This window comes from Streptomyces sp. NPDC092369 (assembly GCF_044755245.1).
GTDB lineage: Bacteria > Actinomycetota > Actinomycetes > Streptomycetales > Streptomycetaceae > Streptomyces.
This window is the reverse complement of sequence record NZ_JBIVQP010000008.1, coordinates 112,606-168,368: the sequence shown is the minus strand read 5'-3', so window position 1 is coordinate 168,368 and position 55,763 is coordinate 112,606. Positions and strand designations below refer to the sequence as shown.

Here is a 55,763-nt window from a genome sequence, read left to right as displayed (position 1 = left end):
CACCCTCGTACGGGCCGACGACCCGGACGACACCGGGTGGCCGGCCGAGGTGGACGTGGCCGTGGAGGCGTCCGGGGTGGCCGCGGGTCTCGACACCTGTCTGCGACTGGTGCGGCGCGGCGGGGTCGTCGTGCAGCTGGGGATGCTGCCGCCGGGGCCGAGTCCGTTCGCCGGGAACCTGGTCGTGAGCCGGGAGATCGAGCTGCGCGGGGCGTTCCGCTTCGACGGCGAGTTCGACGAGGCGCTGCGCCTGCTGGCCGCCGAGCCGGCGTTCGACGCGCTGGTCAGCGCGGTGGTCCCGGTCCGGGAGGCGGAGTCGGCCTTCGGGCTGGCCGCCGACCGCGCCCGGTCCTGCAAGGTCCTTCTGGACTTCGGGGCTTGATTCGGGGCCTGATTCGGCTTCCCCCGGGGGCGCACTCGGCCTCATCATGAGGGGACCCCCGGGGTGACTCCCGGGGGGTAACCGTGTCGGGGGGCATGATGGCGGTTTCCCTCGGGGTGCGTGTCTCGGGGCTGCTCCTGGTCGGAGCCGTGGCGGTGGCCGTGGCGGCCGTGACCAGTGACGGAAGTGGTTTTGCGGACCGAGGGGGCGGCAACTCCACGACCGTCTCCGCCGGTCCGTCGGCCGGCCAGGGCGACCGCACGCCGGCGCCAGGCGGCTCCGGCACCCCCGTACGGCCCTCGCCCGCCGGAGCGGCGAGCGCGACGGCGATTCCGGGTCCCACCACCACCCACAGTCGGACGCCGGTGCCGTCACACCCCGCCGCCGCGCCCTCGCCCACGCGCAAGGCGGTCCTCCAGGCCCCCGCGTGGCTCCCGCCGGGCCCCCGTTCGCCCGACGAGGACGGCATCGCCGACCCCTCCGGCGTCTACGACCGGCTCACCGCGCCCGACCAGTGCCGCACCGCCCTCGACCTCGTCCCCCACGAGACGGACCCGCAGTGGCGGCTGCTGCGCGGCCTCGCCTCCGCCTGTCTGGCCGTGCAGGGCTCCCACGGCGGCAGCTGGGACACGGCCGCGCAGGACTACGCGGCTCTGGCGGGCGGGGCCGACACCTGCAAGGGACGGGCCGCCTACGCCGTACTCGGCGGGCTCCTCGACTTTCATCGGCGGCACCCGGCCGCGACCGTGCGGCTGAAGGCGTCGGCGAGCACCGCACCCGCGTGCGCGTACGCGGTCTCCGGGACGCAGACCGGCGGTGACGGTGAGTCGCCGCCGGGCGAGACGGTCGGGATCGAGCTGAGCGGGACGTACTTCGAGCACGTCGAACTGCTGCGGTACGGCAGCCTGTTCATCGGCGGCACGCAGGTGCCCGGCCCCCTCGTGACGGTGTCGCAGGCGGGCGACAAGCTGGTGCTGGCGGCCGTGGTGCCGGGCTTCGAGGGCTATCCGCGGAAGGTGGACGTGGTGGTCCGCTACGGCGACACCGAGGCGCGGCTGCCGGACGCCTTCACCGTGGTCGCCCCCGGCGGACTCCCGTCCCTCGATCCGGATCCGTCGTCAAGGTCGCCACAGGGGATGTTCCCGCTCCGCCCACTCCCGGCTCACCGAGCCCGTCCGTAGGCCACGGCGGGCCTCCGGGTCGCCCAGGGCCATGCCGATGTGGCCGCCCAGGACGATGCCGATGGTGAGGGCGAGCCAGTCGTGGACGAAGGTCGCGCTGGTGCGCCACTGGATCGGCGTGAGATGGGTGAACCACATGAGCAGCCCGGTGCCGAGCATCACCAGGGTCGCGCCGGCGATCCAGGCCGCGTAGACCTTCTGCCCCGCGTTGAACTTGGCGGCCGGCCGCACCGCGCGCCGCTTGTCCCGGTGCAGGGCCGCGCGCAGCCAGATCCGGTCGTGCGGGCCGAAGCGGTTGAGGTGGCCGAGATCCCCGCGGAAGGCGCGGGAGACCAGGCCCACCAGGAGGGGCACGGGCAGCGCGATCCCGGCCAACTCGTGGACGCGCACCACCAGTTCGCGGCGGCCGACGAGTTCGGCGAACTCGGGGATGTAGAGGAAGGCAGCCGTCACCACGCACACGCCCATCAGCGCGGCCGTCGTGCGGTGCACCCAGCGCTGCGCCGGGCCGAACCGGCGGACGTCGGCGGACGGCGGCGCGGCCGTGTCAGGTCGTAGGGTCATCGTCCCGTCCGTTCGAACGGCCGACCCAGGCGTCGACGTCGTATCCGCGCTCTTCCCAGTAGCCGGGCCGCACGTCCTCGGTGACGGTGATGCCGGACAGCCACTTGGCGGACTTGTAGAAGTACATCGGCGCCACGTAGAGGCGGACCGGGCCGCCGTGGTTGTGGCCGATGTCCTTGTCCTGCATGCGCAGCGCGACCAGGATGTCGGAGCGGCGGGCCTGGTCGAGGGTGAGGCTCTCGGTGTAGGCGCCGTCGAAGCAGCTGAAGCGCACCGCCCCGGCCTTGGCGCGCACTCCCGCGGCGTCCAGCAGCCGGGACAGCCGCACCCCTTCGAACGGCGTGTCCGGGACCCGCCAGCCGGTGACGCACTGGACGTCCTTGACGAGCCGGGTCTGCGGCAGCGCGCGCAGGTCGTCGAGCGTGTACGTCTTCGGGGTGTCGACGAGCCCGTCGACGGTGAGGCGGTAGTTCGTGGCGTTCTTGTGCGGCACGGACGAGGTGACCGAGTAGTAGCGGAAGCCGCCGCCGTTGGGGAGCAGTCCGGTGAGGCCGGTGGGGTCCTTCTCGGCCGCGCTGCCGAGGAATCCCTCCAGACCGCGCTGCAGGGTGGGCGCGGCGATCACGCCGAGGGCGCCCAGACCGATGGTGCCGAGCAGGACCCGGCGCCCGATCGGGGTACCGCGTTCCTCGGGAGGCACCGATGCCTCGGGCTTCTCGGGCGACGGCGGTACGGGGGGCTCCTCGGGTGGTTCGGAGTTCACCCACCCATTCGAACACCCGCGACCCCGGCGAAGCCAGGAATCGCGGGTGCTCGTCAGAGTTCCGTAATGAGTTCTCACCGGTCTCTCAGAACCCGGGACCGGGCTGCGACGACCTGCCTGGGCGGAGCGCCCGAAGGCCTACGGGGTCTCGCTCGCCGCCTTGTCGAGCTGGAAGGCCTCGTTGCCCAGCCCGATGCGGGCGTGGGCCTCGGGGGCGCGGGAGCGCAGGACCAGGCCCTGGACCAGGCCCACGACCAGGGCGAGGCCGACGATGCCGGGCAGCACCCAGCTCAGGGACGAGTCGGGGCCCGCGCCGACCAGGACGTCGAAGTCCTTGACCGTGTAGCCGGCGATCACCAGCAGGGCGACGGCGGCGAGCGCCGAGGTGACCATGCGCCAGGCCTGGGCGCCCAGCGCGCCACGGCGGGCGAAGAAGACGATGACCGACACGGAGGCGGCGGCCATCAGCACGATCACGCCGAGGGCGCCGATGTTTCCGAACCAGGTGAACAGGTGCAGGACCGGCGCGGTCGGGTCGCCGGTGGGCTTGTCGTCGGCGATCGCGAAGACGATCACGATGACGGCCGCGACGGCCGTCTGCAGCAGGGAGCCCGTGCCGGGCGCGCCGCTGGTGCCGGTGGTGCGGCCGAAGGTGCGCGGCAGCAGGCCCTCGCGGCCCATGGCGAAGGTGTAGCGGGCGACGACGTTGTGGAAGCTGAGCATGGCCGCGAACATGCCGGTCACGAACAGGACGTGCAGGACGTCGGTGAAGGTGCCGCCGAGCCGGGAGTCGGTCAGCGTGAAGAGCATTCCGGCGCTCTCCTTCTGGGCCACCCCGACCACCTGGGACGGTCCCGTGGCGACGGTCAGCGCCCAGCTGCTGACGGCGAAGAAGACGGCGACCCCGCCGACGGCGAAGAACATCACGCGCGGCACCAGGATGTGCGGCCGGCTGGTCTCCTCCGCGTACACCGGGGCCTGCTCGAAGCCGAGGAAGGCGGCGATGCAGAAGCAGAGCGCGGTGCCGACGCCCGCGCCGCTGAGGGTGTCCGGGTTGAAGGCGTGCAGCGACAGGCCCTCCTTGGCCGGGTCGCCGATCGCCGCGATGTCGAAGATCACCACGAGGGCCACCTCGACGATCAGCAGCACGCCCAGCACGCGCGCGTTGACGTCGATCTTCAGCCAGCCCAGCGCGCCGACCAGGGCTACGGCCACCAGCGCCGGTATCCACCAGGCGACGGAGAGGTCGGCGTAGGTGGCGAAGAGCCCGGAGACCTCGAAGCCGAAGATGCCGTAGATGCCGACCTGGAGGGCGTTGTAGGCGACCAGGGCCACCAGGGCGGCGGCCGCCCCTGCCGTGCCGCCCAGGCCGCGGGAGATGTACGCGTAGAAGGCGCCGGCGTTGTGGACGTGCCGGCTCATCTCGGCGTAGCCGACGCTGAAGAGGATCAGCACCACGCCGAGGAGGACGAAGAGGAGCGGTTGTCCGACAATGCCCATCACCGCGAATGTGGTGGGCATGACACCCGCGACCACCATGAGGGGTGCGGTCGCGGCGAGCACGGAGAGCAGCAGGCCTCCCGTGCCGAGGCGGTCGGCGCGCAGGGCGCGCTCCTGCCCCTTGAACGTACTGATGCCGTCTGTGGCGGATCTGCTCGCGCTGGAACTGCCCGTGGTCATCGAGATTGCGTCCTTAGGTCGAAGTCGGGGGATGTCACACCGAGCCGAGCGCCCGGTCGCGCGCGGCACGGAAGGCGGAGAGGGGATCGCGGTCGGGGTAGGACCACGGGGCCGTGGTGGGGTGCTCGCCGATGCGGTGGAACAGGGCGGTGGCCTCGGCGCCGCGGCCCTCGCAGACCTTGGCGTGGGCGAGGAAGTTGAGGTCGACCAGGCGGCGCGGGTGGCCCTCCTGCTCCCACTCCAGCCACCAGTCGAAGGCGGCCTTCATCACCTGCCGGGCCCGGCGCCCGCTCCAGTGGCCCGAGGCAACCGGATCGGCCGGTTCGTGCCCGGCGAGGGCGAGTACGCGGTAGCGCTCGGCGTGCGCGATCACCGGCAGGATCGCCAGCGGTGAGTCGGCAGGCGCCTGCTCGGCGGCCCAGTTGGCGAAGTCGTAGACCTCGTGCAGCGGGTCGGGGCCCGCCGCGGCGCGCCGCTCGGCGAGGCGGGCGACCATCAGGTGGTGGCCGTGGTGGTGGTCGGCGTGCCGGCTGCGGACCTCGTCGAAGAGCTGCTCGGTCTCCTCGTCGGTGCCGCCCGCGCAGGCCAGCATGAGCAGGCCGAGCCAGGGGGTGGGGTCGGCGGGGGCCAGGGCGATGGCGTCCCGGCAGGCCTGCTGGGCCTTGGCGGCCTTCTCCTTGCCCAGCAGGGCGCGCTGCACCAGGGAGAGCGCGAGCAGGACGGCGGCGTCGGCGGAGTCCGGCTCGGCCAGCAGCCAGTCCCGGGACCAGGCGGCGGTGTGGGACTCCAGGGCGAGGACGGTGACGCGGTGGCCGCGACGGTCCCAGTCGTCGCCCGTCTGGACCAGCAGGGAACGCGCGGCCTGCCAGCGGCCCTGGGCCAACGAGGCGCGGGTGGCGACGAGTTCGGCGTCGTCGAGAGCCGCGTCCAGCGCCTGGGCCGCACGTTTGCGGCCCCGACCGAGGGGGGGCGGGGGTGGAGACACCGCGGGACTTCCTCACGCGACGCGCTCGTCGTCAAGGTATCGGATTGCCGTCAACTGATCACGCACAGCAAACCGGGAGCCAATGCTTTCCGTCAAGTGCCGAGCTTTTGTAACCTCCGTCAACTACCGCCACAGATGCGGCACTTGTGGTTCACCATTCCCCCACATACCCACGTCACCGCCGCCTCGCCCGTCATCCGTGTGGCGTACGCCATGGCGTACCGAGCGTCCACACCGCACCATGGCAAAACGGTCATGCCGCGGCCTTCGCCCCCGACCGGGCACCGTGACCGAGGCAACTCCCCGTTTCCGGGTACTCGCAGGGGCACTCCGCTCGCGGGGACGCTACAGTCGGCCACTACGCAGCCCGTGGCCCGACCCAATCCATCGAGGTACGCAGCGTGTCGGTTCTGGTTCTGATTCTCGCCGTGAGTGCGGCCTGTTGCCTCGGCTTCGGGTTCGTGCTCCAGCAGAACGCGGCCCAGCGGGCACCGCTCAGCGACTTCCTGTCGCCACGACTCCTCCTCGACCTGATGAAGGTGCCCCGCTGGCTGGGCGGCATCGGCCTGATGGTGGCCGGCATGGTCCTGGGCGCGATCGCGCTGGGCCAGGGCGAGGTCTCCCTGGTGGAGCCCCTGCTCGCCACGAACCTCCTGTTCGCCCTCACCCTCTCCCGCAGGCAGACCAGACAGCCGCTGGGCCGCCAGGGCTGGGCCGGACTCGCCCTGCTCGCGGGCGGCGTCACCGCCTTCATCGTGGCGGGCGAACCGCGCGGCGGCTCCGCGGTCAGCGACCCGATGCGGCACTGGCTGATCATCGGCGCGATGCTGGGCCTGGCCCTGCTGCTCACCACGTACGCCAAGCGCTCCCGGCTCAGCTCGGGCCCGGTCCTGCTGGCCCTGGCCGCGGGCCTCCTCTACGGCCTCCAGGACGCCCTCACCCGGGTGAGCGGCCAGCACTTCTCCGAGGACGGCCTCGCCGCGACGCTGAGCACCTGGCAGCCCTACGCCGTGCTCGCGCTCGGCGTCACCGGCCTGGTCCTGGTCCAGAGCGCCTTCGAGACGGCACCCCTGCGCATGTCGCTGCCCGCCCTGACCGCGGCCCAGCCGCTGGCCGGCATCATCTGCGGGGTCGGCTTCCTCGGCGACCGGCTGCGCACCGACACCGGCGCCCTGGCCTGGGAGGCGGCGGGTCTCGCGGCGATCGTCGTGGGCATCGTCCTGCTCGGCCTGCACCCGGCGATGCCGAGCGGCGCGGGCAAGCCGGAGCGGGTGCGGGACCTGCAGCCGAACTGACGGCGACGGCCGCGCGTCGGAGCACCGCGAGGCCGGTGCGCCGACGCCTGCTTGGATGGCCGTATGAACCCTGCTGACGAGATCCTCGACATCGTCGACGAGAACGACCGGGTCATCGGGCGCTCGCCCCGCGGCGAGGCCTACGCCGAGGGCCTGCGCCATCGTTGCGTCTTCATCCAGGCGCGGGACGCCGAGGGCCGGCTCTTCGTCCACCGCCGCACCCCGGTCAAGCTGGTCTTCCCCTCCCTCTACGACATGTTCGTGGGCGGGGTGGTCGGCGCGGGCGAGTCCTACGACACCGCCGCCCTGCGCGAGGCGGAGGAAGAACTGGGCGTCAGTGGCCTCCCCGCCCCCGAGTTCCTCTTCAAGTTCCTCTACGACAACGGCGCCGGCCAGAGCTGGTGGTCCGCGGTCTTCGAGGTCCGCTGCGAGCTGCCGGTCAGCCCCCAGGTGGAGGAGGTGGCCTGGCACGACTTCCTGCCGGAGAAGGAGATCGAGCGCCGGCTGACGGAGTGGGAGTGGGTGCCGGACGGACTGGCGGCGTACGAGCGCCTGAAGGCGTACCGGGCCGCCCGATGACGGCGGTCGTCCCGCCGGGAAACCGCCCGATACAGTCCACATCGTGATCGAATTCGCACGGAACGTCCGGCTGTGGTTCGCCCCGCAAGAGGTCCGCGAGGAGGGCCACACCCCCGACTACCGGTTCTCGCTGGCGAACGAGCGGACCTTCCTGGCCTGGCTGCGCACCGCCCTCGCCCTGATCGGCGGCGGCTTCGCCGTGGACCAGTTCCTGCCGGACCTGCGCTGGGGCTGGCGGGTCGGCCTCGCCCTCGCGCTGCTCGCGGCCGGCGTGCTGTGCTCCCTGCGCGCGGTCAACCACTGGGTGCGCTGCGAGCGCGCCATGCGCCACGACGAGGACCTCCCGGTGTCCCGCTTCCCGGCCCTGCTGAGCGTGGTCGTCGCCTTCGTGGCGATCGTGATGGTCGTGGTCGTGCTGGCGGGGTGGGAGGGATGAGCCCGACCGAGGGTCTCGACAGCGGTTCCGCCGAACGCCGTGACCCGGGGCTTCAGCCCGAGCGGACCCGCCTCGCCTGGCGCCGTACGACACTCTCCGGGTCCGTGGTCGCCGTGCTCGCGGTGAAGACCGCGCTGCACGGCGGCGCCTCCGCGCCCGGGGTCGTCGCGTGCGCCGTGTGCTGCGCCCTGTGGCTGGGCTTCCTGCTCGTCGCCCACCGGCGCATCCGCGTTCTCGCGGCCGGCGACGTCCCTGCGCTGCTCGTCCCGCCGCAGGCGACGATCGCCGTCCTGTGCACGGTGGCCATGGCCGCGTGCGGAGCGGTGTTGGTCTTCTAGCCCCGGGACGCTTCCGGAACCCCCTCCTCCGCCTCCCAGTCCACCGTCACCACGATCTTCCCCCGCGTCCGCCCCTCCTGGTTCAGCCGGTAGGCGTCCGCCGCCCGCTCCAGCGGGAAGGTCCGCGACACGTGCACGGACACCACACCCTGTTCCGCCAGATCGGTCAGCCGTGCCAGATCCTCCGCGTCGGGGCGGACCCAGCAGTACCGGCCGCCGTAGCCGACGACCTCACCGTCGGCGATCGACGCGAGGCGGCCCTCGGGGGCGAGCAGGACGGCCGAGTCCTTGAGCGCCTCGCCGCCGACGGTGTCGAACACCGCGTCCACGCCCTCCGGCGCCAGCCCGCGCACCCGCTCCACCAACCCCTCCCCGTACGTCACGGGCTCGCCGCCCAGCGCGCGCACGAAGTCGTGGTTGCCCTCGCTCGCCGTGCCGATCACCCGCGCGCCGAGGTGCCGGGCCAGCTGGACGGCGATCGAGCCGACCCCGCCGGCCGCCGCGTGGATCAGGACGGTCTCGCCCCGTCTGACCTGAAGCGCCTTGAAGAGCACCTGGTAGGCGGTGAGCCCGACCAGCGGCAGACCGGCCGCCTCCGCGAAGGAGAGGTTGCGGGGTTTGCGGGCCAGCGTGCGCACCGGCGCGGCGACGTACTCGGCGAAGGTGCCCCGGGAGAGGAAGTCCTCGCGGACGTAGCCGATGACCTCGTCGCCGACGGCGAACTCCGTGACGGACACGCCGGGTTGGACCACGACACCGGAGACGTCCCAGCCGATGACGACCGGGAAGACCGCGTCGAGCATGCCGTCGAGGTACCCCTCACGGCACTTCCAGTCGACCGGGTTGACGGCCGCCGCGCACACCTTGACCAGCACCGCGTCCGGGCCGATCTTGGGGTCGCGCACCTCTCCGTACTCCAGGACCTCGGGTCCACCGTAGCGGCTGTAGCTGATGCCCTTCATGCCACCGACCCTCCGGGGTACCCGGACGCCACGCAAGCGGGATGCGCCGGATGCCCGGAAATGCGGGGTTCGCATGGCAGCCTGTCCGTCGGCATCATCCGGCACCCGGAACCACCTCGCACGTTCCATCACCCCGTACTCCGAAGGGGAGCACCATGACCACCCAGCACCTGGAACACACCTCCCACGCACACGCCCACGGCCCGGGCTGCGGTCACGCCGAGGTGCCGCACGAGGACCACGTCGACTACGCGCACGACGGCCACCTGCACCGCGAGCACGCCGGCCACTACGACGAGTGCGAGGCCGAAGGACACACGGCGCACGCGACGCACGAGCACCGGCACGGCGAGGGCTGCGGACACGACAGCGTCCTGCACGGCGACCACGTCGACTACCTCCACGACGGCCACCGGCACGCCGCGCACGACGGGCACTGGGACGACCACTGACACCGGACACCCGCATCCGGGACCTGGCCCGGATTCACCCACCGACAGCTCCCCGCCGCCCCCGGCGGGGAGCTGTCGGCCTATCGTGGCCCCGATCACGTTGGCCCATCGCACTGGACTGCATACCGACCGGTCGGCATCATAGTGACCGGTCCTGTTCACGCGCCGGTAAGGAGCCCCGATGAGTCCCGACCACCCGCCAGGTCTCGATCTCGACCGGTTGCGCGGACTGCTCGACCACGAGCGGCCCGGCCTGGTGCAGGGCCCCCTGACCGGCCGACTGATCGAGGGCGGACGGTCCAACCTCACCTACGCGGTCTCGGACGGCACCTCGAAGTGGGTCGTACGGCGGCCCCCGCTCGGTCATGTCCTGGCCACCGCGCACGACATGAAGCGCGAGCACCGGGTGATCAGCGCGCTGCACCCGACGGACGTGCCGGTACCGCGTCCGGTGCTGCTGTGCGAGGACACCGAAGTGCTGGGGGCGCCGTTCTACGTCATGGAGTTCGTGGCGGGCACCCCGTACCGCACGGCCGACCAGCTCGCCCCGCTCGGTCCCGAGCGCACCCGGGACGCGGTGCTGTCCCTGGTGGACACGCTGGTCGAGCTGCACGCGGTGGACCCCGCCGAGGTGGGCCTCGCGGACTTCGGCCGCCCGGAGGGCTTCCTGGACCGGCAACTGCGGCGCTGGGGCAAGCAGTTGGACGCCTCGCGCAACCGCGAGCTGGCCGGCATCGACGAGCTGCACGCGACGCTCGGCCGCCGGCTGCCCGTCTCCCCCGCGCCGACGGTCGTGCACGGCGACTACCGCCTCGACAACGTCCTGATCGACGACGGCGACCGCATCACGGCGATCCTCGACTGGGAGATGTCGACGCTCGGCGACCCGCTCACCGACCTCGGCCTGCTGGTGATGTACAGCCTGCCGCTGGGCACGCCCGACTCGCCCGTCTCCACCACCGCCGAGGCCCCCGGGCACCCGGCCCCGGCCGAGCTGATCGAGCGGTACGCCGAGCGCTCCGGGCGGGACGTGTCGGCCGTCTCCTGGTACACCGCGTTCGCGTGGTTCAAGCTCGCCGTGATCCTGGAGGGCATCCACTTCCGCTACACCCAGGGCCAGACGGTCGGCCGCGGCTTCGACCGCATCGGCGACCTGGTCCCCGTCTTCATCGAGCACGGCCTGACCACCCTTCAGGAAGGCTGATCCGCCATGGACTTCGCGTTCGACGCGCGCACCGAGGAACTGCGCGCCAAGCTGCTCGCCTTCATGGACGAGTACGTCTACCCGGCCGAGGCGGTCGCCGAGGAGCAGCGGGCCGCGCTCGCCTCCCCGTGGGACACCCCGGCCGTGGTCGAGGAGTTGAAGGCCGAGGCCCGTCGCCAGGGTCTGTGGAACCTCTTCCTGCCCGACGCGGAGTACGGGGCGGGGCTCACCAACCTCCAGTACGCCCCGCTCGCCGAAATCACCGGCCGCTCCCCGCACTTGGCGCCGACCGCGCTGAACTGCGCGGCGCCGGACACCGGCAACATGGAGGTATTGGCCCAGTTCGCCGACGACGCGCAGAAGAAGCAGTGGCTTGAGCCGCTGCTCGCCGGTGAGATCCGCTCGGCGTTCGCGATGACCGAGCCGGAGGTGGCCTCCTCGGACGCCACGAACATCACGACCCTGATCGAGCGGGACGGCGACGACTACCTCATCACGGGCCGCAAGTGGTACATCTCCGGGGCGATGAACCCGGACTGCAAGATCTTCATCGTGATGGGCAAGACCGACCCGGACAGCGCCGACCCCCGCCGCCAGCAGTCGATGGTCCTGGTCCCGCGCGACACCCCGGGCGTCACGATCGAGCGCGCCATGCAGGTCTTCGGCTACGAGGACCACAGCCACGGCGGCCACGCCGAGGTCGTCTTCGACCACGCGCGCGTGCCGGTCTCCAACCTGATCGGCGAGGAGGGCGGCGGCTTCGCCATCGCCCAGGCCCGGCTCGGCCCCGGCCGCATCCACCACTGCATGCGGCTGATCGGCATGGCCGAGCGGGCGATCGAGCTGATGTGCCGCCGGGCCGTGGCCCGCACGGCGTTCGGCAAGGCGCTGGCCCAGCAGGGCGTGGTCCAGAACTGGATCGCGGACGCGCGCGTGGCCGTCGAGCAGCTGCGGCTGCTGGTCCTGAAGACCGCCTGGATGATGGACACCGTCGGCAACAGGGGCGCCCACACCGAGATCCAGGCCATCAAGATCGCCACACCCCGTACGGTCGTCGAGATCCTCGACCGCGCGATCCAGCTGCACGGCGCGGGTGGTGTCAGTCAGGACTTCCCGCTCGCCGAGCTGTACGCGAGCGCCCGCACCCTGATGCTGGCCGACGGGCCGGACGAGGTCCACCAACGGTCGCTGGCGCGGCGGGAGTTGAAGAAGTACGTGTGACTCCGTGGGGCGCTGGGGGTTTTCCTCGCCCCCGCCGCCCCTACCCTTCCCGTCCTTCTGGGGGCTGCCGCCCCCAGACCCCCGCTTCGGCCTGAACGGCCTCGTCCTCAAACGCCGGACGGGCTGGATCTCCAGCCCCTCCGGCGTTTGAGGAGCGGGGTCTGGGGCGGAGCCCCAGGATGGGACGGGTAGGGGCGGCGGGGGCGAAACCCATCCTCGGCGCTCAGGGGCGCAGCGCTCGCAGCAGCAGGTCCGCCAGGTGGTCGGCTACCTCCTGTGCGCCCATCGGGCCGTCGGGGCGGTACCAGGTGGACAGGTGGTGGACGGAGCCGAAGTGGTAGTCGACCACCAGGTCGGCCGGGGTCGCGGTGGAGAAGACGCCCGCCACCTGGCCCTCCTCCACCAGCGCACGGAAGCGCTCGTGGTAGCGCCGGCGCTCGGCACGCACCTGCTTGTTCTTCTCGGGGCTGAGGTGGTGCATGGAGCGGAAGAAGATCATCGCGTCGTCGAGGTTCTCGATGGTCGTGACGACGACGTCGGCCGCCGCGCCCCGCAGCCGCTTCTCGATCGGCTCGTCCGCGTCCGCGAACGCGTCCAGCCGCTCCTGCTGGACGCGCAGCACGCGCGCGTAGACCTCGTGCAGGAGGTCGTCCTTGGAGCCGAAGTAGTGGTACAACGCCCCCTTGGTGACGCCGGCCGCCTCGACGATCTCCTGCACGGAGGTGCGGTCGTAACCCTGCTCGGCGAAGAGCCGGGTGGCGGCGGCCAGCAGCCGCTGCGGGACGGGCGTACCGTCGCCGTCCGTGGTTCTGGGCACTCTGCCGCCACCTGCCTTCCGAGCCTTGTGCTGTGTCTCAGTCTGCCTGTTCGCTGTTCTGCGCGCGGGAACGCAGTTCTCGACGGAGGATCTTGCCAGTCGCCGTCTTCGGCAGATCGGGCAGGATCTCGACCTGCCGCGGGTACTTGTAGGCGGCCAGTCTCTCCTTGCAGTACACCGCGAGTTCACCCGGGTCCGGGTCGGCGCCCGGGCGGAGGCTGATGTACGCCTTCACGGTCTCGCCGCGGTACCCGTCGGGCACCCCGACGACGGCCGCCTCGCGCACCGCCGGGTGCGTGTACAGGACGTCCTCGACCTCGCGCGGCCAGACCTTGAAGCCGGACGCGTTGATCATGTCCTTCTTGCGGTCGACGACGTAGAGCCAGCCCTGCGGGTCCATGAACCCGATGTCGCCGGTGCGCAGTTCGCCGTTCGGGAAGGTCTCGGCGGTCTCGTCCGGGCGCCGCCAGTAGCCGGGCACGACCTGCGGACCGCGCACGAGGATCTCGCCCTGCTCCCCGAAGGGCACCTCGGCGCCCTGCTCGTCGACGATCCGTACGAGCGTGTCCGGGCCCGGGACCCCCACGGCCAGCGTCCCGGAGACCGGGTCGACGGGCGCCTCCCGCTGCGGCGGGACGGAGGCGCAGGGGGCGGTGCACTCGGTGAGCCCGTAGCCGTTGCGGATGTAGGGCCCGAAGCCGGCCCGGAACTTCTCCACGAGGGCCGGCGGCACCGGGGCGCCGCCGCTGGAGATGTTCGTGAAGGAGGCGAAGTGGTCCGGGGTGGCGGCCGGGTGGGCGCCCAGCGCCATGAAGGCGGTCGAGGGGCCGACCGTGTAGAGCGGCCGGTGCTCGGCGAACGCGTCCAGGACGACCCCCGCCTCGAAGCGGTAGGTCAGCGCCAGTGTGCCGACGCTGTTGAGGCACGCGCCGAGCTGACAGACCATGCCGGTGATGTGGAACAGCGGCGCGAGCGCGTAGTAGACGGGCCCGTCCGGGAGAGCGAGCCCGGTCCGCTGCCGCTCGGCGTTGTACATGATGTTGCCGTGCGTGTTGGTGGCGCCCTTGGGAGCGCCGCTGGTGCCCGAGGTGTAGCTGATCAGCGCGATGTCGGCGGGCGCGAGGTCACGCGCGTCCGGCGCCGGGTGCCCGGCCCGCGCCACAGCGACGAGATCGTCGGCGTCGGCGGCCTGCGGCAGCCGCTCGAAGGTCAGCACGCGCGCGTCGTCACGCGTCTGGAAGTCCAGCTCGCACGCGGTCAGCGCGATCCGCACCGGCGAATCGGCGGCGGTCTCGCGCAGATACGACTCCCAGGCCCGGTCGGCGCAGATCAGCGCGGCCACCTCGCCGTCCCGCAGGACGTGGGCGACCTCCCCCGACTTGTACATGGGGTTGACCGGCACCACGATCGCGCCCGCCTTCCACGCGCCCAGCAGGGCGAGCACGAAGTGCGGGGAGTTCTGCAGCAGGACCGCCACCCGGTCGCCGCGCTCCAGACCGCGCCCGGCGAGGAATCCGGCGACCGAGTCGCTCAGTTCGTCGACCTCGCGGTAGGTGAGGCGGCCGTCGAAGTAGGCGAGGAAGTCACGGTCGGGCGCCTCCGTGACGGCCCGGCGCAGGGCGTGCACCAGGGTGTCGAGCGGGGCGATGGGGGCGCGCTGGGCGTCGTTGAGCAGCGCCACCCAGGGCTTGGCCGCGTACCCGGAGGCGGTCACCGGGTGGCCTCCCACTTCTGCTGGAGGTGGTTCATATTGGTCAGCCAGCGGTCCGGCTCGGCCGCCCTGACCTGGTAGTACTGGGCGACCTCGGGGTGCGGCAGGATCAGGAAGCGGTCTTCCTCGATGCCCTTGAGCAGCGCCGCGGCCACCTCCTCCGGTTCGATGGCCGTCGGCTTGAGGACCAGGTCGCCGGCGCTGCCGGTGGCGTCGAGCATGTCGGTGCGCACCCCCTGCGGACAGATCGCGTGGACCTTGATCCCGCGGTGCCGATAGGTCAGCGACAGATACTCGGCGAAGGCGTACGCGCCGTGCTTGGTGACGCTGTAGGGCGCGGAGCCGATCATGGTGAGCAGCCCGGCGGCCGACACGGTGGACACGAACCGTCCGCTGCCGCGCTCCAGCCAGGCCGGCAGCAGCTCGTGGGCGGCGCGGACATGGGCCATGACGTTGACGTCCCAGGACGCGGCCCAGGCGTGCTCGTCGAGCCCCGTCTCGACGTTCCCGCCCTCGAAGCCGACACCGGCGTTGGCGCAGTAGACGTCGACGCTCCCGCCGAGCGCGTCGCGGGCCGCGCCGACGATCGCGGAGGCGTCCCCCGGCACGGCGATGCCACCGATCTCGTCGGCGACGGCCTTCGCCCGCTCGCCGTCCAGGTCGTTGACGACGACCCGGGCCCCTTCCGCGGCGAACCGCCGTGCGAGCGCGGCGCCGATGCCACCCCCGGCTCCCGTCACGACCACACCGGCACCCTGAACGGCTTCCACCATCGGTCTCCTCATGACTGCGGCTCCGCTGCGCGGCCAGACTAGATGACCGCGCCTCTGTTGCGACTCCATACTAACCGGTTGGTATGTTCACGGAAGAGGGTGGAGCGGAGTCGCAATCGTCCGATCCGACGAGTTGTTCACCCTCCGCACGTCATCCCGTTCTCACAAAATGAACCCCTCATGTGCCCGAATGCCTGGCCGGGCGACCCTCGGTTCCCTTTCGGGCAGCGTCGACCATGAACTCCCGCCCCGGCGGGGACGCTTCCCCGCCGCCCGCGACGGCCCTACGGTGCACCCCATGCGCCCCTCCAGACGAGCCCTTCTCGCGGCGACCACGGCAGCAGCACTCACCTCTTCGGCGCCCCCGGCCTCCGCGTCCCCGGCAGTGGCGGCCTCCGGCCGTCGGCCACTGCGCACCGGCTTCGAACGGCTGGCCGCGTCCGGCTACACCCTGCTCGACGGCCGGCGCGTCGGCGTGGTCACCAACCCGACCGGCGTCACCCGGGACGTCCGGCACATCGTCGACGTCATGCACGCCGACGACCGGGTGGACCTGGTCGCCGTCTTCGGCCCTGAGCACGGCTTCCGCGGCACCGCCCAGGCCGGCGGCTCCGAGGGCCGCTACGACGACCCCGCGACCGGACTCCCCGTCTACGACACGTATCTGAAGAGCGGTCAGCCCCTCGCCGACGTGTTCACCGCGTCCGGCGTCGACACGGTCGTCTTCGACATCCAGGACGTCGGCGCCCGCTTCTACACGTACATCTGGACGCTCTACGACTGCATGGAGGCCGCGCAGCTGGCCGGAAAGCGGTTCGTCGTGCTGGACCGGCCGAACCCGGTGTCCGGGCGGTCCGCCCAAGGGCCCGTGCTGCACCGGGAGTTCGCGACCTTCGTCGGACGGCAGCCGATCTCGCAGGCGCACGGGATGACGGTGGCCGAGCTGGCGCGGCTGTTCAACGGGGAGTTCCTGACCGCTCCGGTGCCGCTGGAGACCGTGACGATGACGGGGTGGCAGCGGTCGGAGTTCTACGACGCCTGGTCCCTGCCGTGGGTGCCGCCCAGCCCGAACATGCCGACGCCCGACACCGCCCTGGTGTACTCGGGGACCTGTCTCTTCGAGGGCACCAACCTCTCCGAGGGGCGCGGCACCACCCGCCCCTTCGAACTGCTGGGCGCGGAGGGCGTCGACGGGCGCTGGGCGGCGGCGGTCAATGAACTCGGGCTGCCCGGTGCGCACTTCAGGGAGGCGTACTTCGCGCCGACCTTCTCCAAGTTCCAGGGCAGGACCGTCGGGGGTGTGCAGATCCATGTGCACGACCGCGCCGCGTACGACCCCGTGCGCACCGGGATCGCGCTGCTGGTGACCGCCAAGAAGGTGTGGAGCGGCTTCGGTTGGCGCTCCGACAACTGGATCGACAAGCTCACCGGCTCCACGTGGGTGCGCACGGCGATCGACGCCGGCGCGGACACCGACGAGGTGGTGGGCGGCTGGCGCCGGGAGCTCGCCGCGTTCCGAAGGACACGGAAGGAATACCTTCTCTACGGATAGGTCCCGGTGTATGGCCATCCCTCCCCTGCAGCAGGACTATGTGCGCACATAGCACCATCACGGGGGACGAAGGGAACAGCCATGGCACAACCGACCACCACACAGGCGCCGACGAGCCTGAGCCCGTACTGGGAGCTGACCTTCGACGCGGACGGGGACGTCGACGCGGACGAGCGGGATCGGCTGCTCACCGAGGTGTCCCGGCGGGGCGTCAAGGACCTGATCGTCTTCGCGCACGGCTGGAACAACGACCGCTCGACCGCCACCGCCCTCTACCACCAATTCCTCGCGCCCTGCCGGGAGTTCGCACCGAACGCGAAGATCGGGTACGTGGGCGTGGTGTGGCCGTCGATGCGGTTCTGCGACGAGCCGATCCCCGACTTCCCCAAGTCCGTGGTGGCCACGGAGGCGGAGGCGGTACCCGGTCCGGCACTCGACAAGGACACCCGGCGCGCGCTGCTGGACGCGTTCCCGGGGCGGGCCACGGTAGTTGACCAGATTGCGCGGATGCTGGACCGGCGGCCCGGGCCGGAACTGGACGAGTTCGGGCGGCTGGTGCGGCTGCTGGTCGAGGTCGCACCGGACGGCCCGCAGCCGCTGTTCGCGGCGGACACACTCGGGGAGGACGGCCCGCGGAGCGAGCCCGCGCTGCTGGCCGAGGACCCGGCGACGCTCTGCGACGAGTTCGCGCAGGCGCTGACGACCCTTCAAGCGGGCGGCGAGAGCGCCGGGTTCGCGCTGCCCAGCCCCTGGGAGGGTGCGAAGGAGTTGCTGCGGCAGGGGACGTACTACGCGATGAAGCGGCGCGCGGGGACCGTCGGTGAGCGTGGACTGGGCCCGGCGGTCGGGCAGTTGGCCAAGGCGGCGCCCACGGTGCGGGTGCATCTGGTCGGACACAGTTTCGGCGGCCGGCTGGTGTCGTTCGCGCTGCGCGGGCTGCCGGACGGGGTGCGCACGGTGAAGTCGGTGACACTGCTCCAAGGGGCCTTCTCGCACTACGCGTTCGCCGCGCGGCTGCCGCGGGACGCGCACAGGGGCGGGGTGTTGCGAGGGCAGCAGAACCGGATCGACGGCCCGCTGGTGTGCTGCTACTCGCGCTTCGACCAGGCGCTGAGCACGATGTATCCGCTGGCCTCGCGGGCGGCGCGCGAGAACAACGCGTTCGCAGGCGTCGACGTGGGGCGGGCGCTCGGCGCCGAGTGGGGGGCGATGGGCCACGACGGGGTGCAGGGCGTGCCGGGCACCCAACTCCTCGACCTCGCCGGGGCGTTGCGCGGACCGCTCGCCGCGTCGGGGTGCGTGAACGTCGACGCGGCGGCGGTCGTCAGGCGGGGCGGCCCGCCGGCCGGGGCGCACAGCGACATCGTGCACCCCGAACTGGTCCGGCTGGTACTGGCGGCGGGGCGCATTGCGTGACCCCGCCGCCACGGGGCATCAGCGGTGCGAGGTGTACTCCACGACCTGCTGGAAGGTGGGCCGGTTCTGCCAGCTGATGTTGTAGTGCTTGATGCCGCCCAGGGTGCGCTGGACGATCGAGTCGGCGCACCACTGGTCGCCCGCCGCGCACAGCGAGTCGCCCGGGTAGACGGTGGACGCGCTGGTGCCGGCCGCCGTCTTCAGGGTGCTGATGAGGATGTCCCGGCAGGCGCTGAGGCTGCCGCCGCCGCAGTACTGCTTCGCCAGCGGCCCGGACACGCTCTGTCCGAGCACCGACCGGATGTCCTTGTCGACGTAGCTCCACCAGCCGTACTGGAAGGAGCTGCCGGCGTGCGACCCGGTCGGTCCGTGCGCGGCCGACGGGGTCTCGTCGATGTAGAGGTTGCTGGTGAACTTGGTGTACAGGTCACTGCCGAGGCCGGGCTGGAACTCGGCCTTCACCAGCAGCGGCCACCAGGCGTCCAGGATGCGCACGGCGTCGGCGTTGGCGTACGTCTTGGAGCCCGCCGAGGTCTCGGTGCGCTTGCCGCCCGCCGTGAGCCAGGTCTGGAGCTTGGTGACGGCGGCGGCCGCCGTGGTGTCGGTGACCGTACTGCTGTTGATCACCTTCAGCAGGTCGGGCAGCACGTCCTCGGCGCGCAGGTCCGTGAGAGCCGCGTCGGCCATCGCCTTCACCAGCGACGTCCGGGTCACGCCGCCCGCCGCGACCAGCTTCTTCACCCGGTCGTTGAGCAGGTCGCCACGGTGCACCGAGCCGTCGCCCCAGCTCGCGGTGGTGTAGTTGAGGGCCTGTTTGTTGTTCCAGGAGATGTAGTAGTCCTGGTCGATGGAGTTGGGGTGCTGGGAGGCGGGGGTGTAGTCCGAGGTGTTGGTGGCCGGGTTCCAGTTCTGCCACTCGTAGGCCGCCTGCGCCCAGACCGGGAACTCGGTGTCGACGCCGCTCGCCCGCACCGGGTTGTTGCCGCTGTTGTAGTACGCGGTGTGCTGGGAGTCGGCGTAGAACCAGTTGAAGGTGTAGTTGATGTGCTGCGCCGCGCTCTGGAAGGTCTGCGGACTCTTCACGTAGTCAGGGTCGTTGAGCATCTGGAAGCCGATGATCGAGTCGGCCTCGTGCATGTAGGAGGAGCGCAGGGTGGTGTAGGCGACCTTCTTGCCGCCGACGGTCGCTCTGTACTCCACCGGCCCGTACTTCGTCTTCCAGACCCGCATCGTGTACGAGCCTGCCGCCGTGCCGTCGGCCGTGGTCGGCTTCCAGGCGTTCTTCTGCTCGATCTTGTCCATGGCCGTGCAGGTGCCGTGGAAGAGGTAGTGGTAGTCGTCCTGGCACAGTTCGACCGCGTAGGTGTCGATGATGTCCTGGCCGGAGGTGGTCGCGGACCACGAGTAGTCCTGGCCGCGGCCGAGTTCGACGTACATGCTCAGTCCCGCGAAGGAGGCGCCGCGGGCGCTGATGCCCGGGCCCTGGATCTCCTGGAGCATGAGCAGCTGGGGCGCGAAGTAGCCGGTCTGCGGGCCGAAGACGGCGACCGGATGGCCGCTGGCGGTGTGAGTGCCGCTGACGACAAGGGCGTTGGACATCCCGCGCTTCGCCGAGCTGAGGGCGGTCGCGGTGGCCGCCGCGGAGGCGGCGTTGGCGCTCTGACTGGCCCCGGTGCCGGTGGCGTCGTAGATCAGCGGTTCCGTGGTCACCGAGCCGGCGTCCGGCAGGGCCTGGCCCTGGGCGGTGGTGGGCTTGGTGCCGTACGGGAAGCTCGAACCGTCGTGGATGGTGAGGGCGGCCTCGGGGTCGTTGCGCTCACGGAAGGACTCCCAGACCTTGGTGCCCTCCGCCACGCCGTACTGGGACTGGGCGGCGAGCAGCGAGAGTGCGTTGTTGACCTCGCCGCCTCCGCCGGAGCCGAACAGCGAGCCGATCACGGAGGCCAGCGCGACCAGGTCGGTGAGCTTGAAGTGGTCGATGGTGCCGGCGTTGGTGATCGAGTCCTTGTGCCCGGTCAGCACGTACTCGCCGGGGAAGTACCGGCCGCTGTCGGAGGCGTCGATGTAGGCGTTGACGCCGGCGAGATAGGCGTTGGCGTCGTCGAGGGCCTGCTGCCCGCGGGCTCCGTTGTTCGCGATGACGCTGTCGATCTGCGCCTGCAGGTCCGCCTCGGAGTACGGGGCGTTGCGGTAGAACTCCTGCTCAAGGCCCTGGTTGGAGGCCACGCCGCCCGCGAAGGTGGTGAGCTGGCCGCGCCCCACGTGCCGGAAGACGTCCATCAGCCACAGCCGGTCCTCGGCCGCCGCATAGCCGGCTCCGAACTCCGTGCCGTATCTGGTGGTACCGGTGATGTGCGGAACGCCCACCTTCTTGTCGCGGACGATCTTCACGTCGGTGCGGCCCGCGGGACTCTCGGTGGAGGCGACCTGATCGGCGGCGACTCCGAACGACGCGTCGTTGAAGAAGGTGTTGATCTTCGCGTCGGTGAGGGTGGAGTACCCGGTGGCCAGGTTGTTGTAGGGCCCGAGCTGGTCCTCGGCGTGGTCGGGCTGGACGCCGAAGGCCTGGTTGAGGAGGACCTGCGCGAGCGTGGCGTTGCCGTTCTCGCCCGGCGGCAGGATGTCGGAGCACTGGCCGCCGCAGTAGTCGTTGGCGGCGAGCGTGCTGGTCGTGTCGGCGGCCTGGGCCGCCACTTGGGAAAGGGGGGACAAAAGTCCGGCAATCAGGGCGCATACGGCAGTGGTCTTCAGGAACCCAGGGAATCTGCGGGGAGTTCTCAGTCTGTCGAGCACGTTCGGTGCGGTACGCCGTGGCATGGCAGCTCCTACCGACAGGGGGGTGAGCCGGGACGTTACCGCCGGTATCCCCGGGATAGAAGATGAACATGCGTCAAGTTTTGGTTGGCCACCCTGCTTATGGAGGTCATCGGAAATCGGATGGAGCCAAATCGCGTGTCGATACGTCTACTCGGCGACGTCCATGCGACGACGCCGAAGTGACCGAAGTACAGGTGCAGGTGTGACGGAGGTGCAGGGCGATGGCAGGTTTCCGGAGTCTGGCGAGACAGGTCCGCGATCCGCGGAGCGATCTCGCACTGCGGCGCTACTCACTTCGCAAGTGCCTTGAGCGGTTCGCTCCTTACGGGCACAGAGCGACCTGGGACCATTTGTGCTCCCGGGCGGGGTTCGACCCCGAGGACCGCTCCCCCGACCCGGTGCGGCTCGTGGCCGCACTGGACGAACTGGAAGAGGCGCGTTCGGTCTGGCTGGCCTACGAGGTCGACTTCGCCGAGCGGCGCCGCAAGGAGAAGCACGACGGACTGCGCAGTCCCGGAAGCATCGACGACTGGCACCGACTGACCTGGGGAGGTTTCGGTGTCGCGTGGTGCGACGACCCGCGGGTCCACCCCCGTGAACCGCTGGCCGAAGTACTGCGCCGACTGATCTCCGCACTCGAACACGATCCGGGCTCCGGCTGCCCGGCCTGCGGCGGAGCACGTCTGACCTGGAAGTACGACCTGGACCACGAGCCCTCCACCGGTCCGGTCTGCACGCACTGCGGAATCCTCGTACCACGGCCCGTGCTCACAGCCGAGGCCCTGGCGGACGCGAGGCGCGGAAGGCTGCTGCTCGTCTCGGCCTGAGCTCGACCGGGGGTGCGCCGGGGATGCCGCGCCCCCGAAACAGTCGATCACCGAGTCGATCACCGATGAGACCCGGACCGTCCCGCTACCGAGTGCCGCCACATGTCGGTTGTCAGTGGTGGCTGGCACCATCGACCTATGGTGCAGGTGTGTCTGAACGGACCCAGGGAAGCCGCCGACGGGATCGGTGTGCCGGGGTCGCCGGAGGCGATGGGTGAGGCCGCGGAGGCGGCCGTCGTGGTCGGAGCGACGGACGTCCATGTCCACCCCAAGACCCCGTGCGGCGGCGACTCCCTGTCGCCCAGGGTGCTCGCGCCCACACTGGCCGCGATCCGGCACCGCGTGTCGGTGCCGGTCGGCGTGACCACGGGCGCCTGGGCGGAACCCGACCCGGCAACTCGGCTCGCCCGCATACGGAGTTGGGCTGCGCTGCCCGCCCTGCCCGACCACGCCTCGGTGAACTGGCACGAGGAGGGCGCGGAGGAGATCGCCGCCGCGCTGCTCGACCTCGGCGTGGGCGTCGAGGCCGGCCTCTGGTCCGGCACGGACGGGGCGGCCCGGTTCGCCGCCTCGCCGCTCGGCCCGAAGGTGCTGCGCGTGCTCGCCGAGGTGACGGACACCGACGCGGGCACGGCCGAGGCCTCGGCGCGCGCCCTGCTGGCCGACCTCGGTTCCGCGCACGGCCGCCCGGTGCTGCTGCACGGCGAGGACGGCGGCGCCTGGCCGGTGCTGCGACTGGCGGGACGACTGGGCCTCGCGACCCGGATCGGCATGGAGGACACACTGGTCCTGCCGGACGGGCAACGGGCGCGGTCCAACGCGGAGTTGGTGGCGGCGGGGCTGGTCCAGTACCGCGCCGGGTGAGGGTCGCGCCCGCAAAGAGGGCCGGGGTGCACGCCGGAGTCAGCGGCAGCTCGTCGGCTCCCCTCCCCACTCCTCTTTCCCCTCCCCTTCCCGGCGTCGCCCGCCCGTCGTCCGCGTCCCCCGGCGTTCCACCATCAGCCGGGATCCGTTCCCGCGTTCGCCGACCACGTCGTCCGGGTTGGACAGGACGCAGGTGTCGAGGGAGAGGCAGCCGCAGGCGATGCAGTCGGTGAGGTGGTCGCGCAGGCGGCCGAGTTGGCTGATGCGCTCGTCGAGTTCGGAGCGCCAGGCCTCGGAGAGGCGGGCCCAGTCCTCACGGGTGGGCGTGCGCTCCTCGGGGAGTTCGGCGAGCGCCTCGCGGATCGTGGCGAGCGGGATGCCGACCCGCTGGGCGGCCCGTACGAAGGCGACCCGGCGCAGCGCGTCACGTTGGTAGCGGCGCTGGTTGCCCGTGGTGCGGCGGCTGGTGATCAGGCCCTTGGACTCGTAGAAGTGCAGGGCGGAGACGGCGGCACCGCTGCGCGCGGCGAGTTGGCCGACCGTGAGCTCGTGGATCTTCTCGGGAATCTGAGGCACTCCTCGAACCCTACCCACCCATCCGGCGCCCGGTCCGTTGACATTGCCTCCCCGCCCGACCATGCTAAGCAGTTGCTTAGACGTTGAGGTACAGCTTGAGGTGCATGGGAGGCCGGGACATGGCAGAGCCGAGGATCTTCGCGTCCGTCGACGAGCTGAAGGCGGCGGTGGACGAGCAGTTGGGGTACACCGACTGGCTGGAGATCGACCAGAAGCGGATCGATCTGTTCGCGGACGCGACCGGCGACCACCAGTGGATCCACGTCGACCCGGAGAAGGCGGCGGCCGGGCCCTTCGGGACCACCATCGCGCACGGCTATCTGACCCTGTCCCTGCTGCCCCTCTTCGGCCCGCAGCTGATCAAGGTCGAGAACGTCACGATGGGCGTCAACTACGGCACCAACAAGGTCCGTTTCCCCGCCCCGGTCCCCGTCGGCTCCCGCGTGCGGGCCACCGCCCGGATCACCGGCGTCGACGACGTGGCCGGCGGTGTCCAGGTCTCCGTCGCCTTCACCGTGGAGCGCGAGGGCGGCGACAAGCCGGTCTGCGTGGCGGAGTCGGTGTCCCGGTACTACCTGTAGGCGCGTGCGGGCGGCGGGGGTTACTTCGGGGTGCCCGCGCCCACCATCCGCAGCACGAGGTCGGCGTAGAGCGCGCCGATCTCGTCGGGCGTCCAGCGGCCTTCGAGGCTGAACCAGCGGGCCACGTCGATGCAGAGCGACAGCACGGCGAGGGTCGTGCCCTTGACGTCCAGCACGTCGAACTCGCCGGAGTCGATGCCGTCCTCGATGATCCCGCGCACCTCGGCGTCGCACTGCCGGCGCAGCGCGAGGATCTCGGCGCGGGCCTCGGGACCGAGCGAGTCGAGCTCGTACTGCACGACCCGCGCGGTGGTGCGTCCGCCGGCGTGCCAGCCGACGAAGGAGCTGACGGCGTCCGCGAGCCGCTCGGTCGCGGTGCCCTCGCGCCGGGCCGCGGTCCGCAGGATGTCGAGGGCCTTCTCGTGGCCGATCCTGCTGATGCGGTGGAGCAGCTCTTCCTTGGTCTTGTAGTGGATGTAGAGCGCGGCCGGGCTCATCCCGGCGCGGCCCGCGATGTCGCGGGTCGTCGTGGCGTGGTACCCGCGCTCGGCGAAGGCCTCCACGGCGGCGACCAGCAGCCGCCGGGCCGCGTCGGGCGTGACCTCGCCCCAGGCCTGCGTCTCGCCGCCGGCCGTCTCCTCCGCCGTACTCATTGCTCGTAAGCCCCTCTCGATGGCAAGGGCTCCACCATACCGCCGAAGCTGAGCGAGCGCTTAGGCTGCCCGCTCAGAGCTTTTCGAACGGGTTGTACGCGGCGCGTGCCCCGTCCTGCCGGTCGCGGATCACCTTGGCGAGGGTGAAGGAGGAGGTGACCAGATACAGGACGGCGATCGCGAGGAAGGCCCGCACCCAGGCGTCGGCCTGCAGCTTGAAGATGCCGATGGCGGTCGCCGCGATGGCGACGGAGAAGGAGGCGACGGCCTGGCCGTAGAAGGCGGCCGTGTTCTGCGGTTTGCCCGATGCTTCGCTCATGGGGACAAGCGTCGGGCGATACGGCCGCCGCCACATCCGTCCGCGTACTCAGCCGACGTACTCAGAACGCCGAAATCCCCGTCAGCGCCCGGCCGATGAGCAGCTTCTGGATCTGGCTGGTGCCCTCGTAGAGGGTCATCACGCGGGCGTCGCGCAGCAGCTTGCCGACCGGGTACTCGTCGATGTAGCCGTAGCCGCCGAAGACCTGGACGGCGTTGTTGGCGGCGCGGACCGCGGCCTCGGAGGCGAAGAGCTTGGCCTTGGAGGACTCGACGGCGAAGGGCTGCCCGCGGTCGATCAGATCGGCGACCCGCCAGGTCAGCAGCCGGGCCGCGTCCACGTCGAGGGCGATGTCGCTGATCAGCTCCTGCACCAACTGGTGCTGCGCGATGGGCTTTCCGAACTGCTCGCGCTCGCCCGCGTAGCGCAGAGCCGCGTCCAGCGCGGCCTGGGCGATGCCGACGCAGCCGGCCGCGACCGACATCCGCCCCTTGGCCAGCGCCGACATCGCGACCGAGAAACCCTTGCCCTCGGGAGCGAGCATCGCGGAGGCGGGGACACGGACGTCGTCGAGGACCAGTTCGGCGGTGGCCTGGCCGCGCAGACCGAGCTTGCCGTGGATGGTGCGGCGGGTGAGACCGGGGGTGTCCGTCGGTACGAGGAAGGCGGAGACGCCCTTGTGTCCTGGGGCATCGGTCGAGCGCGCGAAGAGGAGCACGACGTCGGCCCAGGTCCCGTTGGTGATGAACATCTTGGTGCCGTTGATGACGTAGTAGTCGCCGTCACGGACCGCCCGGGTGGTGAGGTTGCCGGCGTCCGAGCCGGTGCCCGGCTCGGTCAGGCCGAAGCAGCCGACGTACTCGCCGGAGGTGAGCCCCGGCAGCCACCGCCGCTTCTGCTCCTCGCTCCCCCAGGCCGCGACCGACTTGGCGACCAGGCCGAGCGAGACGGACACGATCCCGCGCACGGACGAGTCGCCGCGCCCCAGCTCCTCGGTGACCAGGCAGTACGCGAGGTGGTCACCACCGGAGCCGCCGTACTCCTCGTCGACGGTGAGGCCCAGGAAGCCGACCTCGCCGAGCTTCTTCACGATTCCCCGGTCGACCTCCTCGGCGCGGTCCCAGTCGACGACGTGCGGGGCGATCTCGCGGGCCACGAAGTCCCGCGCGAGCTGCCGAACGGCCTCCTGCTCCTCGCTGAGCCCCAGGTTCACCACGAGATCACCCCAAAGAAACGGACCTTGAAGACGTCCACTTAAATTAGCACTGCTAGTTTCCGATCGCAGCCCTACTATGTGCGCCATGGCCCGACCGCGCAAGCCCCTCCTCAGCACCGACCGGATCGTCGAGACGGCGCGCGCGCTGGTGGACGCGGAGGGCCTCGCGGCCGTTTCCACGCGCCGGCTCGCGGCCGAGCTCGGGGTGAGCGGGCCCTCGCTCTACAACCACTTCCGCACCAAGGACGAGATCCTCGAAGCGGTCGCCGACTCGGTGAGCGCGCAGGTGGATCTGTCGATGTTCGAGGACGGGCGGGAGTGGCGGACCGCGCTGCACGACTGGGCGGTGTCCTATCGCGGTGCGCTGCGCGACCATCCGAACATCGTGCCCGTCCTCGCGACCGGGCCCGGGCGGCGGCCGGCGGGACTGCGGCTCGCCGACGCGGTGTACGGGGGGATGGTGGCGGCGGGGTGGCCGGCGGCGCAGGCGACGTCGATCGGGGCGTTGATGCGGTACTTCATCATGGGATCGGCGTTGGGGTCGTTCGCGGGGGGATTCGTGGACGACGCCAGTGCGTACGACCCGGCCAGCTATCCCCACCTGGGGCAGGCGCACTTGCTCGCGGAGCAGCAGGAGAAGATCGATCAGCGGGCGTTCGAGACGGGGCTCACTGCGTTGCTCGACGGGTTGGCGGGGCAGTTCGAGGAGGTTCGGCGGGCCGGGTAGGGCGGCTACCGAACATCGATACAGCCCCGCGCCCCTTTACGGCATACGCTCCCCGGCCTCAAGAGGTGCTGTTGTATGCCCTGGGTAGGTACGCCCAGACCACCCAGTTCGGGGCGTCCACGACCTCTGTGATTCTTAGGTCCACCGCGACGCTGCACAGGACGTACGCGTCGATCGGGGACAGTTAGACCCGGTCCCAGTCGAAACCCGCGGACCGCTTGCGAGCCTCGCGTCCGATTTCCGCCAGCGGGGTACGCACGTCACTGCCTAACCTCGGGGCATGAAGAAGCCACCTCGTCTTGCCGGAGCGACCGCTGCCGCCGCCGCGGTCGTCACCGTTGTGCTGTGGGCCTCCGCCTTCGTGTCGATCCGCAGTGCGGGGGACGCCTACTCGCCGGGGGCGCTGGCCCTGGGGCGGTTGCTCAGTGGGGTGGTGGCGCTGGGGATCCTGTGGGGCGTACGGCGGGAGGGGCTGCCCCCGCGGTCCGCGTGGCGTGGGATCGCGATATCGGGCGTGCTGTGGTTCGGGTTCTACATGGTCGTCCTGAACTGGGGTGAGCAGCAGGTCGACGCCGGCACCGCCGCTCTTGTCGTGAACATCGGGCCCATCCTCATCGCCCTGCTCGGCTCCCGGCTGCTGGGTGACGCGATGCCGCCGCGGCTGCTGGCGGGGATGGCGGTGTCGTTCGCCGGTGCGGTGACCGTGGGCCTGTCGATGTCGGGCCAGGGCGGTTCGTCCGTGCTCGGGGTGGTGCTGTGTCTGCTCGCGGCGGTCGCGTACGCCGGTGGGGTCGTCGCCCAGAAGCCGGCCCTCGCCCAGGCGAGCGCGCTCCAGGTGACGACGTTCGGGTGCCTCATCGGGGCGGTGGTCTGCCTGCCGTTCGCCGGACAGCTCGTCCAGCAGGCGGCCGACGCGCCCGTCTCCGCCACGCTCAACATGGTGTATCTGGGCGTCTTCCCGACCGCCCTCGCCTTCACGACCTGGGCGTACGCACTGGCCCGGACGACCGCCAGCAAAATGGGCGCGACCACGTACGCGGTGCCCGCGCTGGTCGTCCTGATGTCGTGGCTGGCGCTCGGCGAGGTGCCGGGGCTGCTGACGCTGGCGGGCGGGGCACTGTGTCTGGCGGGTGTGGCGGTGTCCCGGTCCCGGGCTCGGTCGAGGACCGCGGCGGCGGAGGTCGAGGCGGCGGGGGTGACTCCGGTGGTCGTGACCGAGCCGGGGGCGACTGGCGCGGATGTGGTCTCGGCCGAGCCGGGAGCGACTGGCGCGAGAGCGACTGTGGTGGTCTCGGCCGAGCCGCCCTCCGAGGACGTGTCCGTCAAGAAGTGACCGGCGTCCGGTCGCCCTCCCAAGGGCGACCGGCCCACCGTCGCCCTCAGAACGTGACCAGCGCCCGGCCGCCCTTCCCCGCCAGCATGTTCTCGAAGGCCGCGGGGATGCCGTCCAGAGCGATCCGTTCCGTGACCAGCGCGCCCAGGTCGAGGCGGCCCGCGCGAACGTGGTCGGCCAGGACCGGCAGGTCCTTCGCCGGGTCGGAGTTGCCGTAGACGCAGCCGGTCAACGTCCGTCCCCAGTGGAATAGTTCGAGGGCGTTGAAGGTGACCTGCTGGTCCTTGCCGCCGATGCCGACCACCGTGGTGCGGCCGCCGCGGCGGGTGGAGTCCCAGGCGGCGCGGATGGTTGTGGCGCGGCCCACGCACTCGATCGCCACATCGACTCCCTGTCTGCCGGTGAGGGCGCGGATCTCGCGAGCCGTGGTGTCGGAGGCGAGGACGTAGTCCGTGGCGCCCGCGGCTCGCGCCAACTCCTCCTTCTCCGGGGAGACATCGACGGCCACGATCCGCGAGGCGCCCGCGATCCGGGCGCCCTGAAGCGCGGCGAGGCCCACTCCCCCGACGCCGTACACCGCCACCGTCTCGCCCTGCCGGACCCGGGCCGAGTGGTGGACGGCTCCGTAGCCGGTGAGGACGGCGCAGCCGAGGAGGGCCGCGTCGGTCAACGGGATGCCGTCCGGGAGGGGCAGGACACACGCGGCGGATACGACCGTCTCCTCGGCGAACGCCGCGACGTTCAGGCCGGGGTGGAGGTCTGAGCCGTCGGCCGCGCGGTGGGCGTAGACGTCGGCGGCGCCGTTGAGGGCGTTGGCGCACAGCCACACCTCGCCGAGCGAGCAGGCGTGGCAACTACCGCAGGACGGAGCCCAGTTGAGGACGACCTCGGCGCCGGGCGAGACGTGCGTGACGCCCTCGCCGACGGCCAGGACCGTGCCGGCGCCCTCGTGGCCGAGCACGGCGGGGACCGGCACGCGCATGGTGCCGTCGGACAGGGACAGGTCGGAGTGGCAGACGCCGGCGGCGGCGAGGCGGATGCGGACCTGGCCGGGGCCGGGATCGGGAAGGTCGATGTCCGTGATCTCCAGGGGAGCGCCCACGGCGGGCAGGACTGCGGCGCGAACCACGTGAACTCTCCTCAGAACTGGAGGGACTTGGTCTGGAGGTACTCGGACAGGCCGTGCGTGCCGAGTTCACGGCCGATGCCCGACTGCTTGTAACCGCCGAAGGGGGCGAGGGGGTTGAAGCGGCCGCCGTTGATGTCGACCTGCCCGGTCTCCATGCGGCGCGCGAAGGCGACGGCCTCGGCCTCGTCGCCGGCCCAGACGGCGCCCGCGAGGCCGTAGACCGTGCCGTTGGCGATGCGCAGGGCGTCCTCCTCGTCCTCGTAGCGCAGGACGGACAGGACCGGGCCGAAGATCTCCTCCTGGGCGATGGTCATGTCCGGGGTGACGTCCGCGAAGACGGTCGGGCTGACGAAGTAGCCCTGTCCGCGCGGTGATTCGGGGCCGCCGGCGACCAGGCGGGCGCCTTCCGCGATCCCGGTCTCGATGTAACTCCGCACCCGGGCCTGCTGCTTGGCGTTCACGACCGGGCCGATGCGCTCGCCGTACTTGGCGGCGGCCGTGGCGGCCAGACCCACCGCTTCCTCGTACTGGTCCCGGTGCACCAGCATCCGCGTCCAAGCGCTGCACGTCTGGCCCGAGTTGGACATCACGTTGGCGACACCGACGTTGACCGCCTTGGCGAGGTCCGCGCTCGGCAGGATGACGTTGGCGGACTTGCCGCCCAGTTCCAGGGCGACCTTCTTGATGGCGGCGCCCGCGATCGCGCCGATCTGCCGGCCGACGGCGGTGGAGCCGGTGAAGGAGACCAGGTCGACGCCGGGGTGCTCGGCGAGGGCCTGTCCGGCGACCGGGCCGAGGCCGGTGACCAGGTTGAAGACGCCCGCGGGGACGCCCGCCTCGTGGACCGCCTCGGCGAAGAGCTGGGCGGTCAGCGGGGTGTCCTCGGCGGGCTTCAGGACGACCGCGCAGCCGGCCGCGAGCGCGGGGGCGACCTTGGCGACGATCTGGTGCAGGGGGTAGTTCCAGGGCGTGATCGCGCCCACCACACCGACCGGCTCCAGGTGCACGGTGGAGTTCCCGGCCTTCTCCTCGAAGGCGTGGGTCGCGGCCAGTTCGGCGTACGAGCCCGCTACCGCGATCGGCACGGACGCGTGGACCGCCTGCGAGAACGCGAGGGGCGAGCCCAGTTCGGCGGTGACCGTCTCGGCGATCTCGTCCTTGCGGGCGGCCAGCACGTCCCGGAGGGCGGCGAGGCGGGCGGCCCGCTCGGCGGGCGGGGTCGCGGCCCAGCCGGGGAGGGCGGCACGGGCGGCCCGTACGGCCGTGTCGACGTCGTACGCCGTGCCCGCGGGGACCCTGCCGACGATCTCCTCGTCGACCGGGTTCACCACCTCGATCGTGTCCGGGCCGGCGGCGGGGCGCCAGGCACCGTCGATGTACATGCCGTCGTGTGCCTTCATCCTGCGTCCTCCCGGGCGGGCCACTTCGTCGTCCGGCTCATAAACTAGCGACGTTAGTTTTCAGGCGCCAGACGGCGGACCGTCGGAAGGCTCGCGCACTCTCCCTGCCAGGAGTCATTCGTCCAAGTCCGGCAGGCGGGCCGGGGCCGGGCAGATGCGTTCGCCGTGCTGGTCGAAGACGAACAGGTGGGCGATGTCGACGAGGAGCGGGACCTGCATGCCGTAGCGGAGGTCGATGTCGGGGGTGGTGCGGACGACCATGTCGCCGGGGAGGCGGCCGTCGGCGGGGGCGGCGCCCTGGTCCGAGGGGTCGTCGTCCAGGACCACGACCCGGCCGGCGCGCAGACCTTCCGCCCGGTCCCGCAGCCGCCCCAGCACCGACTGGCCCTCGCGGCGACGGCGTCTGGAGGGGCGGGGAGCCGGGCGCGGAGCCTCCAGGTCGGGCACGAAGGCGGGCCGGGAGCCGGTGTTGAAGTGGACGAGGACCTCGTGTCCCTGGAACTCCACGTGCTCCACGAGACCGGTGAGCACCACCTCGCCGGGCCGCGCGGCCTCCCGCTTGGCGATCCGCACGGCCTCCGAACGCAGCCCGACGATCACCTCGCGCCCTTGCTGCACGCGCAGCAACTGGTGGTCCAGGGACAGGGGTTCGGGCAGCCGCAGGAACTGCTTGCCGAGGCTGATGGTCATCGCGCCGTCGAGCGGGGCGCGCACGAGTCCGCGCAGCAGGTTGATGCGCGGGGTGCCGATGAAGGCGGCGACGAAGACGTTGCGGGGCAGGGCATAGACCGAGCGCGGGGTGCCCACCTGCTGGAGCACCCCGCCGCGCAGCACGGCGACCCGGTCGCCGAGCGACATGGCCTCGGCCTGGTCGTGGGTGACGTAGACCGTGGTGACGCCCAACTCCCGGGTCAGCTTGGATATTTCGGCGCGTAGGCGGTTGCGGAGCTTGGCGTCGAGGTTGGAGAGCGGTTCGTCCATCAGGAAGACGGAGGGGTGGCGGGCGATGGCCCGGCCCATGGCGACGCGCTGGCGTTCGCCGCCGGAGAGCTGGCTGGGGTAGCGGTCGAGGAGGTCCTCGATGCCGAGCATGCGGGCGGTGGCGTCGACGCGGGGGCCGGGGTCCTCACCCCGGTTCTCGACGCGGAGCGGGAAGCCGATGTTGCCGCGGCTCGTCATGTTCGGGTAGAGCGCGAAGTTCTGGAACACCATCGCCATGTTCCGCTCGTACGGGAACAGGTGGTTGGACTGCTGTCCGTCCAGCAGCAGCCGGCCCTCGGTGATCTCCTCCAGACCGGCGATCATCCTGAGCACGGTGGACTTTCCGCAGCCGGAGGGCCCGAGCAGGACGAGGAACTCACCCGGCGCGATGTCCAACGTCAGCCGGTCCACCACCCGGACACCTCGGGTGTAGGACTTGCTCACGTCGAGCAGGGAGATGGCGCGTGTCATTTCGGGTGCCCCCGGGGGCTGCGTCAGGCGCTGGTGCTCCGCGGTCCGACGCCCCGAGCGGGTCGCGCGGGGCCTGTGAGTCACGGAAGCTAACGGAATGTGCGCGGCCGGGGGAAGACTTCGGGAAGTCCGGTTCAGTACGTGAGAAAGTGGACGATCCTCTTCAGTGCCCGGCGCGGGGTGCGCGGGCCTTGGTGAGATGGGCGAACACGACGGTGTTGCCCGCGTAGCCGGTACGGCGGTCGAAGGCGCCGCCACAGGTGATCAGCCGGAGTTCCGGGCGCCTGCGGGCGCCGTACACCTCCTCGTTGGGGAAGTGGGCCTTCTGGTACGTCCGCACCGCGTCGACCACGTAGACAGCGGTACGCCCGTCCGCGCGGCGGATCCCGACGAGGTGGCCGGGGTCGAGTTCGTTCAGGCCGGCGAAGACGGCGGGGCCGGTGTCCGTGTCCAGGTGGCCGACGAGCACGGTGGTTCCCTGCTCGCCGGGAGAGGGACCGCCGCGGTACCAGCCCACCTGGTCGGCGTGGTTCTCCGGAGGCGTGGTGAGCCTGCGGTCGCGGTCGAGCCCGAGGCCGATGACATCGGCGTCGACGCCGATGTAGGGGATGACGATCCGGGTCGGACGGGAGCGCGGCAGCGGGCGGAGCGGTGCGGGCCGGGCGGGACGTGCTCGGGGACGAGGAGAGGAGGGGCGCGCCCTGGTGGGTCCGGACGACGAAGGGTGCGCACCGGTGGGCTTGGACGGGGAGGAGCGCGCATCGGCGGGCCCAGGCTGGGAGGGGCGCGCCCCGGGAGGTCTGACCGGAGAGGGATGCGCGTGGGTGACCCTGGGCGAGGAGGGGCGCGCGTCGGTGGTGCGGGGTCCGGCCTCGGTGGCGGGGCCGGCCGGGGCGCCGTTCGCGGCGGTCGCCGCGCCGGGCGCCCCGGCCTGGGGGTCCTTGCTCCACCAGACGCCGCCCACCACGAGCGCGACGGTCAGGACGACCGTCCGCGTCAGGCGGTAGGCGCGCGTCCGGTACCAGGGCCTGCGCCTGCGCGGATGCCTACGCCGCGCCATGCGGGCGGCGACGGAGCCGCAGCCAGACCGTTCCGGCGACGGCGGCCAGGCCGACGGCCGCGGCACCGGCGACCGGGCCGATCGCGGCGTCACGGGCGAGCCCGCCACCGCCGGCCGGGGGGCCGCCATGGGGCCCGCCGGGACCGCCGGGCGTGCTGGGCGTGGGCTGGGGGGACGCGCAGTCGACCTTGAACACCTTCTGCTTGCCGGTGCCGTGGCCCAGGTCGGTCCGCCAGGTCAGCTTGTACATCCCGTTGGGCAGCCCGAGGGGCAGGCTGTGGGCCGTGCCGTCCGTCGCGATGGTGATCTCGCCGTCGAGGTGACCGGGCCCCGCGCCCGGCCCGTTGGACTGCGGGTCGATGCTCCAGGTGACGTGCTCGGCCGGGTCGAAGTCGAAGGCCGCGAGGTAGAAGTCGCAGACCTTCGGCTCGTTGCTCCGGTCGGTGAAGAGGGTGCCCACCTGGTGGATCTTGACATCGCCGTTGTCGCCGGGAGGGGCCGCCAGGGCGGGTGAGCCGAGGAGAGCGCTCCCCGCGAGGGTCAGGGCGGCGAGGGCTGCGGTGCGCGCTCCGCCGCGGGACGGCGGGGACGTGGTGGACATACGGGCTCCTCCGAGTCAGATGATTTTCATACAAATCATGTTTCATCCGACTCTCTTTCACATCCGCCGCACGGAACGTTGGCGCATCGCCCGACGCTCCGTCAGATATCGCCCTTTCGGCCCACGGCGGACTGCGGTCGGCGGCCCCCGGTGGCCTTCCTTCGTGCCTCCGCAGGCTTGCCCGGCGACCGCAGCGCGACCGCCGAGGACACCAGGAGCAGGCCGCCCAGCATCACGAAGGGGGCCGCCACGCCCGCGACTCCGGCGACCAGGCCCGCCGCCGCGGGGGCCGCGACCTGGCCGAGGCGGTTGCCGGTCAGGCGGAGGGCGAGGGCGGTGGAGCGGGCCGCGTCGGGGGCGGCCTGGACGACCGTCGTCATGGACAGCGGCTGGCCCACGCCCAGGCAGAAGCCCAGGGCCGCGAGCATCAGGCCGATGGCCCACACCGGCAACGGCAGCGCGATGCCCGCGCACAACACGCCCGCCAGCAGGCAGGTCGCGGTCAACAGGGCCGCCCTGCCAAGGAGTTGGAGCAGCGGGGTGAGGACGAGCCGGCAGGCGATGGTGGCCGCCGCCCGGATACTGAGCAGGACGCCGATCACGGAGGGCGCGATGCCCCGGTGCTCGCCGACCACCGGGAGGTAGGCGGTGAGGATGTCGGTCGCGGACAGCACGGAGAGGCTGACGAAGATACCCGCGGGGACTCCCCGGGCGCCCAGGATGCTCCGCATGGGCACGCGATCGCCCTGCTGGGTACGGGAGTTGACGACCGTACGGTCCTCGATGCGCCACAGCGACGTGAACGACACGGCGGCGCCCGCGCCCGCGACGAGCAGGGCGAGCGCGCTGGTGCGGGCCATGTCGGAGCCGCCGATCAGGGCGCCCGCGGCGATGGGGCCGATGAGCTGGCCGAGGGAGGCGCCGATGGTGAAGTGGCCGAAGTTGCGGTCCTGTTCGTGCGGGGCGGACTGACGGGCGACCAGCGACTGGGCGCCGATCACGAAGCAGAGGTGGCCCAGGCCCATCACCCCGCTCCAGATCGCCATCGCCCAGAGGGAGTTGGCCAGTCCGCTCAGCGCGCAGCCGCCGGCGATCAGGACCACGCCGACGGGCAGCAGGGGTGCGCAGCGGCCGTGGTCGGTGCGGCGGCCGAGCGGGACGGCGGCGAAGAGCGGGAGCAGGGCGTACACGCCCGCGATGACGCCGATCGCCCGCTCGTCCGCGCCGAGTGCGAGGGCCCGGTAGGACACCGCGGGCCGGGCCATCGACACCGCCCCCTGCGCGAAGCTGAAGGCGATGACGAGGCGCAGCAGCCAGCCCCGGTTCGTGCCGGACCCCATGGTCACGTCCTCCGTCACGTGGGTCAGATGATCCCGAACAGGATCCCTGCCCCGAGCACCACCAGCGATGTCAGGGCCGCCCACTTGACCACGAACCTGGTGTGGTCGCCGAACTCGACCTTCGCCATGCCGACCAGGACGTACACGGCCGGCACCAACGGGCTGGACATGTGCAGCGGCTGGCCGACCAGCGAGGCGCGGGCGATCTCCAGGGTCGAGACGCCGTGCGCGTTGCCAGCCTCGGCGAGCACCGGGACGATGCCGAAGTAGAAGCCGTCGTTGGACATGAAGTACGTGAGCGGGATGCTCAGTACGCCGGTGACGAAGGCCATGTGCGGGCCCATGCCGTCGGGGATGTTGTCGACCAGCCAGGTGGCCATGTGGTCGACCATGCCGGTGCCCTGGAGGACGCCGGTGAAGACGGCGGCGGCGAAGACCATGCCGGAGACGTTGAGGACGTTCTCGGCGTGGGCGCCGAGGCGGGCCCTCTGGTCGGGCATGTGGGGGAAGTTCACGGTCAGGGCGAGAGCGGCGCCGAGCAGGAAGAGGACCGGGATCGGCAGCCACTCCATGATCATGGCGGTGAGCAGCGTGACCGTGAGCAGCGCGTTGAACCAGTAGAGCTTGGGGCGCAGGGTGGCCCGGTGGGGGTCGAGACCCTGGAACCCGTCGTCCTCGTCGGGCAGTTCGGCGTCCGTGCCGGAGCCGGCAGCGCCTGTGCGCTTGATGAACTTGCCGGAGCCGGAGCCGGAGTCGACACCAGCAGCAGCACCAGCACCAGCACCCGAGCCGGCGCCCACCAGGACCGTCTCGGTCTCCTTCTCCTCGACCTCCCTCCCGACCTTCTCCCCGACCTTCTCCCCGACCCTCTCCACGGTCTTCTCGTCGACCAGCACCTCGTCCAGCGTCAGCACCCCGAGCCGCTTCCGCTCGCGCCGTCCGAGGACGTACGAGAGGGCGATGACGAAGACCAGGCCCACGGCGAGCGCCGGGATCATGGGGACGAAGATGTCGCCGGCGTCGACCTTCAGCGCGGTGGCGGCGCGGGCCGTCGGGCCGCCCCAAGGGAGCGTGTTCATCACGCCGTTGGCCATCGCGGCGACACCGGTCATCACGACCAGGCTCATCTTCAGGCGCTTGTAGAGCGGGTACATCGCCGAGACGGTGATCATGAAGGTGGTCGAGCCGTCGCCGTCGAGGGAGACGATCGCGGCGAGGACGGCCGTGCCGACGACGATCCGCATCGGGTCTGCCTTGCAGAACTTCAGGATCCCGCGAACGATCGGGTCGAAGAGGCCGACGTCGATCATCACGCCGAAGTAGACGATCGCGAACATGAGCATCGCCGCGGTGGGGGCGAGGCTGGTGACGCCGTCGATGACGTAGTCGCCGAGGTGGGCGCCCTTGCCGACGAAGACGCAGAACAGCGCCGGGATCAGCACGAGCGCCGCGATCGGCGACATCTTCTTCAGCATGATCAGGACCAGGAAGGTCGCGATCATGGTGAAGCCGAGGATGGTCAGCATGTGTGGATACCTAACGTTCGCCCTTGAACTCCCACCGGAGACGGCGGTCCGACGACGTTAGGTCCGTTCAAATGCCGTTAACAAGACGTTGACGCGTGAGCAATAAGCGCAAAACTGCAGGTCACAGCTTTGCTCAGGTCACAGGGCCAGGACGGCGGCGCATTCGACCGGCACTCCGTTGAGGACCGCGTTGCCCGAGAGCGGGTCCAGGAGGCTGCCGTCGAGGAGCTGGTTGACGTTGACGCCGGGGTCCACGGAGGCGTGGCTGAGGCGGGTGCCGGCCCGGCTGTGCCCCCAGCCGTGCGGCAGGCTCACCACGCCTCGGCGTACGCCGTCGGTGACCTCGGCGGGCGCGGTCACCTCGCCCCCGGCGCCCTTCACCCGCACCGGTGCCCCGTCGCGCACGCCGAGCCGTTCGGCGTCCTCGGGGTGGATGTGCAGGGTGCAGCGGTTGGTGCCGCCGGTGAGGGCGGGGACGTTGTGCATCCAGCTGTTGTTGGAGCGCAGGTGCCGGCGCCCGACCAGGACAAGGCCGTCCGGGCGCTCGCGCAGGGCCCGCCGCAGCCGTGGCAGATCGTCCACGATCGGCTCCGGCAGCAGCTCGACCTTGCCGCTCCTGGTCTTCAGCGGCTGCGGCAGCCGCGACCGGAGCGGTCCGAGGTCGATGCCGTGCGGATGCGCGAGCAGCTTCTCCAGGCCGAGGCCGTCAGGCCGTACGCCGAAGCCGTCGCCGTAGGGGCCCAGGCGCAGCATCATGTCGATCCGGCGCTCGGGACCGGTGTCGCCGTCGAGCAGGCCGGCCAGCTCGTGCGGGTCGCGGCCGTGGACCGGCGAGTGGGGGTCGCGGACCGCCTTGCCGAGGGTCTGGTCGATGACCATGGCGTCGACGGCCCCGGGGTCGGCGCCGTGCATGCCCGTGGCGGCCAGGATCAGCCGGGCGAGGATCTCGGTCTCGGCCATGCGGCCGGGCTCCAGCGGGACGGCGGGGCGGGTGTAGCGGACCTGGTTGCGGACGGCGAGGGTGTTGAAGGCGAAGTCGTGGTGCGGGCTCTGCGACGGCGGGGGCGGGGGCAGGACGACGTGCGCGTGGCGCGAGGTCTCGTTGAGGTACGGGTCGACGCTGACCATGAAGTCCAGGGAGTCCAGGGCCTTGTCGAGCCGGTCGCCGTCCGGCGCGGACAGCACGGGGTTGGCGGCGACGGCGATGAGGGCGCGGATCGGTTCGCCCTCCGGGGTCGCGGTGTCGATCTCCTCGCCGAGCGCGGAGAGCGGCAACTCGCCCTTGGCCTCGGGGTGTTCGCTCACCCGGGAGTGCCAGCGGCCGAGCTGGAAGCCGCGGCCGGGCCCGGCGGGGCGCGGAGTCCGGTCGGTGGCCGCGAGCGGGAAGAGGGCGCCGCCGGGGCGGTCGAGGTTGCCGGTGAGGACGTTGAGGACGTCGACGAGCCAGCTGCCGAGCGTGCCGTACGGGACGGTGCAGCTGCCGATCCGGGCGTAGACGGCGGCGGTCGGCGCGGCGGCGAGTTCGCGGGCCAGGGTGCGGATCAGCGGGGCCTCGACGTCACAGGCCCCGGCGACCGCCTCGGGGGTGAAGTCCCCCACGGCGGAACGGAGTTCCTCGACGCCCTGGACGTGTGGCGCCAACTCCCCCAGTTCCACCAGGCCTTCCTCGAAGAGGGTGTACGCCATCGCCGCGAGGAGCAGTGCGTCCGTGCCGGGTCTGATCGCGATGTGGCGGTCGGCGAGCTTGGCCGTGCGGGTGCGGCGCGGGTCGATCACGGTGAGGGTGCCACCGCGCGCCTTGAGCGCCTTGAGCTTGCCGGGGAAGTCGGGGGCGGTGCACAGACTCCCATTGGACTCAAGGGGGTTGGCGCCGATGAGCAGCAGGTGGTCGGTGTGGTCGAGGTCCGGCACGGGGATGGCGTTGGCGTCGCCGAAGAGCAGTCCGCTGGAGACGTGCTTGGGCATCTGGTCGACCGTGGACGCGGTGAAGACGCTGCGGGTGCCGAGCCCGGCGAGCAGGACCGTCGGGTAGAGGCCGCCGGCCACGGTGTGCACGTTCGGGTTGCCGAGCACGACGCCGACGGAGTTCGCGCCGTACCGCTCGACGACCGGGCGCAGGCCCGCGGCGACCGCGTCGAAGGCCTCCGCCCAGGTGGCCTCGCGCAGCTCGCCGTCGCGTCGCACGAGCGGGGTGCGCAGCCGGTCGGGGTCGGCGTCGACGGCGCCGAAGGAGGCGCCCTTGGGGCAGATGAACCCCTTGCTGAACACGTCGTCGCGATCGCCGCGGGCGCCGGTGACCCGGGTGCCCTCGATGGTGAGGGTCAGCCCGCAGGTGGCCTCGCACAACGGGCAGATTCGCAGGGCGGTGCGGGACACGGGTCCTCCCGGGGGCAGCGGTGCCTGTCCCGGTGAGCATACCGACCGGTATGCACGGAGGGGAGGCCTCTCGGGGGTGAGGTCGGAAACCCGCGAGCCGTCCCTGCGGCGCGGCCTCTAGTCGAGCACCCGGGACAGATACGCCCGCAGCAGCTCCCGCGCCTCCTCGATGATCTTCTCGTCGCCGTCCGGGGCCATTCGGAAGGCCAGGTGGACCAGGGTGTCGGCGGTCTCCACGGCGATCAGGAAGGTCCGGCGCAGATCCTCGTCGGGCTCGCGGTCGATGTAGCCGGAGAGCATCTCGGTGAGGCGGTCGGCGACCCGGTGGTTGGGTTCGGCGTGGCGGGTGCCGACCGGGATCTGGTTGCCGAAGTCGACGAGGGAGAAGCCGGGCGCGGTGCGCTTCATGACCAGGTACTCATCGAGGACGGCGTCCATCGCGGTGCGCCAGCCTCCCCCGCCCCCGCCGCCTGAGCGGGAGGCGGCCTCCCCGCCGGCCGTCTTCAGCCGCTCGGTGACGCGCTCGGTGAAGCGCTCCAGGTTGCGCCCTGCGAGGGCGTCGGCCATCTGCCGCTTGTTGCCGAAGAAGCGGTAGACGGAGCCGATGGGCACGCCGGCGCGCTGGGCGACGGCGCGCGTGCTCAGGTCGTCGTAGCCGACCTCGTCGAGAAGGTCGGCACACGCGTCGAGAATCCGGGTCAGGCGTTCCGCGCTGCGCCGCTGTACCGGCGCACGGCGTAGCGATGTCGCTTCGGGCACGGGCTTCATCATGCCTTTCCGACGCCGCTCGGTGAAGCTCGCCCCCCAGCATGGAGACCAGCGTTCGGCATACCGAACGCGGCGGGGTTCGTGGTGGAGTCCGGCGTCACCCCCGACCCCTGCCCCGACTCCGACGCGGTGATGTCGGCGGTGCTCTCCACGGCCTTGCCGTCCACGGCCCACACGGTGCCGTCGTCGGCGTACAGCCGGGCGGTGACGTGGTGGGTGCCGCGCGGGACGAGTTCGGCCGGCAGGCGGTAGGACGGGCCGCGCAGGCGGGTCACGAGGTGGTGGTCGACGAAGAGGTAGGCGAAGCCCTGCCCGGCCACCGCCCGGGCCTTCGTACCGGCCGGGGAGAAGCGGAAGTGCTGGACGGTGAGCCGGACGTCCCAGCTGTCGTCGGTGTCCGGCTGCACCTCGATGCCCACCTCGGGCGCGCCCTTGCCGTCCACCTCGCGCAGGTGCCGCCCCTCCTTGTCGGTCTCGTCGAGGAGCTTGCCCACCGGCGAGGGCGAGTCGCCACTCTTCCCGTCGTCGGCAGCACCGCTGTCACAGCCCGCGGATCCGCTCAACAGCAGGACACAGACCGTGAGCGCGGCAAGAAGACCCCGTGTCCACGACATGCTCGGGAGACTAGAACAACGGTCCGACACTCCGGATCCCCCTGGAGTCTGGTTCTGGTTCCTCCCTGGTGAGGAGGCCCGCCCCGGACGAGACCGCCCGACCGCCCTCTTGCGCCCGCGAAATCGCATTCCTATGGTGTTACATAGGAATCAGATCGCAAGGGAGCGCTCATGACCGGGGACCCGCGCAAGACGGCGGAGGGGCTGACGTACCTCTCCGGCTTCGGCAACGAACACAGCTCCGAAGCCGTGCCCGGCGCCCTGCCGGACGGCCGCAACTCGCCCCAGCGCGCACCCCTGGGCCTGTACGCGGAACAGCTCAGCGGTACGGCCTTCACCGAGCCGCGCGCCCACAACCGCCGCTCCTGGCTCTACCGCATCCGCCCCTCGGCCGCGCACCCGGCGTTCACGTCCACGGACAACGGCTCGATCCGTACGGCCCCTTTCACGGAGTCCGTGCCGGACCCCAACCGGCTGCGCTGGGACCCGGTGCCGGCGCCCGCCGAGGGCACCGACTTCCTGGCCGGCCTGTGGACCCTGGGCGGCAACGGCGACGCCACCCAGCGCACCGGCATGGCCGTGCACCTCTACCACGCGAACGCCTCCATGGACCGCGTGTTCAGCGACGCCGACGGCGAGCTGCTGATCGTCCCCGAGCACGGCGGGCTGCTCCTGCACACGGAGTTCGGCCTGCTGCACGTGGAGCCCTCGCAGGTGGCGCTGATCCCGCGCGGGGTCCGCTTCCGCGCGGAGCTGCTCGACGGGTCGGCCCGCGGCTACGTGTGCGAGAACTACGGCGCCCTCTTCCGCCTCCCCGACCTCGGCCCGATCGGCGCCAACGGCCTCGCGAACGCCCGGGACTTCCACGCGCCGGTCGCCGCCTACGAGGACGTCGAGGGCCCGGTGGAGGTGGTCAACAAGTTCTGCGGCAACCTCTGGACGGCGACCTACGACCACTCGCCCCTCGACGTCGTCGCCTGGCACGGCAATCTGGTGCCGTACGTCTACGACCTGCGCCGCTTCAACGTCATCGGGACGATCTCGTACGACCATCCCGACCCGTCGATCTTCACGGTGCTGACGTCCCCGTCGGACACCCCGGGTCTGGCCGGCGTGGACTTCGTGGTGTTCGCGCCGCGCTGGCTGGTGGGCGAGGACACCTTCCGGCCGCCGTACTTCCACCGGAACGTGATGAGCGAGTACATGGGGCTCATCGAGGGCGCGTACGACGCCAAGACGGCCGGAAAGGGGGGCTTCGTGCCGGGCGGCGGCTCGCTGCACAACATGATGTCGGCGCACGGTCCGGACCGGGAGACCTTCGACCGGGCGAGCGCGGCGGAGCTCAAGCCGCAGAAGGTGGACGACGGCCTCGCGTTCATGTTCGAGACGCGCTGGCCGGTGACCCTGACTCCGCAGGCGGCCCGCGCGGAGCACCTCCAGCGGCGCTACGACGACGTCTGGCAGGGCATGGAGCGGCACTTCCGCCCATTGCACTGATCGCGGACGACCGGTACGGATAGCCCGTGACCTCCTTCGCCCCGGACTCGATCGTCCTGAACCGCAAGCTGCCGCTCTGGTATCAGGTGTCGCAGTCGCTGCGCGCCTCGATCCTGGGCCGCGCGCCCCAGGACCCGCTGCGGCTGCCCACCGAGGAGCAGTTGGCGGGGCACTACGGGGTGAGCGTGCTGACCATGCGGCAGGCGCTGAAGGAGCTGGAGGACGAGGGCCTGATCACGCGCCACCGCCGCCGGGGCACCTTCATCGAGCCGACCGCCCGCCGGGGCACGCCGGTTCGGCTGCTGGGCTCGGTCGACGCGATCGTGGCCCAGCAGTCCGGCATGGTCACCGAGCTGCTGGCGCACGGCAGTTCGCCGGTGCCGCCCGAACTCGCCGAGTACTTCCCCGACCTGGCCGAGGTGGCGACCTACCACCGGCTGCGGGCCGACGAGAAGACGGGCGAGCCGACCAACCACGCGCACAACCACGTCCGTCCCGAACTGGCCGCCCGTTTCGACCCGGACGAGCTGGTCCGGTGGCCGATGACGAAGGTGCTGCGGGACGTCGTCGGGGCGGACATCAGCCGCATCACCGACACCGTGGAGGCCCGGCTCGCGGACCCCGAGACGGCCCGGCTGCTCCAAGTCCCGCTGCTCAGCCCGATCCTGCACTACACGGGCATCACGTACGACAGCGCGGGCCGGGTCCTGGACGTGGCGGTGATCCACTACCGGGGCGACCGCTTCTCCTTCACCGTCACCCTGGACGCCACATGAGCCCGACGACCCGAGCCGCCTGTCAGCGGCGCGTCGTACGATGCCCAGCGTGACGCACGACGACGCTCCGCCGCTGGCGGACCTGATGCCGTGGTCCGTCGCACCGCCGCGGCTCGGCCGGGGGTGGCCGACGGGCCCCGACCCGGCGTCCCTGAAGGCGCGTTGGGACGCCCTGGTCAAGGCCGAGGGGCCGGACCGGGAGATCCTGTTCGAGCCGACCCGCTCACGCACCCTGCACACGGCCGTCGGGCAGCTGCCCGGACAGCCGGGCGGCACCGAGAAACTGATCCGCGCCACCGGCCCGTCCGCCGAGCCGGTCCGCGTACTGGCCGCCGCGTTCGACGAGCAGTGGCTCATCCCCGATCACCGGCTGATCGACGCGGCCCGCCCCGAGTTGTGGCGGGTGGCGGACGAGCGGCAGGTGTTCGTGGTGGAGACGCCGGACGCACCCCTGCTGGCGACCCGGCTCATCCCGCTCCTGCGCCCCGGCCGCATCCGCCCGCTCTACCGGCGCCCCGGCGGCACGGAACCCAACCTGGCGCCCGGTCTGCTCGCACACCTCGGCCACTCCCCCGATCCGGTGGACTTCCTGGCCTGGACATTGACGGCGATCCGCCCCGACCTCACCGTCCCACTCCCCCGGGACCCCGAACTCTGGGCCCGGGGCGTGGAGTTGGGCCACCGCGCCCTGTGGCTCCTGCTCCGCGACGGCGACCGCCCCAAACTCCCCGGAGGTCGCCGCCCCTACGTCCGCGCACCGCTCCCGGCCCGGCCGCTCACCGTCCACTACGACCGCGACGAGGAGGCCCTCCACCTCGACGAGGGCCGCGTCTCGCCGGTCCCGCCCGAGGCCTGGGACTTCGAGACGGCCCCCGGGGTCCGCGTCCTGGAGCACTGGTTCACGGCGCGAACGGCGGAGGACGCCGAGCGAGGCACCCTCGCCGCGATCCGCCCACCCGGCTGGCAACAGAACTGGACGTCCGAACTCCTGGAACTCATCACGGTGTTGACCCTGTTGGCGGAAGTGCGGGATCAGCAGCAGGAGTTGGCGGTCCCGGACACCATCACGGCGAAGGAACTGCGCACGGCGGGCATCCTCCCGCCCCCGGATCCGACCCGCCGACCGGCGACGGTCCTGGACCACCACGAGGAAGGCCCCGAGGGACAGTTCGCACTGATCTGACGGCGCCATTCGGCACCCCAGGGGGACGACCTCACCCCCGCGGAGCAAACGCGTCCAGCACCCTCTCCAACGCCAGCTCGAAAACCGCCTCCAGATCAATCGGCCCGGCGTCCTCGGCGAAGGCGGCAGCCATCCGCGGATACGCCCCCGTGGCCACCTGCCCGAACAGGTACGCCATCCGCACCTCGTTCTCCTGCTCCGGCGACCACGGCAGGGACCGCGAACGCTCAGCCGTGGCCAGCTCGTTGGCGACGTAGGTCGTCACGACTCCGTTGAGCATGCCGACCAGCTGCATCTTCAGGCCGTAGGTCAGGTCCTCGCGCGAGTCCAGACAGGCCAGGCAGTGCTCCAGGTAGCGCAGGGCGTTGGGGCTGAACCCGTACACCGGTGACATCAGCCGAGGCAGCCAGGGGTGACGGTGCATCAGCGAACGGGTCTGGTGGGCCACCCGCTTCATGTCGGCCCGCCAGTCCCCGGTCGGCTCCCACAGCTCGTGCTCGCCGCTGATCGCGTCCACCATCAGCTCGTACAGGTCCTCCTTACGGGGGACGTAGTTGTACAGCGACATGGTCCCGCAGCCCAGTTCGGCCGCGACATGCCGCATCGACGCCCCGTCGAGCCCCTCCGCGTCGGCGACCCGCACCGCCGCCGCCGCGATGTCCGCGCGGCTGTACGCGGGCTTCGGCCCCCGGCCCGTCCGCTCAGGACGGGCCCAGATCACTTCGGGTACGGCCGCTCGGCCCGCCATCGATCATCACCTCGTCCACCATCGTAGTTACGTACAGCGTACGTAGTGCGCTATGGTCAACCCATGGATACTACGTACGCTGTACTTAGTGAAGGTCTGGAGAAGAGGTTCGGCGAGGTGCGGGCGGTGCGCGGGCTGGACCTCGCGGTCGCCCGGGGAACGGTCTGCGGTGTCCTCGGACCCAACGGGGCGGGCAAGACCACGGCCGTACGGCTGCTGACGACCCTGCTGCGCCCGGACGCGGGCTCGGCGCGGATAGCGGGGCACGACCTCGTCCGGGAGCCCGCGGCGGTACGGCGCAGCATCGGCGTCACCGGGCAGTACGCGTCGGTCGACGGCGACCTCACGGGGCGCGAGAACCTGCGTCTGTTCGCGCGGCTGCACCGGGTGCGAGGACCGGCCGACCGGGCGGGCGAGCTGCTCGACCGGTTCGGTCTCGGCGAGGCCGCGGACCGGCCCGCGTCCACCTACTCGGGCGGGATGCGCCGCCGCCTCGACCTCGCGGCGAGTCTCGTGCGCCGCCCGGAGGTGCTGTTCCTGGACGAGCCGACGACAGGGCTCGACCCGGCCAGCCGCACCTTCGTGTGGGACGCCGTGCGCGAACTCACGGGGCACGGCACGACGGTGCTGCTCACCACGCAGTACCTGGAGGAGGCCGACCGACTCGCCGACGACATCGCGCTGGTGGACCGGGGGCGGGTGGCGCACACGGGATCGCCGGCGCAGTTCAAGGCGCTCATCGGAACCTATGTCGAGGTCGTTGTCGCCGATCCGGACGTCCTGGTGAAGGCGGCCGGTGTGCTCGACCAACTCACCGGTGCTGAACCGACGTTCGACCACGAGCGGGGCGCCGTCGGCGCGGTCGCGCGGGACACGACGCTCACCCTGCCGCGTCTGGTGCGCGAACTGGACGCGGCGGGCGTGCCGTTGCTCGACGCGAGCCTGCGGCCGCCGACGCTCGACGAGGTGTTCCTGCAGCTGACCGCCGACTTCGCGGAGCGTGTGGCATGAGCGTGCTGGCGTACGACGGAACGGCCCTGCTGGGCCGCCAGTTGCGGCGGATCCGGAACAACCCGGGGCTGCTGATCCTGACCCAGACGATGCCGATCAGCATGCTGCTGTTCTTCGGCTACGTCTTCGGCAGCGCGCTGGCCATGCCGGGCGGGGAGTACCGGTCCTTCCTGGTGCCGGGACTGCTGGTGGCGACGGCGGCGAACGGGATCATGACCGGCATGTTCCAGGCGGCCCAGGACACCCATCGGGGCGTCGCGGACCGCTTCCGCACCCTGCCGATCAGCAGGGCCGCCGTACCGCTGGGACAGGCCCTCGCGGACGTCCTCGTCACCGCCGCGGGAACCGGGCCGTTCCTGCTGGTCGGGTATGCGGTCGGCTGGCGGATCGAGGGGAGCGCGCTCGAAGCGGTGGGCGCCGTGGGGCTGTTGCTGCTGTTCCGGTTCGCGACGACCTGGGTGGGGATCTTCCTCGGGCTGCTCACCCGCAGCGAGGAGGCCGCGGGGCAGCTGGGCGGCGCGACCTTCATGCTGCCCCTGCTGTCCAACGCGTACATCCCCACCGACGGGCTGCCGGGCTGGCTGCGCACGCTCGCCGAGTGGAACCCGATCAGCGCGGTGACGACGGCCCTGCGGGACCTGTTCGGCAACGCGCCGGTGCCCGAGGGTGCCGCGTGGCCGGTCGCACATCCGGTCGCCGGGTCACTGATGTGGTGCGCGGTGCTGATCGCGGTGTTCCTGCCGGCGGCGGTGCGGCGGTACGCGTACGGGGAGCGCTGACCTCAACGGGCATGGGAAAGCCTGGTGTTGTCTCTCGGTACCGAGTGGGTGGGAGGTACCGAGAGACGACCGGACGGCGTGCCGAACCGGGCATGGCCCCTCGATGACGGCGTCGAGGGACGCCGGTGAACTCAGCGGCCCCCGAACAGCGAACGCCGCAGCCTGCGCAGCGGAGCGAAGAGCGAGACCCGGCGCACGCGCGCGCCCTGGTCACTGCGGGTCTTGGTGGTGTCGCGAGCGGTGAGCTCAAGCATCAGCGAGGTCGCCTCCGCCGTCTCGCGCTGCGGCACGGCAGGGCCCGCCAGCACCGAGAGATGGCGGTCGAGACGCGAACTGGTCGCGCTGCTCCCGCACGTGATCGCAGGGACCCTGGCCCTGCTGTGCATCGTTATCTGATCCATGTCACTCCCCACCCGTACAAGTCCACCCGGCCCGGGCAGGGTAACCCTATCGCCCCAACCGGGCACTCGTGTATCGCGGTCACAGGATTCACCTTCCCCGTAAGGAGGTTGACGACTCCCCTCTCGTCACTCTCCGAATCCAACCGATTTCAGGGCGAGTTGGACAATCGGCTGGCTGGTGGGCTGCGCTGAGCCCCCGTCGGGCTCGACGGTCACAGCGAGTGATGTCGCGGACTTGTTGAGACCGGACGCGACCAAGGGCGTGTCGCCCTTGAAGAGGCCGAGGGAGCGCGGTTGCTCGTCGGGGCGCATGAGCCACAGTTGGTGCACGCGGTCGCTCGCCAGATCGTCGTATCCGCTGAGCGTCACCACCGCGCTCCCCTCCTCGGCCGAGGCGACCACGCCGATACTTCGGCCCTGTGCGTCCTTGCCGGTGCTCGACCGGGCGTCCGGAGCCGAGAGAACGTGGGCGATCTCACGCGACTGCGCCTGCGCCGCGTCCAGCCTGTCCTGGGTCCGGTTCGCCTGCACCGCGAAGAGGGAGGCGACGACGAGGGCCGCGGCCGCCGTCGCGGTGGCGAACGGCACGAAGAACGGACGGCGCTCACGAACGCGCCGCGGGGGCGGCTGGACTCCCCAGACGTGCGGCGGCAACTGCGGTGTGTGCTCCCGCGTCTGCTCCCGCACGGGCGGGGGCACCTGGGGAGTCGTGCGGACGGCGGCCAGCACCCGGTCGCGCATCGCGGCCGGCGGCGGGGCGGCCGTGGACCAGGCCAGCCGGACGGCGTCCTCGGTCAGCGCCCGCACCTCGGCGGCGCAGACCGCGCACGTCCGCAGATGCTTCTCGAAGCGGGCCCGCTCGGCGGGGTCCAGGGCGTCGAGCGCGTAGGGGGCGGCGAGCGAGTGCAGATCCTCTCGGCGGAACAGACTCATGCGACACCTCCCAGGCACTTGCGCAGCTGGGTGAGTCCGTCGCGCATCCGGGTCTTGACCGTGCCCAGCGGCAGCGAGAGCCGCTCGGCCACTTCACGGTACGTGTAGCCGTCGTAGTAGGCGAGGGTCACGGACTGGCGCTGCAGGGCGGTCAGGCGGTTCAGGCAGCGGCGCACCCATTCGCGCTCCATGCCGGCCTCGACCTCCTCGGCCACGTGGTCGAAGGCGGGGCCGTTGGTGCGCTGGGCCTCGCGCTGTTCGCGTTCGCCGGCCGCGCGTGCGCTGCGCACCCGGTCGACCGCCCGGCGGTGGGCGAGGGTGAGCACCCACGACAGCGCGCTGCCACGCCCGGGGTCGAACCGGCCCGCGGAGCGCCAGAGTTCGAGCAGCACCTCCTGGGACACCTCCTCCGACTGCGCCGGGTCGCGCACGACGCGTCGGACCAGTCCGAACACCGGACCGGACACGAGTGCGTACAGCTCCTCGAATGCCTTCTGGTCGCCGCCCGCCACGAGCACCAGAAGTTCGTCCGCCTCCACTCGGTCCCCCTCTCCCCGCCCGCATGGGCCCCGTCCTGTCACACCAGGCATTCGCAACGAACGCACCTCCGGATGGGGTTACGGATGAGCGTGCCCGAAACGCGGGTCCGCGGCCGACGAAACAAGATTCCCGCTCCGCTGAAACGAGGGTCCGAGTCCGCCGTAAGAACGTTTGGGATTCGACCAATCCATCCTGCCGACCGCTCCGAATCAGCGTTCGTCAGGCAAGTTGGCACTGAGGACGGACGGCATGACACCTAACTCCAGGAGCGGTGCGGGGCGCAGGAACATCGCGGCCCTCATATGCGGCGCGTTGGCCGCCGGGGGGCTCGCGGCCGCCGGTACGGCCGCGCTGGAACCGGGAGTGGCCTCGGCCTCCTCCCACCGGGAGGCCCCCCTGATCTCGGGGACTCCGCAGTACGACAACACGGACCTCTACGCGTTCGCGAGCCCGGACAAGGCGAACACGACGACGATCGTGGCGAACTGGATCCCGTTCGAGGAGCCCGCGGGCGGCCCGAACTTCTACCAGTTCGCGGACGACGCCCAGTACGACCTGCACATCGACAACAACGGTGACGCACTGGACGACCTGATCTTCCGCTACACCTTCAGCACGCAGATCAAGAACAAGAAGACGTTCCTGTACAACACGGGTCCGGTGACCAGCCTCACCGACCCGGACCTCAACATCACGCAGTCCTACGACATCGACCTGATCCGGCTCAAGCACGGCAAGCAGTCGTACAAGACCCGGATCGCCGACGACATCCCGGCGGCCCCGTCGAACGTGGGCAAGGCGTCGATGCCGGACTACGCGAAGCTGCGCTCGCAGGCGATCTACAAGACCTCGCAGGGCGGCGCCACCTTCGCCGGTCAGGCCGACGACCCGTTCTTCGCCGACCTGCGCGTCTTCGACCTGCTGTACGGCGGCAACCTCTCCGAGGTCGGCAACGACACCCTCAAGGGCTACAACGTCAACACGATCGCCCTCCAGGTGCCGAACGACCTGATCCGGCAGTCCAAGTCCCGTCCGACCGTGGGTATTTACTCCACGACCCAGCGCAGGAACGCCCAGGGCTACTACTCCCAGGTCTCGCGCCTGGGCAACCCGCTGGTCAACGAGGTCGTCAACCCGCAGAAGGACAAGGACAAGTTCAACGCGTCCCAGCCCAAGGACGACGCGCAGTTCCTCAAGAACGTGACCGAGCCCGAGATCCCGAAGCTCATCGAGGCGATCTACAAGATCAAGGCGCCGGCCGAGCCGCGCAACGACCTCGTCAGCGTGTTCCTCACGGGCGTCAAGAACCTCAACACCTTGCAGCCGTACGCGACTCCGTCGGAGATGCTGCGGCTGAACACGTCGATCCCGGCGACCGCGCACCCCAAGCGGCTCGGCGTCCTGGACGGCGACAACGCGGGCTTCCCGAACGGACGTCGGCTCACCGACGACGTGATCGACGCCGCGCTCCAGGTCATGGAGGGTGAACTCGTCGGTTCCAAGAACGACTTGGGCGACGCGGTCGACAAGAACGACAAGGGCTTCGAGAAGTACTTCCCGTACGTGGCCGAGCCGACCTCGGGTTCACGCGGTCCGCTCGCCAAGGGCACCGGCAGCGGCACCGACGTCAAGAACCAGCTCGGCGACGCCCTGCAGCCCGCCGGTTCCTCCACCTCCGGCAACACCGCCCTGATCGCCGGATCCGCGGGCGCCGGCGCGCTCGGCATCCTGCTGATCGGCGGCGGCCTGATGTGGTGGCGCCGGATGCGGGAGCGGGCGTACTAGGAGCTGTTGTTTGGATCAGGCCGGCTGTGAGGTGCGATGCCTCTCGGCCGAGCCGAGCGGGGTCTGGTGCGTGCAGCTGCAAGGCGGAGGAGGGAGTCGACGCGGAGCGTCGGCGACCGACGACAACGCGGCAGATGGGCGTGCCAGGGCCCGCGACGCCGGACTGATCCAAACGACGGCTCCTGGGCCACAGCCCCTCATGGCCGGGCCGGGTCACTCCAACCCGGCCCTGGAGGTGGCGGATCGGGCGGCTCTTGAAGCGGTGTCGCCCGATCCGCGAACCCAGGCCGATCCACCGACTGGCGCGGCCCGCTCGTACTCATCCCCCACGGCGCGGGCCGCGCCGTACGACTTCCGTTCACCGCATTCCGATCGAGGAGAGGGCATGGCCCCGCGTACGAACGACACCGAGCCGACGAGGACCGACGGCAGCGCGCCGCCCGCCCTCTCGGACCCCGAGGCCATGCCCACCGAGCCCGCCGCCGGCACCGAGCAACGGGCCGTGCCGAAACTGCACTTGGTCTCCGGGGACACCGGCAGGCCCGAGCCGTCCCCCGCCGCCGAGGACGAGCGGGTCGCCGCCGTGCGGCGCGTGGGGGCCGTCGGTCGGCGCTGGCGGGCGGCCCAACTCGGCGGATCCGTCGTGCTGTTGGCCATCGCGCTCACCGCCGGTTCGATCGCGCTCGGGGCCATGAAGGACAGCGGCGGGACCGCCGTCGCCGCCGCACCGAGCGCCATGTCACCGGCGCTGCTGTCCAGCGGTGACATCGACGCGACCATCACCTCGCTGCAGGCCCAACTGCGCTCGCAGCCCAAGGACTTCGGCAGCTGGGCCACTCTCGGACTCGCCTACGTGGAGCAGGCCCGCACCAAGGGCGACCCTTCCCGTTACCCGCAGGCCGAGAAGGCCCTGGCGCGGTCGCTCCAGGTGAAACCCGGCAACGAGGCGGCCGTCACCGGCCAGGCCGCCCTCGCCGCGGCCCGGCACGACTTCAAGGACGCTTTGAAGTACGCCGACCAGGTCCTCAAGGAGAACCCCTACAGCGCGAACGCCCTCTCCTCCCGCATCGACGCCCTCGTCGAACTCGGCCGCTACGCCGACGCGTCGAAGGCCGCCGACATCGCCGACACCCGCCGCCCGGGCGTCCCCGTCTTCACGCGGTACGCGTACGTGCACGAACTGCGCGGCGACGTGAAGACCGCCCGCCGGGTTTTGGAGCAGGCGCTCACCACCGCGACCTCCCCCGGCGACATCTCCTACGTGGCCGCCCAGCTCGGCCAACTCGCCTGGAACCAGGGCGACTACAAGAACGCACTCACCTTCTACGCCCGCGCCCTGGCCGCCGACGAGAACTACCTTCCCGCCCTGGAGGGCCGCGCCCGCGCCCTGTACGCCACCGGCGACAAGGCCGGCGCCGTCAAGGGCATGGAGCAGGTCGTCGCCCGCTACCCGCTGCCCGGTCCGCTCGTCGAACTCGGTGAGCTGTACGAGGACCGCGGCGCCGAGGGCGACAGGATGAAGGCCGCCGACCAGTACGCCCTCGTCGGCGCCTGGGTCGCGCTGGCCCGCGCCAACGGCGTCAACGCCGACCTCGACACGGCGCTCGCCGCCGCCGACCACGGCGACAAGGCGGCGGCCCTGCGCGCCGCCCGCGCCGAATGGGCCCGCCGGCACACCGTGCACACCGCGGACGCCCTGGCCTGGGCCCTGCACGTCAACGGCCACGACGAAGAGGCCCTCCCCTACGCCCGGCAGGCCACGGCCACCGGCTACCGCAACGCCTCCTTCATCTACCACCGCGGCATGATCGAGCTGGCCACCGGTCACGCGAAGGACGGCCGCGCCCATTTGAAGGCGGCCCTGAAGCTGAACCCCGGCTTCTCGCCCCTGGGCGCCCGGACGGCCCGTGAGGCACTGGAGGCGGCCAAGTGACGCCCCGCCGCGCGATGACGCCCCGCCGCCTGTTCGCCTCCTGCACAGCCGTGTTCACGGCCGCCTGCGCACTCGTGCTGCTCCCTTCCGGCGCCGCGAGCGCGCACCCCCTCGGCAACTTCACCGTCAACCGCTACGACGGACTCGTCGCCGCCCCCGGTCACCTGCGCGTCGACCACGTCGAGGACCTCGCCGAGATCCCCGCCACCCAGGCGAAGCCGGACATCAAGCGGCTCGGCATGACCGAGTGGGCGCGGGAGCGGTGCGAGAAGGCGGCGGACGGCAGCAAGGTCACCGTCGACGGACGCGCCACCGACCTCACCGTCGGCACCAGCCACGCGCGCGTGCGCCCCGGCCAGGCCGGCCTCGACACCCTGCGCGTGGAGTGCCGCCTCACGGCCCCGCTCCCCGAGGGCGAGACCGTCAGCCTCGGCTTCCACAGCGCGGGCGCCACCTCCGGACCCGGCTGGCGGGAGATCACCGCGCGCGGCGACCGGATGACGCTCACCGCGACCGACGTACCGAAGACCTCGGTCTCCCACGAACTCACCAGTTATCCCAAGGAGTTGCTCTCCTCCCCCGCCGACACCGCGACCGCCTCCCTGCGGGTGCGCCCCGGCGGACCGGCCCTGGCCGAGGACGACCAGGCCGCCCCCGGCGCCTCCGTACTGCCGCGCGGCGCCGACCGCTGGACCCGCGCCCTGGACAGCCTGGTGGCCCGGCACGACCTCACCGTCGGCTTCGCCGCGCTCGCCCTGCTCATCGCGGTCGTCCTGGGCGCGATGCACGCGCTCGCGCCGGGCCACGGCAAGACCCTGATGGCGGCGACGGCGGCCGCGCGCGGGGGCAAGGCCCGCCTCAAGGACGTGCTCCCCCTGGCCGCCTCGGTGACGGTCACCCACACGCTCGGCGTGGTCGCCCTGGGCCTGCTGGTCACGGCCGGCTCGGCGGCGACCCCCTCGGTGATCGCCTGGCTGGGCATCGCGAGCGGTGTCCTGGTTCTTTGCGCGGGCGCCACCCTCGTACGCCGGGCCTGGCGCAACCGCACACACGGTCATGGCCACGACCACCCGCATACACATCCGCACGAGCCCGTGACCGAGAAGGCCGAGGAACGTGCCCTCGTGCTGGTCTCGGCCCACTCCGCCCACGCGGAGACCGCGGCGGCGGCCACCCCCACCGAAACCCATCCGCACCCGCACACTCACGACCACCACACCCACGACCACAGTCACCCCCACCCCCATTCCCACGACCACCCCCACCACCCCGCCCCCGACTCCCCCCTCGAACACAGTCACGGCGGCTTCACCCACACGCACGCCATCGCGCCCACCGTGCGCGGCACGATCCTGCTGGGTTTCGCCGGTGGGCTCGTGCCGAGTCCGTCCGCCGTCGTCGTGCTCGTCGGCGCGATGGCGCTCGGCCAGGCGTGGTTCGGGCTGCTGCTGGTCGTGGCGTACGGCGTCGGGCTCGCGCTGACCCTGACGGCGGCTGGATTCGCCGTCGTCAAGCTGGGTACCGGAATGACTCGGGTGCTGGACAAGCGCCCGCGTCTGACGAGCCATCCGATGACGACCCTGCTGCGCAGGTCCGCGCCGCTGATGTCGGCGTTCCTGGTCGTGGCACTCGGGGCCGGATTGGTGCTCAAGGGGGCGGCATCCGCACTCGGCTGAGCTACTTTTGGGCACAAATGACGCGGAGTGGAGACATCGCGCGGATGCTATGGGGGGACACCCGTGTCCGAAGAACCGGGCAGTGAACGTGTGATCGCCGGCCGCTACCGGCTTCTGTCGCCCCTCGGTGAGGGCGGGATGGGAACCGTGTGGCGCGCCCGCGACGAGCTGTTGCACCGCGAGGTCGCCGTCAAGGAGGTGCGCGCGCCCGCCGGGCTGCCGCACTCGGAGATCTCACGCATGTACGCCCGGCTGGAGCGCGAGGCGTGGGCCGCGGCCCGGGTCGCCAACCGCAATGTCGTCACCGTGTACGACGTGGCGATGCAGGACGACCGGCCGTGGATCGTGATGGAGCTGGTGCGGGGCATCTCGCTGGCCGAACTCCTGGACATCGAGGGCCCGTTGAGTCCGCAGCGCGCCGCGCACATCGGTGCGGAGGTGCTGTCCGCGCTGCGGGCGGCGCACGCGGCCGGGGTGCTGCACCGGGACGTGAAACCGGCCAACGTGCTGATCTCGAACGACGATCGGGTGGTGCTCACCGACTTCGGCATCGCCATGGTCGAGGGCAGTTCGGCGCTGACCATGACCGGCGAGGTCATCGGCTCGCCCGAATTCCTGGCCCCGGAACGGGCGTTGGGCCGCACTCCGGGTCCCGAGTCGGACCTGTGGTCGCTCGGTGTGCTGCTGTACGCGGCCGTCGAGGGCAACTCCCCCTTCCGGCAGGCCACTCCGCTCAACACCCTGCGCGCGATCGTCGACGAGGAGCTGCCGTACCCGCACCGGGCCGGTCCGCTCGCGCCGGTGATCGAGGCGCTGTTGCGCAAGGACCCGGCCGAGCGGCTGCCGGCCGAGCAGGCGGAGCGGGATCTGCGGATCATCGCGGCGGGCGGCACGGTCGACGCCCCCATGGCGCAGGCACCGGTGTATCCGCCGACGACCATCGGCTATGCGTCGCAGGAGTCGTCGACGCCGTCCCAGCCGTACACGGCCGCCCGGACGCAGCCCGTCCCGGGGCCGGGGAGGACTACGACCTCGCCCGCCACACCGCCGGAGCGCAGTCGCGGGGCCGCCGTCGCGCTGATCGTGGGCGCGGTCGTCCTGGCGCTGGCGCTGGCCGGTCTGACGTACGCGCTGCTGAACAACGGTGACGGCGACGGGGGTTCGGCCGACGCGGGGGCCAGCACCAAGACCGGGGGCGGGACCTCGCAGAGCGCCACGCGCACCGACTCCGGCGGCGACGAGGAGAGTTCCGAGCCCAGCGCGAGCAGCAGCGCTTCGAGTTCTGCCGCCCAGCAGTCGGTGCAGGTCTCACTGGCGGGGGCGAACACCGACTACTCCGGGAGCTGTCCGCCGTCGAGTGCGCAGGCGCCCACGTTCACGGCGACGATCACGGTGGGGAAGCTGCCGGCCCAGGTGAGCTATCGGTGGGTGTCCGCGGACGGGCAGGTCATGGACGACGGGTGGAAGACCATGTCCTTCGCCGAGGGCGGCGGGAAGACCAAGCAGGACAAGGCGTTCGTGACGACGTACGACAGCACGGGGACGTTCCGGAACTCGATCAGTGTCGAGGTGCGCTCGCCGGTGGAGAAGAAGTCCAACTCGGTTCCGTTCACCGTCACTTGTGTGGCGGAGACCCCGTCGGGCGAAGCCTCCGCCAGTGCGTCCGAGTCCGCGGACCAGTGAGGGTCGGGACGCGGCGGTGGAGAACCGGTCAGGCGGCGCTGTTCAGTACGGGCAGATAGCCGCCGGACTGGCCGGAGGCGGTGGGGTGGTACGACGTCGAGATGCTCAGCAGGTTGAGGCTGTGCAGCCAGGCGCTGCCTGAGCAGAGCTCGTGTCCGGTGAAGGTGGCGCGGACGTCGCCGAAGGTGAAGCCGTGGTCGGCGGCTGCCTTGTTGATGGCGGTGTCCAGATAGTCGGCCGCGCCGTTGATCGCGCTCCGCTTGGTCCCGGAGAGCCCGACACAGGTGGTGCCGAGCTTGTAGAAGCGGGGGTAGCCGAGGACGACCAC

53 protein-coding genes (2 of these 53 only partly in view) are annotated in these 55,763 nt (G+C 71.5%); 25 read left to right on the top strand and 28 right to left on the bottom strand.

Annotated features, from left to right (window positions below; all coding sequences use genetic code 11):
* On the top strand, nt 1–382 hold the final stretch of the coding sequence (locus ACIQI8_RS38785; protein ID WP_402361793.1) for an L-idonate 5-dehydrogenase. 647 nt of this gene lie to the left of the window's left edge; only the last 382 of its 1,029 coding nucleotides appear in the window; the start codon falls outside the window, past its left edge; its stop codon occupies nt 380–382.
* A 95-nt stretch (nt 383–477) separates the two neighbouring features.
* Nucleotides 478–1,563 (top strand): hypothetical protein, encoded by a 1,086-nt coding sequence (locus ACIQI8_RS38780; RefSeq protein WP_402361790.1) that lies wholly within the window; start codon nt 478–480, stop codon nt 1,561–1,563.
* Here ACIQI8_RS38780 and ACIQI8_RS38775 read toward each other — a convergent pair.
* The 4 genes from ACIQI8_RS38775 to ACIQI8_RS38760 form a co-directional block, all read right to left on the bottom strand.
* Nucleotides 1,501–2,127 (bottom strand): cytochrome b/b6 domain-containing protein, encoded by a 627-nt coding sequence (locus ACIQI8_RS38775; RefSeq protein ID WP_402361787.1) that lies wholly within the window; start codon nt 2,125–2,127, stop codon nt 1,501–1,503. The genes ACIQI8_RS38780 and ACIQI8_RS38775 overlap by 63 nt on opposite strands.
* Nucleotides 2,111–2,890 (bottom strand): molybdopterin-dependent oxidoreductase, encoded by a 780-nt coding sequence (locus ACIQI8_RS38770; RefSeq protein ID WP_402361784.1) that lies wholly within the window; start codon nt 2,888–2,890, stop codon nt 2,111–2,113. The genes ACIQI8_RS38775 and ACIQI8_RS38770 overlap by 17 nt, the downstream gene beginning before the upstream one ends.
* A 138-nt stretch (nt 2,891–3,028) precedes the next feature.
* Nucleotides 3,029–4,570: an APC family permease gene (locus tag ACIQI8_RS38765; RefSeq protein ID WP_402361781.1), complete on the bottom strand. Its 1,542-nt coding sequence runs from the start codon at nt 4,568–4,570 to the stop codon at nt 3,029–3,031.
* 34 nt (nt 4,571–4,604) lie between these two features.
* Nucleotides 4,605–5,555 carry a hypothetical protein gene (locus tag ACIQI8_RS38760; RefSeq protein WP_402361778.1) on the bottom strand — a complete coding sequence of 317 codons (951 nt, stop codon included), beginning with the start codon at nt 5,553–5,555 and terminating at the stop codon, nt 4,605–4,607.
* A 401-nt stretch (nt 5,556–5,956) separates the two neighbouring features.
* On the opposite strand from ACIQI8_RS38760, the gene ACIQI8_RS38755 reads away from it, so the two are divergent.
* From ACIQI8_RS38755 to ACIQI8_RS38740, 4 genes are all read left to right on the top strand, one after another.
* Nucleotides 5,957–6,850, top strand: coding sequence for a DMT family transporter (locus tag ACIQI8_RS38755; protein WP_402361775.1), 894 nt, complete (start codon nt 5,957–5,959; stop codon nt 6,848–6,850).
* A 63-nt stretch (nt 6,851–6,913) separates the two neighbouring features.
* A complete protein-coding gene (locus ACIQI8_RS38750; RefSeq protein ID WP_402361772.1) occupies nt 6,914–7,429 on the top strand; it encodes an NUDIX hydrolase in 516 nt (171 codons plus the stop codon).
* 43 nt (nt 7,430–7,472) lie between these two features.
* Complete coding sequence (locus ACIQI8_RS38745; RefSeq protein WP_402361770.1) at nt 7,473–7,865, top strand: YidH family protein; 393 nt, start codon at nt 7,473–7,475, stop codon at nt 7,863–7,865.
* Nucleotides 7,862–8,203 carry a DUF202 domain-containing protein gene (locus tag ACIQI8_RS38740; protein ID WP_402361767.1) on the top strand — a complete coding sequence of 114 codons (342 nt, stop codon included), beginning with the start codon at nt 7,862–7,864 and terminating at the stop codon, nt 8,201–8,203. The genes ACIQI8_RS38745 and ACIQI8_RS38740 overlap by 4 nt, the downstream gene beginning before the upstream one ends.
* Here the strand turns inward: ACIQI8_RS38740 and ACIQI8_RS38735 are convergent.
* Nucleotides 8,200–9,165, bottom strand: a complete 966-nt coding sequence (locus tag ACIQI8_RS38735; protein WP_402361764.1) for an NADP-dependent oxidoreductase — start codon at nt 9,163–9,165, stop codon at nt 8,200–8,202. The two genes, ACIQI8_RS38740 and ACIQI8_RS38735, sit on opposite strands and share 4 nt — an antisense overlap.
* 155 nt (nt 9,166–9,320) lie before the next feature.
* On the opposite strand from ACIQI8_RS38735, the gene ACIQI8_RS38730 reads away from it, so the two are divergent.
* The 3 genes from ACIQI8_RS38730 to ACIQI8_RS38720 all read left to right on the top strand — a co-directional run bounded on the left by ACIQI8_RS38730 (nt 9,321) and on the right by ACIQI8_RS38720 (nt 12,042).
* Entirely contained in the window at nt 9,321–9,617 is a 297-nt protein-coding gene (locus tag ACIQI8_RS38730) for a hypothetical protein (protein ID WP_402361761.1), read from the top strand.
* Between the two features lie 181 nt (nt 9,618–9,798).
* Nucleotides 9,799–10,821 (top strand): phosphotransferase family protein, encoded by a 1,023-nt coding sequence (locus tag ACIQI8_RS38725; protein WP_402361758.1) that lies wholly within the window; start codon nt 9,799–9,801, stop codon nt 10,819–10,821.
* 6 nt (nt 10,822–10,827) lie between these two features.
* Nucleotides 10,828–12,042 carry an acyl-CoA dehydrogenase family protein gene (locus tag ACIQI8_RS38720; protein WP_402361755.1) on the top strand — a complete coding sequence of 405 codons (1,215 nt, stop codon included), beginning with the start codon at nt 10,828–10,830 and terminating at the stop codon, nt 12,040–12,042.
* 223 nt (nt 12,043–12,265) lie between these two features.
* On the opposite strand, the gene ACIQI8_RS38715 is transcribed toward ACIQI8_RS38720, so the two are convergent.
* Genes ACIQI8_RS38715 through ACIQI8_RS38705 form a run of 3 tightly spaced genes read right to left on the bottom strand, consistent with a single transcriptional unit; the run spans nt 12,266 to nt 15,343 of the window.
* Complete coding sequence (locus ACIQI8_RS38715; RefSeq protein ID WP_124002608.1) at nt 12,266–12,859, bottom strand: TetR/AcrR family transcriptional regulator; 594 nt, start codon at nt 12,857–12,859, stop codon at nt 12,266–12,268.
* 37 nt (nt 12,860–12,896) lie between these two features.
* On the bottom strand, nt 12,897–14,573 hold the full coding sequence (locus ACIQI8_RS38710) for a class I adenylate-forming enzyme family protein (protein WP_402361752.1): 1,677 nt from the start codon (nt 14,571–14,573) through the stop codon (nt 12,897–12,899).
* Nucleotides 14,570–15,343, bottom strand: coding sequence for an SDR family oxidoreductase (locus tag ACIQI8_RS38705; RefSeq protein ID WP_402361749.1), 774 nt, complete (start codon nt 15,341–15,343; stop codon nt 14,570–14,572). Before ACIQI8_RS38705 ends, ACIQI8_RS38710 begins: the two co-directional genes overlap by 4 nt.
* Before the next feature lie 298 nt (nt 15,344–15,641).
* Between ACIQI8_RS38705 and ACIQI8_RS38700 the strand changes: the two genes are divergently transcribed.
* Together ACIQI8_RS38700 and ACIQI8_RS38695 are read left to right on the top strand one after the other, a co-directional pair.
* On the top strand, nt 15,642–16,895 hold the full coding sequence (locus tag ACIQI8_RS38700) for an exo-beta-N-acetylmuramidase NamZ domain-containing protein (RefSeq protein ID WP_402361746.1): 1,254 nt from the start codon (nt 15,642–15,644) through the stop codon (nt 16,893–16,895).
* 81 nt (nt 16,896–16,976) lie between these two features.
* Complete coding sequence (locus ACIQI8_RS38695; protein WP_402361743.1) at nt 16,977–18,311, top strand: serine-threonine protein kinase; 1,335 nt, start codon at nt 16,977–16,979, stop codon at nt 18,309–18,311.
* A gap of 18 nt (nt 18,312–18,329) precedes the next feature.
* Here the strand turns inward: ACIQI8_RS38695 and ACIQI8_RS38690 are convergent, their stop codons facing one another.
* Nucleotides 18,330–21,128, bottom strand: coding sequence for a penicillin acylase family protein (locus ACIQI8_RS38690; protein WP_402361740.1), 2,799 nt, complete (start codon nt 21,126–21,128; stop codon nt 18,330–18,332).
* A gap of 221 nt (nt 21,129–21,349) precedes the next feature.
* Here ACIQI8_RS38690 and ACIQI8_RS38685 point away from each other — a divergent pair, with 221 nt between their 5' ends.
* Together ACIQI8_RS38685 and ACIQI8_RS38680 are read left to right on the top strand one after the other, a co-directional pair.
* Nucleotides 21,350–21,955 carry a hypothetical protein gene (locus ACIQI8_RS38685; RefSeq protein WP_402361737.1) on the top strand — a complete coding sequence of 202 codons (606 nt, stop codon included), beginning with the start codon at nt 21,350–21,352 and terminating at the stop codon, nt 21,953–21,955.
* Nucleotides 21,956–22,093: 138 nt separating this feature from the next.
* Nucleotides 22,094–22,819 (top strand): 3-keto-5-aminohexanoate cleavage protein, encoded by a 726-nt coding sequence (locus ACIQI8_RS38680; protein WP_402361734.1) that lies wholly within the window; start codon nt 22,094–22,096, stop codon nt 22,817–22,819.
* A 39-nt stretch (nt 22,820–22,858) separates the two neighbouring features.
* Here ACIQI8_RS38680 and soxR read toward each other — a convergent pair whose 3' ends face one another.
* Nucleotides 22,859–23,395, bottom strand: coding sequence for a redox-sensitive transcriptional activator SoxR (gene soxR, locus ACIQI8_RS38675; RefSeq protein WP_402361731.1), 537 nt, complete (start codon nt 23,393–23,395; stop codon nt 22,859–22,861).
* A 119-nt stretch (nt 23,396–23,514) separates the two neighbouring features.
* Here soxR and ACIQI8_RS38670 point away from each other — a divergent pair, with 119 nt between their 5' ends.
* Nucleotides 23,515–23,976 (top strand): MaoC family dehydratase, encoded by a 462-nt coding sequence (locus ACIQI8_RS38670; RefSeq protein ID WP_402361728.1) that lies wholly within the window; start codon nt 23,515–23,517, stop codon nt 23,974–23,976.
* A gap of 20 nt (nt 23,977–23,996) precedes the next feature.
* Here ACIQI8_RS38670 and ACIQI8_RS38665 read toward each other — a convergent pair whose 3' ends face one another.
* The 3 genes from ACIQI8_RS38665 to ACIQI8_RS38655 form a co-directional block, all read right to left on the bottom strand.
* Nucleotides 23,997–24,629: a TetR/AcrR family transcriptional regulator gene (locus tag ACIQI8_RS38665; protein ID WP_402361725.1), complete on the bottom strand. Its 633-nt coding sequence runs from the start codon at nt 24,627–24,629 to the stop codon at nt 23,997–23,999.
* A gap of 73 nt (nt 24,630–24,702) precedes the next feature.
* Nucleotides 24,703–24,948: a YiaA/YiaB family inner membrane protein gene (locus tag ACIQI8_RS38660; protein ID WP_402361722.1), complete on the bottom strand. Its 246-nt coding sequence runs from the start codon at nt 24,946–24,948 to the stop codon at nt 24,703–24,705.
* Nucleotides 24,949–25,009: 61 nt separating this feature from the next.
* On the bottom strand, nt 25,010–26,161 hold the full coding sequence (locus ACIQI8_RS38655; RefSeq protein ID WP_402362774.1) for an acyl-CoA dehydrogenase family protein: 1,152 nt from the start codon (nt 26,159–26,161) through the stop codon (nt 25,010–25,012).
* Between the two features lie 88 nt (nt 26,162–26,249).
* Here ACIQI8_RS38655 and ACIQI8_RS38650 point away from each other — a divergent pair, with 88 nt between their 5' ends.
* Together ACIQI8_RS38650 and ACIQI8_RS38645 are read left to right on the top strand one after the other, a co-directional pair.
* Nucleotides 26,250–26,891 (top strand): TetR/AcrR family transcriptional regulator, encoded by a 642-nt coding sequence (locus tag ACIQI8_RS38650; protein ID WP_402361719.1) that lies wholly within the window; start codon nt 26,250–26,252, stop codon nt 26,889–26,891.
* Between the two features lie 280 nt (nt 26,892–27,171).
* Nucleotides 27,172–28,224 (top strand): DMT family transporter, encoded by a 1,053-nt coding sequence (locus tag ACIQI8_RS38645; protein ID WP_402361716.1) that lies wholly within the window; start codon nt 27,172–27,174, stop codon nt 28,222–28,224.
* 46 nt (nt 28,225–28,270) lie between these two features.
* Here the strand turns inward: ACIQI8_RS38645 and ACIQI8_RS38640 are convergent, their stop codons facing one another.
* From ACIQI8_RS38640 to ACIQI8_RS38595, 10 genes are all read right to left on the bottom strand, one after another.
* Nucleotides 28,271–29,353, bottom strand: coding sequence for a Zn-dependent alcohol dehydrogenase (locus tag ACIQI8_RS38640; protein ID WP_402361713.1), 1,083 nt, complete (start codon nt 29,351–29,353; stop codon nt 28,271–28,273).
* A gap of 11 nt (nt 29,354–29,364) precedes the next feature.
* Entirely contained in the window at nt 29,365–30,753 is a 1,389-nt protein-coding gene (locus ACIQI8_RS38635; RefSeq protein ID WP_402361711.1) for an aldehyde dehydrogenase family protein, read from the bottom strand.
* Nucleotides 30,754–30,867: 114 nt separating this feature from the next.
* Nucleotides 30,868–32,205, bottom strand: coding sequence for an ABC transporter ATP-binding protein (locus tag ACIQI8_RS38630; protein ID WP_402361708.1), 1,338 nt, complete (start codon nt 32,203–32,205; stop codon nt 30,868–30,870).
* 163 nt (nt 32,206–32,368) lie between these two features.
* A complete protein-coding gene (locus ACIQI8_RS38625) occupies nt 32,369–33,265 on the bottom strand; it encodes a class F sortase (protein WP_402361705.1) in 897 nt (298 codons plus the stop codon).
* A complete protein-coding gene (locus ACIQI8_RS38620; RefSeq protein WP_402361702.1) occupies nt 33,252–33,866 on the bottom strand; it encodes a hypothetical protein in 615 nt (204 codons plus the stop codon). Before ACIQI8_RS38620 ends, ACIQI8_RS38625 begins: the two co-directional genes overlap by 14 nt.
* A 101-nt stretch (nt 33,867–33,967) precedes the next feature.
* The gene (locus tag ACIQI8_RS38615) at nt 33,968–35,206 is read right to left on the bottom strand and encodes an MFS transporter (protein ID WP_402362771.1); all 1,239 of its coding nucleotides are present in this window, start codon (nt 35,204–35,206) and stop codon (nt 33,968–33,970) included.
* Between the two features lie 23 nt (nt 35,207–35,229).
* A complete protein-coding gene (locus ACIQI8_RS38610) occupies nt 35,230–36,732 on the bottom strand; it encodes a CitMHS family transporter (RefSeq protein ID WP_402361700.1) in 1,503 nt (500 codons plus the stop codon).
* Between the two features lie 138 nt (nt 36,733–36,870).
* Nucleotides 36,871–39,108 (bottom strand): molybdopterin oxidoreductase family protein, encoded by a 2,238-nt coding sequence (locus ACIQI8_RS38605; protein ID WP_402361697.1) that lies wholly within the window; start codon nt 39,106–39,108, stop codon nt 36,871–36,873.
* A gap of 117 nt (nt 39,109–39,225) precedes the next feature.
* A complete protein-coding gene (locus ACIQI8_RS38600) occupies nt 39,226–39,876 on the bottom strand; it encodes a TetR family transcriptional regulator (RefSeq protein ID WP_402362768.1) in 651 nt (216 codons plus the stop codon).
* Entirely contained in the window at nt 39,876–40,490 is a 615-nt protein-coding gene (locus ACIQI8_RS38595; RefSeq protein WP_402361694.1) for a hypothetical protein, read from the bottom strand. Before ACIQI8_RS38595 ends, ACIQI8_RS38600 begins: the two co-directional genes overlap by 1 nt.
* Before the next feature lie 171 nt (nt 40,491–40,661).
* On the opposite strand from ACIQI8_RS38595, the gene hmgA reads away from it, so the two are divergent.
* The 3 genes from hmgA to ACIQI8_RS38580 are packed head-to-tail and all read left to right on the top strand — an operon-like array spanning nt 40,662 to nt 43,946.
* Nucleotides 40,662–41,987, top strand: coding sequence for a homogentisate 1,2-dioxygenase (gene hmgA / locus ACIQI8_RS38590; protein ID WP_402361691.1), 1,326 nt, complete (start codon nt 40,662–40,664; stop codon nt 41,985–41,987).
* A gap of 26 nt (nt 41,988–42,013) precedes the next feature.
* A complete protein-coding gene (locus ACIQI8_RS38585) occupies nt 42,014–42,763 on the top strand; it encodes a GntR family transcriptional regulator (RefSeq protein ID WP_402361688.1) in 750 nt (249 codons plus the stop codon).
* Between the two features lie 40 nt (nt 42,764–42,803).
* A complete protein-coding gene (locus ACIQI8_RS38580) occupies nt 42,804–43,946 on the top strand; it encodes a type ISP restriction/modification enzyme (RefSeq protein WP_402361685.1) in 1,143 nt (380 codons plus the stop codon).
* A 31-nt stretch (nt 43,947–43,977) separates the two neighbouring features.
* On the opposite strand, the gene ACIQI8_RS38575 is transcribed toward ACIQI8_RS38580, so the two are convergent.
* Complete coding sequence (locus ACIQI8_RS38575) at nt 43,978–44,694, bottom strand: TetR/AcrR family transcriptional regulator (RefSeq protein ID WP_402361682.1); 717 nt, start codon at nt 44,692–44,694, stop codon at nt 43,978–43,980.
* Nucleotides 44,695–44,757: 63 nt separating this feature from the next.
* Between ACIQI8_RS38575 and ACIQI8_RS38570 the strand changes: the two genes are divergently transcribed.
* Nucleotides 44,758–45,705 (top strand): ATP-binding cassette domain-containing protein, encoded by a 948-nt coding sequence (locus ACIQI8_RS38570; RefSeq protein WP_402361679.1) that lies wholly within the window; start codon nt 44,758–44,760, stop codon nt 45,703–45,705.
* Nucleotides 45,702–46,484, top strand: coding sequence for an ABC transporter permease (locus ACIQI8_RS38565; protein ID WP_402361676.1), 783 nt, complete (start codon nt 45,702–45,704; stop codon nt 46,482–46,484). Before ACIQI8_RS38570 ends, ACIQI8_RS38565 begins: the two co-directional genes overlap by 4 nt.
* A gap of 131 nt (nt 46,485–46,615) precedes the next feature.
* Here the strand turns inward: ACIQI8_RS38565 and ACIQI8_RS38560 are convergent, their stop codons facing one another.
* The 3 genes from ACIQI8_RS38560 to ACIQI8_RS38550 all read right to left on the bottom strand — a co-directional run bounded on the left by ACIQI8_RS38560 (nt 46,616) and on the right by ACIQI8_RS38550 (nt 48,357).
* Entirely contained in the window at nt 46,616–46,885 is a 270-nt protein-coding gene (locus tag ACIQI8_RS38560) for a hypothetical protein (protein ID WP_280877754.1), read from the bottom strand.
* Nucleotides 46,886–47,011: 126 nt separating this feature from the next.
* On the bottom strand, nt 47,012–47,818 hold the full coding sequence (locus tag ACIQI8_RS38555; RefSeq protein WP_402361673.1) for an anti-sigma factor domain-containing protein: 807 nt from the start codon (nt 47,816–47,818) through the stop codon (nt 47,012–47,014).
* Complete coding sequence (locus ACIQI8_RS38550) at nt 47,815–48,357, bottom strand: sigma-70 family RNA polymerase sigma factor (protein WP_402361670.1); 543 nt, start codon at nt 48,355–48,357, stop codon at nt 47,815–47,817. The genes ACIQI8_RS38555 and ACIQI8_RS38550 overlap by 4 nt, the downstream gene beginning before the upstream one ends.
* Before the next feature lie 250 nt (nt 48,358–48,607).
* Here ACIQI8_RS38550 and ACIQI8_RS38545 point away from each other — a divergent pair, with 250 nt between their 5' ends.
* The 4 genes from ACIQI8_RS38545 to ACIQI8_RS38530 all read left to right on the top strand — a co-directional run bounded on the left by ACIQI8_RS38545 (nt 48,608) and on the right by ACIQI8_RS38530 (nt 55,435).
* A complete protein-coding gene (locus tag ACIQI8_RS38545) occupies nt 48,608–50,143 on the top strand; it encodes a DUF4331 domain-containing protein (protein ID WP_402361667.1) in 1,536 nt (511 codons plus the stop codon).
* A gap of 385 nt (nt 50,144–50,528) precedes the next feature.
* Nucleotides 50,529–52,076: a tetratricopeptide repeat protein gene (locus tag ACIQI8_RS38540; RefSeq protein ID WP_402361664.1), complete on the top strand. Its 1,548-nt coding sequence runs from the start codon at nt 50,529–50,531 to the stop codon at nt 52,074–52,076.
* Between the two features lie 14 nt (nt 52,077–52,090).
* Nucleotides 52,091–53,752, top strand: coding sequence for a nickel/cobalt transporter (locus ACIQI8_RS38535; RefSeq protein ID WP_402362765.1), 1,662 nt, complete (start codon nt 52,091–52,093; stop codon nt 53,750–53,752).
* A 63-nt stretch (nt 53,753–53,815) separates the two neighbouring features.
* Entirely contained in the window at nt 53,816–55,435 is a 1,620-nt protein-coding gene (locus tag ACIQI8_RS38530) for a protein kinase (protein ID WP_402361661.1), read from the top strand.
* 28 nt (nt 55,436–55,463) lie between these two features.
* On the opposite strand, the gene ACIQI8_RS38525 is transcribed toward ACIQI8_RS38530, so the two are convergent.
* A protein-coding gene (locus ACIQI8_RS38525; RefSeq protein ID WP_402361658.1) for an SGNH/GDSL hydrolase family protein crosses the window boundary here: on the bottom strand, nt 55,464–55,763 show its end. It continues 507 nt past the right edge of the window; 300 of the gene's 807 nt are visible here — the last part of the coding sequence; the start codon falls outside the window, past its right edge; its stop codon occupies nt 55,464–55,466.

Excerpts from the sequence above, each read along its gene's own strand:
- ACIQI8_RS38720 (WP_402361755.1), top strand. The coding sequence starts at position 10,828 with ATGGACTTCGCGTTCGACGCGCGCACCGAGGAACTGCGCGCCAAGCTG.
- ACIQI8_RS38545 (WP_402361667.1), top strand. The coding sequence starts at position 48,608 with ATGACACCTAACTCCAGGAGCGGTGCGGGGCGCAGGAACATCGCGGCC.
- ACIQI8_RS38575 (WP_402361682.1), bottom strand. The coding sequence starts at position 44,694 with ATGGCGGGCCGAGCGGCCGTACCCGAAGTGATCTGGGCCCGTCCTGAG.
- ACIQI8_RS38725 (WP_402361758.1), top strand. The coding sequence starts at position 9,799 with ATGAGTCCCGACCACCCGCCAGGTCTCGATCTCGACCGGTTGCGCGGA.
- ACIQI8_RS38700 (WP_402361746.1), top strand. The coding sequence starts at position 15,642 with ATGCGCCCCTCCAGACGAGCCCTTCTCGCGGCGACCACGGCAGCAGCA.
- ACIQI8_RS38780 (WP_402361790.1), top strand. The coding sequence starts at position 478 with ATGATGGCGGTTTCCCTCGGGGTGCGTGTCTCGGGGCTGCTCCTGGTC.
- ACIQI8_RS38630 (WP_402361708.1), bottom strand. The coding sequence starts at position 32,205 with ATGACACGCGCCATCTCCCTGCTCGACGTGAGCAAGTCCTACACCCGA.
- ACIQI8_RS38635 (WP_402361711.1), bottom strand. The coding sequence starts at position 30,753 with ATGAAGGCACACGACGGCATGTACATCGACGGTGCCTGGCGCCCCGCC.
- ACIQI8_RS38645 (WP_402361716.1), top strand. The coding sequence starts at position 27,172 with ATGAAGAAGCCACCTCGTCTTGCCGGAGCGACCGCTGCCGCCGCCGCG.
- ACIQI8_RS38705 (WP_402361749.1), bottom strand. The coding sequence starts at position 15,343 with ATGGTGGAAGCCGTTCAGGGTGCCGGTGTGGTCGTGACGGGAGCCGGG.
- ACIQI8_RS38540 (WP_402361664.1), top strand. The coding sequence starts at position 50,529 with ATGGCCCCGCGTACGAACGACACCGAGCCGACGAGGACCGACGGCAGC.
- ACIQI8_RS38600 (WP_402362768.1), bottom strand. The coding sequence starts at position 39,876 with ATGAAGCCCGTGCCCGAAGCGACATCGCTACGCCGTGCGCCGGTACAG.
- ACIQI8_RS38535 (WP_402362765.1), top strand. The coding sequence starts at position 52,091 with ATGACGCCCCGCCGCCTGTTCGCCTCCTGCACAGCCGTGTTCACGGCC.
- ACIQI8_RS38740 (WP_402361767.1), top strand. The coding sequence starts at position 7,862 with ATGAGCCCGACCGAGGGTCTCGACAGCGGTTCCGCCGAACGCCGTGAC.
- ACIQI8_RS38775 (WP_402361787.1), bottom strand. The coding sequence starts at position 2,127 with ATGACCCTACGACCTGACACGGCCGCGCCGCCGTCCGCCGACGTCCGC.
- ACIQI8_RS38560 (WP_280877754.1), bottom strand. The coding sequence starts at position 46,885 with ATGGATCAGATAACGATGCACAGCAGGGCCAGGGTCCCTGCGATCACG.
- ACIQI8_RS38650 (WP_402361719.1), top strand. The coding sequence starts at position 26,250 with ATGGCCCGACCGCGCAAGCCCCTCCTCAGCACCGACCGGATCGTCGAG.
- ACIQI8_RS38730 (WP_402361761.1), top strand. The coding sequence starts at position 9,321 with ATGACCACCCAGCACCTGGAACACACCTCCCACGCACACGCCCACGGC.
- hmgA (WP_402361691.1), top strand. The coding sequence starts at position 40,662 with ATGACCGGGGACCCGCGCAAGACGGCGGAGGGGCTGACGTACCTCTCC.
- ACIQI8_RS38670 (WP_402361728.1), top strand. The coding sequence starts at position 23,515 with ATGGCAGAGCCGAGGATCTTCGCGTCCGTCGACGAGCTGAAGGCGGCG.
- ACIQI8_RS38765 (WP_402361781.1), bottom strand. The coding sequence starts at position 4,570 with ATGACCACGGGCAGTTCCAGCGCGAGCAGATCCGCCACAGACGGCATC.
- ACIQI8_RS38610 (WP_402361700.1), bottom strand. The coding sequence starts at position 36,732 with ATGCTGACCATCCTCGGCTTCACCATGATCGCGACCTTCCTGGTCCTG.
- ACIQI8_RS38565 (WP_402361676.1), top strand. The coding sequence starts at position 45,702 with ATGAGCGTGCTGGCGTACGACGGAACGGCCCTGCTGGGCCGCCAGTTG.
- ACIQI8_RS38625 (WP_402361705.1), bottom strand. The coding sequence starts at position 33,265 with ATGGCGCGGCGTAGGCATCCGCGCAGGCGCAGGCCCTGGTACCGGACG.
- ACIQI8_RS38750 (WP_402361772.1), top strand. The coding sequence starts at position 6,914 with ATGAACCCTGCTGACGAGATCCTCGACATCGTCGACGAGAACGACCGG.
- ACIQI8_RS38735 (WP_402361764.1), bottom strand. The coding sequence starts at position 9,165 with ATGAAGGGCATCAGCTACAGCCGCTACGGTGGACCCGAGGTCCTGGAG.
- ACIQI8_RS38695 (WP_402361743.1), top strand. The coding sequence starts at position 16,977 with ATGGCACAACCGACCACCACACAGGCGCCGACGAGCCTGAGCCCGTAC.
- ACIQI8_RS38685 (WP_402361737.1), top strand. The coding sequence starts at position 21,350 with ATGGCAGGTTTCCGGAGTCTGGCGAGACAGGTCCGCGATCCGCGGAGC.
- ACIQI8_RS38665 (WP_402361725.1), bottom strand. The coding sequence starts at position 24,629 with ATGAGTACGGCGGAGGAGACGGCCGGCGGCGAGACGCAGGCCTGGGGC.
- ACIQI8_RS38595 (WP_402361694.1), bottom strand. The coding sequence starts at position 40,490 with ATGTCGTGGACACGGGGTCTTCTTGCCGCGCTCACGGTCTGTGTCCTG.
- ACIQI8_RS38570 (WP_402361679.1), top strand. The coding sequence starts at position 44,758 with ATGGATACTACGTACGCTGTACTTAGTGAAGGTCTGGAGAAGAGGTTC.
- ACIQI8_RS38580 (WP_402361685.1), top strand. The coding sequence starts at position 42,804 with ATGCCCAGCGTGACGCACGACGACGCTCCGCCGCTGGCGGACCTGATG.
- ACIQI8_RS38690 (WP_402361740.1), bottom strand. The coding sequence starts at position 21,128 with ATGCCACGGCGTACCGCACCGAACGTGCTCGACAGACTGAGAACTCCC.
- ACIQI8_RS38615 (WP_402362771.1), bottom strand. The coding sequence starts at position 35,206 with ATGGGGTCCGGCACGAACCGGGGCTGGCTGCTGCGCCTCGTCATCGCC.
- ACIQI8_RS38620 (WP_402361702.1), bottom strand. The coding sequence starts at position 33,866 with ATGTCCACCACGTCCCCGCCGTCCCGCGGCGGAGCGCGCACCGCAGCC.
- ACIQI8_RS38555 (WP_402361673.1), bottom strand. The coding sequence starts at position 47,818 with ATGAGTCTGTTCCGCCGAGAGGATCTGCACTCGCTCGCCGCCCCCTAC.
- ACIQI8_RS38660 (WP_402361722.1), bottom strand. The coding sequence starts at position 24,948 with ATGAGCGAAGCATCGGGCAAACCGCAGAACACGGCCGCCTTCTACGGC.
- ACIQI8_RS38680 (WP_402361734.1), top strand. The coding sequence starts at position 22,094 with ATGGTGCAGGTGTGTCTGAACGGACCCAGGGAAGCCGCCGACGGGATC.